Source organism: Thalassovita mediterranea (genome assembly GCA_019448215.1).
Classification (GTDB): domain Bacteria; phylum Pseudomonadota; class Alphaproteobacteria; order Caulobacterales; family Hyphomonadaceae; genus Henriciella.
This window is the reverse complement of record CP080408.1, coordinates 1,912,873-1,967,887: the sequence shown is the minus strand read 5'-3', so window position 1 is coordinate 1,967,887 and position 55,015 is coordinate 1,912,873. Positions and strand designations below refer to the sequence as shown.

At 61.0% G+C, this 55,015-nt stretch carries 62 protein-coding genes (2 of these 62 running past the window's edge); 27 read left to right on the top strand and 35 right to left on the bottom strand.

Annotation, left to right across the window (positions count from 1 at the left end; all coding sequences use genetic code 11):
- Both KUV46_09880 and dnaK read right to left on the bottom strand, forming a co-directional pair.
- Window positions 1-1,023: the 5' portion of a mechanosensitive ion channel family protein gene (locus KUV46_09880; protein QYI99660.1), read on the bottom strand. Its footprint begins 315 nt before the window's first position; the window shows 1,023 of its 1,338 coding nt (coding positions 1-1,023); it begins with the start codon at window positions 1,021-1,023; its stop codon lies off the left edge, out of view.
- Between the two features lie 112 nt (window positions 1,024-1,135).
- Window positions 1,136-3,046: a molecular chaperone DnaK gene (gene dnaK / locus KUV46_09875; GenBank protein QYI99659.1), complete on the bottom strand. Its 1,911-nt coding sequence runs from the start codon at window positions 3,044-3,046 to the stop codon at window positions 1,136-1,138.
- Window positions 3,047-3,222: 176 nt separating this feature from the next.
- On the opposite strand from dnaK, the gene KUV46_09870 reads away from it, so the two are divergent.
- Window positions 3,223-3,561, top strand: a complete 339-nt coding sequence (locus tag KUV46_09870) for a DUF2061 domain-containing protein (protein QYI99658.1) — start codon at window positions 3,223-3,225, stop codon at window positions 3,559-3,561.
- Window positions 3,562-3,572: 11 nt separating this feature from the next.
- Here the strand turns inward: KUV46_09870 and KUV46_09865 are convergent, their stop codons facing one another.
- Window positions 3,573-4,172 (bottom strand): nucleotide exchange factor GrpE, encoded by a 600-nt coding sequence (locus KUV46_09865; GenBank protein QYI99657.1) that lies wholly within the window; start codon window positions 4,170-4,172, stop codon window positions 3,573-3,575.
- 19 nt (window positions 4,173-4,191) lie between these two features.
- A complete protein-coding gene (gene hrcA / locus KUV46_09860) occupies window positions 4,192-5,268 on the bottom strand; it encodes a heat-inducible transcriptional repressor HrcA (protein ID QYI99656.1) in 1,077 nt (358 codons plus the stop codon).
- Window positions 5,269-5,356: 88 nt separating this feature from the next.
- On the opposite strand from hrcA, the gene KUV46_09855 reads away from it, so the two are divergent.
- Both KUV46_09855 and rph read left to right on the top strand, forming a co-directional pair.
- Complete coding sequence (locus KUV46_09855) at window positions 5,357-6,751, top strand: MFS transporter (GenBank protein QYI99655.1); 1,395 nt, start codon at window positions 5,357-5,359, stop codon at window positions 6,749-6,751.
- Window positions 6,752-6,762: 11 nt separating this feature from the next.
- Entirely contained in the window at window positions 6,763-7,476 is a 714-nt protein-coding gene (gene rph, locus KUV46_09850; GenBank protein QYJ02388.1) for a ribonuclease PH, read from the top strand.
- A gap of 134 nt (window positions 7,477-7,610) precedes the next feature.
- On the opposite strand, the gene KUV46_09845 is transcribed toward rph, so the two are convergent.
- The 4 genes from KUV46_09845 to KUV46_09830 are packed head-to-tail and all read right to left on the bottom strand — an operon-like array spanning window position 7,611 to window position 9,445.
- Window positions 7,611-8,048, bottom strand: a complete 438-nt coding sequence (locus KUV46_09845; protein QYI99654.1) for a group III truncated hemoglobin — start codon at window positions 8,046-8,048, stop codon at window positions 7,611-7,613.
- 59 nt (window positions 8,049-8,107) lie between these two features.
- Complete coding sequence (locus KUV46_09840; GenBank protein ID QYI99653.1) at window positions 8,108-8,611, bottom strand: CreA family protein; 504 nt, start codon at window positions 8,609-8,611, stop codon at window positions 8,108-8,110.
- 41 nt (window positions 8,612-8,652) lie between these two features.
- Window positions 8,653-8,898: a helix-turn-helix transcriptional regulator gene (locus KUV46_09835; GenBank protein QYI99652.1), complete on the bottom strand. Its 246-nt coding sequence runs from the start codon at window positions 8,896-8,898 to the stop codon at window positions 8,653-8,655.
- 16 nt (window positions 8,899-8,914) lie between these two features.
- Window positions 8,915-9,445, bottom strand: coding sequence for a DUF2975 domain-containing protein (locus tag KUV46_09830; GenBank protein QYI99651.1), 531 nt, complete (start codon window positions 9,443-9,445; stop codon window positions 8,915-8,917).
- Window positions 9,446-9,562: 117 nt separating this feature from the next.
- On the opposite strand from KUV46_09830, the gene rdgB reads away from it, so the two are divergent.
- Window positions 9,563-10,162 carry an RdgB/HAM1 family non-canonical purine NTP pyrophosphatase gene (gene rdgB, locus KUV46_09825; GenBank protein ID QYI99650.1) on the top strand — a complete coding sequence of 200 codons (600 nt, stop codon included), beginning with the start codon at window positions 9,563-9,565 and terminating at the stop codon, window positions 10,160-10,162.
- The gene (gene hemW, locus KUV46_09820; protein QYI99649.1) at window positions 10,162-11,328 is read left to right on the top strand and encodes a radical SAM family heme chaperone HemW; all 1,167 of its coding nucleotides are present in this window, start codon (window positions 10,162-10,164) and stop codon (window positions 11,326-11,328) included. Before rdgB ends, hemW begins: the two co-directional genes overlap by 1 nt.
- Here hemW and KUV46_09815 read toward each other — a convergent pair.
- Both KUV46_09815 and KUV46_09810 read right to left on the bottom strand, forming a co-directional pair.
- Entirely contained in the window at window positions 11,325-12,134 is an 810-nt protein-coding gene (locus KUV46_09815; protein ID QYI99648.1) for an SDR family oxidoreductase, read from the bottom strand. The genes hemW and KUV46_09815 overlap by 4 nt on opposite strands.
- Before the next feature lie 5 nt (window positions 12,135-12,139).
- A complete protein-coding gene (locus KUV46_09810; GenBank protein QYI99647.1) occupies window positions 12,140-13,201 on the bottom strand; it encodes a class I SAM-dependent methyltransferase in 1,062 nt (353 codons plus the stop codon).
- Window positions 13,202-13,374: 173 nt separating this feature from the next.
- On the opposite strand from KUV46_09810, the gene KUV46_09805 reads away from it, so the two are divergent.
- Window positions 13,375-14,166 (top strand): hypothetical protein, encoded by a 792-nt coding sequence (locus KUV46_09805; protein QYI99646.1) that lies wholly within the window; start codon window positions 13,375-13,377, stop codon window positions 14,164-14,166.
- 146 nt (window positions 14,167-14,312) lie between these two features.
- Here KUV46_09805 and KUV46_09800 read toward each other — a convergent pair whose 3' ends face one another.
- From KUV46_09800 to KUV46_09785, 4 genes are all read right to left on the bottom strand, one after another.
- Window positions 14,313-14,864 carry an AAA family ATPase gene (locus KUV46_09800; protein QYI99645.1) on the bottom strand — a complete coding sequence of 184 codons (552 nt, stop codon included), beginning with the start codon at window positions 14,862-14,864 and terminating at the stop codon, window positions 14,313-14,315.
- A gap of 12 nt (window positions 14,865-14,876) precedes the next feature.
- Entirely contained in the window at window positions 14,877-16,436 is a 1,560-nt protein-coding gene (locus KUV46_09795) for an acetolactate synthase large subunit (GenBank protein ID QYI99644.1), read from the bottom strand.
- A 66-nt stretch (window positions 16,437-16,502) separates the two neighbouring features.
- The gene (locus KUV46_09790; protein QYI99643.1) at window positions 16,503-18,368 is read right to left on the bottom strand and encodes a feruloyl-CoA synthase; all 1,866 of its coding nucleotides are present in this window, start codon (window positions 18,366-18,368) and stop codon (window positions 16,503-16,505) included.
- Complete coding sequence (locus KUV46_09785) at window positions 18,365-19,147, bottom strand: potassium channel family protein (protein ID QYI99642.1); 783 nt, start codon at window positions 19,145-19,147, stop codon at window positions 18,365-18,367. The genes KUV46_09790 and KUV46_09785 overlap by 4 nt, the downstream gene beginning before the upstream one ends.
- A 202-nt stretch (window positions 19,148-19,349) precedes the next feature.
- Between KUV46_09785 and KUV46_09780 the strand changes: the two genes are divergently transcribed.
- Window positions 19,350-20,024: a Crp/Fnr family transcriptional regulator gene (locus KUV46_09780; protein ID QYI99641.1), complete on the top strand. Its 675-nt coding sequence runs from the start codon at window positions 19,350-19,352 to the stop codon at window positions 20,022-20,024.
- 132 nt (window positions 20,025-20,156) lie between these two features.
- Window positions 20,157-21,860 (top strand): hypothetical protein, encoded by a 1,704-nt coding sequence (locus KUV46_09775; GenBank protein QYI99640.1) that lies wholly within the window; start codon window positions 20,157-20,159, stop codon window positions 21,858-21,860.
- Between the two features lie 31 nt (window positions 21,861-21,891).
- On the opposite strand, the gene KUV46_09770 is transcribed toward KUV46_09775, so the two are convergent.
- The 8 genes from KUV46_09770 to KUV46_09735 form a co-directional block, all read right to left on the bottom strand.
- Window positions 21,892-22,614, bottom strand: a complete 723-nt coding sequence (locus KUV46_09770; protein ID QYI99639.1) for a hypothetical protein — start codon at window positions 22,612-22,614, stop codon at window positions 21,892-21,894.
- Complete coding sequence (locus KUV46_09765; protein QYI99638.1) at window positions 22,611-23,438, bottom strand: hypothetical protein; 828 nt, start codon at window positions 23,436-23,438, stop codon at window positions 22,611-22,613. The genes KUV46_09770 and KUV46_09765 overlap by 4 nt, the downstream gene beginning before the upstream one ends.
- Window positions 23,435-24,232, bottom strand: coding sequence for a hypothetical protein (locus KUV46_09760; GenBank protein QYI99637.1), 798 nt, complete (start codon window positions 24,230-24,232; stop codon window positions 23,435-23,437). The genes KUV46_09765 and KUV46_09760 overlap by 4 nt, the downstream gene beginning before the upstream one ends.
- Window positions 24,233-24,305: 73 nt before the next feature.
- Window positions 24,306-25,724 carry a M20/M25/M40 family metallo-hydrolase gene (locus KUV46_09755; protein ID QYI99636.1) on the bottom strand — a complete coding sequence of 473 codons (1,419 nt, stop codon included), beginning with the start codon at window positions 25,722-25,724 and terminating at the stop codon, window positions 24,306-24,308.
- A 67-nt stretch (window positions 25,725-25,791) separates the two neighbouring features.
- Complete coding sequence (locus tag KUV46_09750) at window positions 25,792-26,595, bottom strand: hypothetical protein (protein QYI99635.1); 804 nt, start codon at window positions 26,593-26,595, stop codon at window positions 25,792-25,794.
- Window positions 26,592-27,353 (bottom strand): hypothetical protein, encoded by a 762-nt coding sequence (locus tag KUV46_09745; GenBank protein ID QYI99634.1) that lies wholly within the window; start codon window positions 27,351-27,353, stop codon window positions 26,592-26,594. Before KUV46_09745 ends, KUV46_09750 begins: the two co-directional genes overlap by 4 nt.
- A 7-nt stretch (window positions 27,354-27,360) precedes the next feature.
- The gene (locus tag KUV46_09740; GenBank protein ID QYI99633.1) at window positions 27,361-27,849 is read right to left on the bottom strand and encodes a hypothetical protein; all 489 of its coding nucleotides are present in this window, start codon (window positions 27,847-27,849) and stop codon (window positions 27,361-27,363) included.
- A gap of 72 nt (window positions 27,850-27,921) precedes the next feature.
- A complete protein-coding gene (locus KUV46_09735; protein QYI99632.1) occupies window positions 27,922-28,509 on the bottom strand; it encodes a hypothetical protein in 588 nt (195 codons plus the stop codon).
- 133 nt (window positions 28,510-28,642) lie between these two features.
- On the opposite strand from KUV46_09735, the gene KUV46_09730 reads away from it, so the two are divergent.
- A complete protein-coding gene (locus KUV46_09730; protein QYI99631.1) occupies window positions 28,643-29,203 on the top strand; it encodes a hypothetical protein in 561 nt (186 codons plus the stop codon).
- Here KUV46_09730 and KUV46_09725 read toward each other — a convergent pair.
- Together KUV46_09725 and KUV46_09720 are read right to left on the bottom strand one after the other, a co-directional pair.
- Window positions 29,200-30,543, bottom strand: a complete 1,344-nt coding sequence (locus tag KUV46_09725; protein ID QYI99630.1) for a dihydroorotase — start codon at window positions 30,541-30,543, stop codon at window positions 29,200-29,202. The two genes, KUV46_09730 and KUV46_09725, sit on opposite strands and share 4 nt — an antisense overlap.
- A 319-nt stretch (window positions 30,544-30,862) precedes the next feature.
- Window positions 30,863-31,315 carry a hypothetical protein gene (locus tag KUV46_09720; protein ID QYI99629.1) on the bottom strand — a complete coding sequence of 151 codons (453 nt, stop codon included), beginning with the start codon at window positions 31,313-31,315 and terminating at the stop codon, window positions 30,863-30,865.
- A 168-nt stretch (window positions 31,316-31,483) separates the two neighbouring features.
- Here KUV46_09720 and KUV46_09715 point away from each other — a divergent pair, with 168 nt between their 5' ends.
- The 6 genes from KUV46_09715 to KUV46_09690 all read left to right on the top strand — a co-directional run bounded on the left by KUV46_09715 (window position 31,484) and on the right by KUV46_09690 (window position 35,862).
- Window positions 31,484-32,032 carry a biotin transporter BioY gene (locus KUV46_09715; GenBank protein ID QYI99628.1) on the top strand — a complete coding sequence of 183 codons (549 nt, stop codon included), beginning with the start codon at window positions 31,484-31,486 and terminating at the stop codon, window positions 32,030-32,032.
- A 97-nt stretch (window positions 32,033-32,129) separates the two neighbouring features.
- Window positions 32,130-32,939 (top strand): hypothetical protein, encoded by an 810-nt coding sequence (locus KUV46_09710; protein ID QYI99627.1) that lies wholly within the window; start codon window positions 32,130-32,132, stop codon window positions 32,937-32,939.
- An 18-nt stretch (window positions 32,940-32,957) separates the two neighbouring features.
- On the top strand, window positions 32,958-33,554 hold the full coding sequence (locus tag KUV46_09705) for a DNA-3-methyladenine glycosylase I (protein ID QYJ02387.1): 597 nt from the start codon (window positions 32,958-32,960) through the stop codon (window positions 33,552-33,554).
- A complete protein-coding gene (locus KUV46_09700; protein QYI99626.1) occupies window positions 33,551-33,775 on the top strand; it encodes a hypothetical protein in 225 nt (74 codons plus the stop codon). Before KUV46_09705 ends, KUV46_09700 begins: the two co-directional genes overlap by 4 nt.
- 86 nt (window positions 33,776-33,861) lie before the next feature.
- Window positions 33,862-34,980 (top strand): beta-ketoacyl-ACP synthase III, encoded by a 1,119-nt coding sequence (locus tag KUV46_09695; protein QYI99625.1) that lies wholly within the window; start codon window positions 33,862-33,864, stop codon window positions 34,978-34,980.
- An 18-nt stretch (window positions 34,981-34,998) separates the two neighbouring features.
- The gene (locus tag KUV46_09690) at window positions 34,999-35,862 is read left to right on the top strand and encodes a pirin family protein (protein QYI99624.1); all 864 of its coding nucleotides are present in this window, start codon (window positions 34,999-35,001) and stop codon (window positions 35,860-35,862) included.
- Here KUV46_09690 and KUV46_09685 read toward each other — a convergent pair.
- Window positions 35,859-36,008 (bottom strand): hypothetical protein, encoded by a 150-nt coding sequence (locus KUV46_09685; GenBank protein QYI99623.1) that lies wholly within the window; start codon window positions 36,006-36,008, stop codon window positions 35,859-35,861. The two genes, KUV46_09690 and KUV46_09685, sit on opposite strands and share 4 nt — an antisense overlap.
- A 148-nt stretch (window positions 36,009-36,156) precedes the next feature.
- Here KUV46_09685 and KUV46_09680 point away from each other — a divergent pair, with 148 nt between their 5' ends.
- Entirely contained in the window at window positions 36,157-36,783 is a 627-nt protein-coding gene (locus KUV46_09680; protein ID QYI99622.1) for an HD family hydrolase, read from the top strand.
- Window positions 36,783-37,730, top strand: coding sequence for an NAD regulator (locus KUV46_09675; protein ID QYI99621.1), 948 nt, complete (start codon window positions 36,783-36,785; stop codon window positions 37,728-37,730). The genes KUV46_09680 and KUV46_09675 overlap by 1 nt, the downstream gene beginning before the upstream one ends.
- A 3-nt stretch (window positions 37,731-37,733) precedes the next feature.
- Here the strand turns inward: KUV46_09675 and KUV46_09670 are convergent, their stop codons facing one another.
- On the bottom strand, window positions 37,734-38,447 hold the full coding sequence (locus KUV46_09670) for a rhomboid family intramembrane serine protease (GenBank protein QYI99620.1): 714 nt from the start codon (window positions 38,445-38,447) through the stop codon (window positions 37,734-37,736).
- A gap of 182 nt (window positions 38,448-38,629) precedes the next feature.
- Here KUV46_09670 and KUV46_09665 point away from each other — a divergent pair, with 182 nt between their 5' ends.
- The 3 genes from KUV46_09665 (at window position 38,630) to KUV46_09655 (ending at window position 41,063) form a co-directional block, all read left to right on the top strand.
- The gene (locus KUV46_09665) at window positions 38,630-39,757 is read left to right on the top strand and encodes an acyl-CoA dehydrogenase family protein (protein QYJ02386.1); all 1,128 of its coding nucleotides are present in this window, start codon (window positions 38,630-38,632) and stop codon (window positions 39,755-39,757) included.
- A 60-nt stretch (window positions 39,758-39,817) separates the two neighbouring features.
- Window positions 39,818-40,510 (top strand): zinc transporter, encoded by a 693-nt coding sequence (locus tag KUV46_09660; GenBank protein QYI99619.1) that lies wholly within the window; start codon window positions 39,818-39,820, stop codon window positions 40,508-40,510.
- 112 nt (window positions 40,511-40,622) lie between these two features.
- Window positions 40,623-41,063: a hypothetical protein gene (locus KUV46_09655; GenBank protein QYI99618.1), complete on the top strand. Its 441-nt coding sequence runs from the start codon at window positions 40,623-40,625 to the stop codon at window positions 41,061-41,063.
- An 80-nt stretch (window positions 41,064-41,143) separates the two neighbouring features.
- Here KUV46_09655 and KUV46_09650 read toward each other — a convergent pair whose 3' ends face one another.
- Window positions 41,144-41,842, bottom strand: coding sequence for an outer membrane beta-barrel protein (locus KUV46_09650; GenBank protein QYI99617.1), 699 nt, complete (start codon window positions 41,840-41,842; stop codon window positions 41,144-41,146).
- A gap of 185 nt (window positions 41,843-42,027) precedes the next feature.
- On the opposite strand from KUV46_09650, the gene KUV46_09645 reads away from it, so the two are divergent.
- Both KUV46_09645 and KUV46_09640 read left to right on the top strand, forming a co-directional pair.
- Complete coding sequence (locus tag KUV46_09645) at window positions 42,028-42,513, top strand: transcriptional repressor (GenBank protein ID QYI99616.1); 486 nt, start codon at window positions 42,028-42,030, stop codon at window positions 42,511-42,513.
- A 75-nt stretch (window positions 42,514-42,588) separates the two neighbouring features.
- Complete coding sequence (locus KUV46_09640) at window positions 42,589-43,512, top strand: thioesterase family protein (protein ID QYI99615.1); 924 nt, start codon at window positions 42,589-42,591, stop codon at window positions 43,510-43,512.
- A 9-nt stretch (window positions 43,513-43,521) separates the two neighbouring features.
- On the opposite strand, the gene KUV46_09635 is transcribed toward KUV46_09640, so the two are convergent.
- From KUV46_09635 to KUV46_09615, 5 genes are all read right to left on the bottom strand, one after another.
- Window positions 43,522-44,493: an alpha/beta hydrolase gene (locus KUV46_09635; protein QYI99614.1), complete on the bottom strand. Its 972-nt coding sequence runs from the start codon at window positions 44,491-44,493 to the stop codon at window positions 43,522-43,524.
- 137 nt (window positions 44,494-44,630) lie between these two features.
- On the bottom strand, window positions 44,631-44,969 hold the full coding sequence (locus KUV46_09630; GenBank protein ID QYI99613.1) for a hypothetical protein: 339 nt from the start codon (window positions 44,967-44,969) through the stop codon (window positions 44,631-44,633).
- Window positions 44,970-45,060: 91 nt separating this feature from the next.
- A complete protein-coding gene (locus KUV46_09625; GenBank protein QYI99612.1) occupies window positions 45,061-45,498 on the bottom strand; it encodes a hypothetical protein in 438 nt (145 codons plus the stop codon).
- Between the two features lie 157 nt (window positions 45,499-45,655).
- Window positions 45,656-47,419, bottom strand: coding sequence for an arginine--tRNA ligase (argS, locus tag KUV46_09620; GenBank protein ID QYI99611.1), 1,764 nt, complete (start codon window positions 47,417-47,419; stop codon window positions 45,656-45,658).
- Window positions 47,420-47,443: 24 nt separating this feature from the next.
- A complete protein-coding gene (locus KUV46_09615) occupies window positions 47,444-48,007 on the bottom strand; it encodes a hypothetical protein (GenBank protein ID QYI99610.1) in 564 nt (187 codons plus the stop codon).
- 111 nt (window positions 48,008-48,118) lie between these two features.
- Between KUV46_09615 and ispH the strand changes: the two genes are divergently transcribed.
- Window positions 48,119-49,069 (top strand): 4-hydroxy-3-methylbut-2-enyl diphosphate reductase, encoded by a 951-nt coding sequence (gene ispH, locus KUV46_09610; GenBank protein QYI99609.1) that lies wholly within the window; start codon window positions 48,119-48,121, stop codon window positions 49,067-49,069.
- Window positions 49,070-49,079: 10 nt separating this feature from the next.
- On the opposite strand, the gene KUV46_09605 is transcribed toward ispH, so the two are convergent.
- Window positions 49,080-49,865, bottom strand: coding sequence for an SDR family oxidoreductase (locus KUV46_09605; GenBank protein ID QYI99608.1), 786 nt, complete (start codon window positions 49,863-49,865; stop codon window positions 49,080-49,082).
- Window positions 49,862-50,182, bottom strand: a complete 321-nt coding sequence (locus KUV46_09600; protein QYI99607.1) for a nuclear transport factor 2 family protein — start codon at window positions 50,180-50,182, stop codon at window positions 49,862-49,864. Before KUV46_09600 ends, KUV46_09605 begins: the two co-directional genes overlap by 4 nt.
- Window positions 50,183-50,248: 66 nt before the next feature.
- On the opposite strand from KUV46_09600, the gene KUV46_09595 reads away from it, so the two are divergent.
- Both KUV46_09595 and purB read left to right on the top strand, forming a co-directional pair.
- Window positions 50,249-50,647 (top strand): helix-turn-helix transcriptional regulator, encoded by a 399-nt coding sequence (locus KUV46_09595; GenBank protein QYI99606.1) that lies wholly within the window; start codon window positions 50,249-50,251, stop codon window positions 50,645-50,647.
- A 60-nt stretch (window positions 50,648-50,707) separates the two neighbouring features.
- Entirely contained in the window at window positions 50,708-52,000 is a 1,293-nt protein-coding gene (gene purB / locus KUV46_09590) for an adenylosuccinate lyase (protein QYI99605.1), read from the top strand.
- 388 nt (window positions 52,001-52,388) lie between these two features.
- Here purB and KUV46_09585 read toward each other — a convergent pair whose 3' ends face one another.
- The gene (locus KUV46_09585) at window positions 52,389-53,837 is read right to left on the bottom strand and encodes an alanine:cation symporter family protein (GenBank protein ID QYI99604.1); all 1,449 of its coding nucleotides are present in this window, start codon (window positions 53,835-53,837) and stop codon (window positions 52,389-52,391) included.
- 136 nt (window positions 53,838-53,973) lie between these two features.
- Here KUV46_09585 and KUV46_09580 point away from each other — a divergent pair, with 136 nt between their 5' ends.
- Together KUV46_09580 and KUV46_09575 are read left to right on the top strand one after the other, a co-directional pair.
- Entirely contained in the window at window positions 53,974-54,372 is a 399-nt protein-coding gene (locus KUV46_09580; protein QYI99603.1) for a hypothetical protein, read from the top strand.
- A 116-nt stretch (window positions 54,373-54,488) separates the two neighbouring features.
- Window positions 54,489-55,015 carry the 5' end (the start) of a PBP1A family penicillin-binding protein gene (locus KUV46_09575; GenBank protein QYI99602.1) on the top strand. 1,447 nt of this gene lie beyond the right edge of the window, so the window shows 527 of its 1,974 coding nt (coding positions 1-527); the start codon lies at window positions 54,489-54,491; the stop codon falls past the right edge of the window.

Below are 55,015 nucleotides of genomic sequence, written 5' to 3'. Positions count from 1 at the left end.
GATGGCGAGCCATTCGCCCCAGGTCGTCGTCTTGGTGAAGCAGTAGACCATCAGGTTCACGGCGGAATCACCGAACTCATCGACATGGACAAAGGTCGACACATCGGAGGCTGGCGCAAAATCGTCAGTCTTCTCGATATAGTCGGCGATGGCGCCGCGGATCTTGTTCAGCGTCTCGCTGTCGGTGCGGTATTCCAGCCCGATTTTCCAGTAGATCCGGCGATGCGTCATGCGCGAGAAGTTGACCAGTGGATTATCTGCCAGCTTGGCGTTCGGCACATAGACAGGTGCCTTGTCGAAACGGCGCACCGTCGTAGAGCGAAAGCCGACATCCTCCACAGTGCCCTCGACGACGCCATCGACGAAGACCCAGTCGCCCTTGGCAAGGCGCTGCTCCGCGATGATGGTCATGCCAGCGATGAGATTCTTGAAGAGGTCCTGCGCCCCGAGTGCGACGGCGACAGATAGAAGCGACAGCGAGGCAAGGAATGGAATGACCGGAATGCCCCAGACATTCAGGATCGCCGCGCCGCCGACAAAGACGATGATGCCCTGAAGGATGCGCGTCACCCAGCCGATGAACGTATCACCAAGCACCTGCTGCACGCGCCCAGCAAGCTTCAGGAGCGGTTTCACGATGCGGTAAAGCGCCCAGAAGATCGCAAAGATGATGACCGACTGGGTCAGCGAGATGAAGAAGGTGTCGACGTCGCCCTCTGCGCCCATGGCCTGCGCGGCAAAGAAGATACCGGCAGCCACCGGCAGGAGCGAAATCGGCGCCTTCAGCGCCTCGACCAGCTTGTCGTCGAACTCCGTTTCGGTCTCGCCTGCCATCTTGCCGATGGTGGCGACAATGATCTTGGCGATGAGCCCGCGCGCAAAGAAGGCGATCAGCAGGATGACCAGAGCCAGGACGCCCCGGCCGATCGGCTGGCCCAGAAAGCCGGTGCTCAAAACACTCTCAACCTGTGTCCAGAAATCCTGAAGTGACTGGACGAAACCGAGTTCGGTAAGCTGTTCCATCTGTGCTTCCCATTCCTGGGCCAGCTCGCCTCGGACGCGCTGCCCCGTCTTGTCATAGCAAAACGCCCCGCAAGTGTATTGCGGGGCGCTTCAGTGTCAGATGAGGGTGGGTTTAGGCCGACTTGCGGTCGTCGTCCACCTCTTCGAAGTCAGCGTCGACAACGTCATCGTCGCTCGAGGCTGCATCGGCTTTCGCATCGGTTTCTGCCGCTTCTTCCTGCTGGCTGGCATAGATTGCCTCGCCCAGCTTCATGGCAGCGGTCATCAGCGCCTGATGCTTGGCCTGGATGTCTTCGAGGTTTTCGCCTTCGGCAGCTTTCTTCAGCTCCTCAGAGGCCTTCTCGATTTCAGCCTTCACCTCGGTGCCGACCTTGTCGCCATGCTCAGAGAGCTGCTTCTCGGTCTGGTGAACCAGAGCTTCGGCGCCGTTCTTGGCTTCGACCAGTTCGCGGCGCTTCTTGTCTGCTTCGGCGTTGGACTCTGCGTCCTTCATCATCGAGTTGATCTCGTCCTCGGAGAGGCCGCCATTCGCCTGAATGGTGATCTTCTGCTCTTTGTTGGTCGCCTTGTCCTTGGCCGACACGTTCACGATGCCGTTGGCGTCGATGTCGAACGTCACCTCGATCTGCGGCACGCCGCGTGGGGCGGCCGGAATGCCCTCGAGATTGAACTGGCCGAGGATCTTGTTGTCGGCAGCCATCTCACGCTCACCCTGGAAGACGCGGATCGTCACGGCCGGCTGATTGTCTTCAGCGGTCGAGAAGGTTTGCGACTTCTTGGTCGGGATCGTCGTGTTGCGGTCGATCAGGCGGGTGAAGACACCGCCCAGCGTTTCGATACCGAGCGACAGTGGGGTCACGTCGAGAAGGACAACATCCTTCACGTCGCCCTGCAGGACGCCGCCCTGGATCGCCGCACCGATGGCAACGACCTCATCCGGGTTCACACCCTTGTGTGGCTCCTTGCCGAAGAAATCCTTCACGGCAGCCTGGACGGCTGGCATCCGGGTCATACCGCCGACAAGCACGACTTCGTCGATCTCGGAGGTCGACTTGCCAGCATCGGCCAGCGCCTTCTTACAAGGCTCGATCGTGCGCTTCACGAGGTCCTCGACGAGGCTCTCATACTTGGCACGGCTTAGCTTGATGTTGAGGTGCTTTGGACCGGACTGGTCGGCCGTGATGAATGGCAGGTTCACTTCGTACTGCGTTGCGGACGACAGTTCCTTCTTCGCCTTCTCGGCTTCTTCCTTCAGACGCTGAAGGGCGAGCTTGTCCTTGGAGAGGTCAATGCCCTGATCCTTCTTGAACTCGCTGACGAGGAAATCGACGATACGAAGGTCGAAGTCTTCACCGCCGAGGAAGGTGTCACCATTGGTGGAAAGCACTTCGAAGACACCGTCGCCAATCTCAAGCAGCGACACGTCGAACGTACCACCGCCAAGGTCGTAGACGGCGATCGTCTTGTTCTCTTCCTTGTCGAGACCGTAAGCCAGCGCGGCAGCCGTCGGCTCGTTGATGATGCGCAGGACTTCGAGGCCTGCGATCTTGCCGGCGTCCTTGGTGGCCTGACGCTGGGCGTCGTTGAAGTAGGCCGGAACCGTGATGACCGCTTGGGTCACCGTCTCGCCGAGATAGTTCTCAGCGGTTTCCTTCATCTTGGTCAGGATGAAAGCGGAGATTTCCTGCGGCGCGTATTCCTTGTCGCGGCCTTTCACCCAGGCGTCGCCGCCCTTGCCCTTGACGATCTCGAACGGCGAAATTGCCTTGTCCTTCTGCGCGGTCGGGTCGTCGAACTGACGGCCGATCAGGCGCTTGATCGCATAGAAGGTGAAATCAGGGTTGGTGACGGCCTGACGGCGCGCCGGCATACCGATGAGGCGTTCGCCGCCTTCGGTGAAAGCAACCACGGACGGTGTCGTACGTGCGCCTTCTGCATTCTCAATGACCTTGGCTTCCTTGCCATCCATGACGGCAACACAGCTGTTCGTGGTGCCGAGGTCGATACCGATAATCTTTCCCATTTCTACTCTCTCTTCTTTCAGCCGCCGCCATTTCGTCTTTCAGGGCCTGTCGAGGCAGCACCCCGAAACAGCGGCTCTACGGGTTGAGATGTGTGCCTGCCATCATTGGCAAACACGTCCTACCGCTGCGATATGGGAAGGCCTTTTTCAGGCTCAAGAGGCTGGATCACATTTGAGTGAGACAGCCACTGTCGTCTATTGATAATTTCTATGGTTACAATTCAAACAATAGGCTGGAACTTTGGCGAACGCCGCCTATTTCCATTTCCATGTCCAGCCTGTTGCCTCGCCTGCCTCGCGCCGTCGTCAAAACGGCCACCTACAGCGTCATGCATCTGACTGTTGCTGTCTCAGTTGCGTATGCGCTGACAGGCAATCTCGCGATCGCACTCGGCATTGGTCTCATCGAACCTGCAGTCCAGACAGTGGCCTACATGCTCCATGAAGATGCCTGGCGACGGATCGGAAGCCGGGCCAAGCCCCATGAGGGCGAGCCCGGCCCCTATAATGCCTAGTTCGCCATTCCTTAGTTAGCAGGGCCTGCGCTAACCGCCACAATAGCTGCGCGGAGCGTCCGCTCACCGATCTTCCAGCCTGACTGGAAGGTTTCAGCGATCGTGCCGGACGGATGCTGTGACGGGATCTGGCTGACAGCCTCGTGCTTGTTCGGGTCGAAGGTCGCGCCGGGCTCTGCGTCAATCGCAGTCACGCCATGTTTGGCGAGCTTTGCGTGCAGTTCTTTCTGCGTCATCTCCACGCCGCCGAGCAGGTTCTGGCCCGCCTCGGTCAGCGCTTCGCGCTCGTCGTCCGGCAGGGCTGCCAGCGCGCGCGCAAGGTTGTCAGACACGCTGAGCAGGTCGCCTGCGAACTTTTCGACCGCATAGGTACGCGCATCGACGATTTCTTTCTGGGAGCGCTTGCGGACGTTTTCCATTTCCGCATGGGCGCGCAGCACCTGATCTTTCAGCGCGGTGACCTCGCCCTCCAGCTCAGCAATTCGTGTTTCAGCGTCCGGTTCACGGTTCTGGGCTTCTGCAGCCTCTTCCAGCACCTCTGACTCTGGAGAGCCTGCATCGAGGTTTTCAGTTTCTACCGCTTCTGGTGGACGCTTCTGATCTTCAGTCATGTTCGCTTCCGTTTGTTCTTCACTTCTGGCGCTCGCCGAGTATCTGGCTGACGATACGCGCGGTATAGTCAACCATCGGGATAACCCTCGCATAATTGAGCCGGGTCGGACCGATCACGCCGAGTGCGCCGATAACCTGTCTTGAGGCGTTCATATAGGGGGCAACAATCAGGCTTGAACCCGATAACGGAAAAAGCCTGTTTTCAGCACCGATGAAAAGACGAACGCCTTCAGCCTCTCGCGTGGAGTCGAGGACATCCAGCAGGCCCTGCTGACGGTCCAGAATGTCAAAGAGCTGGCGGACCTGCTCCATATCTTCCGCCGCGCGCGAATCAGACAGGAGGTTTGCGCGCCCGTGCACGATCAGCGCACGTTCTTCGCCGGGCACTTCGCCCGCCCATTCTGCAAGACCTTTCTCAACCAGCGACGTCGCCGCCGCATCGAGCTCTGCGCGGCGTTCTGTGATTTCTGCGCGAATGGCAGCAGCCGCTTCGCGCAGCGTGCGCCCCTTCATACGGGCCGCGAGATAGTTGCCGGCCTCAATTAGGGTCGTGACGGGAAGGCCCTTCGGGATCGGAACCAGCCGGTTCTCAACCTCACCCAGCTCATCAACCAGAATGCAGAGCGCCTCTCCGGTGGCAAGCGGCACGAACTCGACATGGCGGACAGGGCGCTCGCGTGTTGGAGACGTCACAAGCCCTGCCCCGCCTGCAAGACCGGAAAGGAGCGAGGACGCCTCTTTCAGCACGCCCTGAAGGTCCCGGCCACTGGCGCGTAGGCGATCCTCGATGGCGCCGCGATCATTCTCGACGGGCTCACCGATTTCGAGGAAACCATCGACGAAAAGTCTTAGCCCGATATGGGTCGGCATACGGCCAGCAGAGATGTGGGGGCTGTCCAGAAGCCCCAGTTCCGTCAGGTCCGACATGACATTGCGGATGGAAGCGGGCGACAGGCCAATCCCGCTTTTCGAGAGGGTCCGAGAGCCAACAGGCTCACCGGTTTCCAGATAGGTTTCGACAATCTCCCGAAAGATGGAGCGGGAGCGCTCATCGAGGCTCTGAAGAAGGCCGACAGGTTTGAAATTCTCGGTCATGGGCGCGAATTTCCGGAGTTTGCAATCGCGAGTTTAATCAGTCGTTTTTCTCTTGGACGCGGCCTGCAAATGGGTTTCAGTCTGATCCATGTCCAGTGTGCCAGCGAAACTGTCTACTTCACAAGTCATTGCTTACGGCTCAGTCGGTATCCCCTTTGGGGCGGTCGGACTGCCCATGGCCGTATTCATTGCTCCCTTCTACGCAGACCAGATGGGCCTCGGTACGGCCACGGTCGGCATCATCTTCATGATCCTGCGGTTCTGGGACCTGTTTTCGGACCCGGTTATGGGCTGGCTGGTCGACACCAAGCCGACCCGACACGGAAAGATTCGTCACTGGTTGCTGATCGCCGTGCCGATCCTGCTTCCGGCGGTTTACCTGCTCTACAACCCGATCGGTCCGCCCGTATCGCCGCTCTTCCTCGGCATCATCCTGTTCATCTTCTATATCGGCACGACGATGATCACGACGCCCCACCAGGCGTGGGCACCGTCCGTCGCGCGATCCTATGATGACCGCTCGCGCCTGTTCATGTGGCGAGAGCTTTTCACCATCTCGACCATGCTGATCATGCTGGGCTTGCCAACGCTGCTGGCGCAGACGGGCGACGTGGACCGCAGCCACCAGATCGCGATCATGGGCTGGATCCTCGTCATCGCGCTGCCGCTGACCGTCGGCGCCGCCTGCCTCATGGTGCCGGACCCGAAGCCAGACCCGTCACAGCCAAAGGCGAGCTTCGCCCCAAGCGCCATTCTGGAAGCCCTCCGCCAGCAGACCCTCTGGCGCCTGCTGGCGACCGAGATCTTCATCGGCATCGCTATTGCGGGCACGGCTGGCACCTTCCTGTTCGCCGCCCAATGGGGCTTTGGCGTCGTCAATCTCGCGCCGCTCATCCTGATGGCGCACTTTATCGCAGGCTTTGTCGCCATGCCTTTCTGGGTGTGGCTGTCCAAGCGGACCGAGAAGTACATCGCCATGCGCTATGTCTGCCTCTGGTCGGCGCTGACCTACATCTCCTATTTCCCGCTTTCGGTGATGGGTGGCGGCCCGGTCCTCCTCTTCATCGCTGCAATGATCTCAGGCTTTGGCTATGGCTCACCCTTCATCCTGGTGCGCTCCATGATGGCAGACCTGGTCGAAGCCGAAGAAGTGCGCGGCGGCGCAAACCGGTCGGGGCTGTTCTATTCGCTGATGTCCGGCGCCTATAAGACCGGGGCGAGCTTCGCGATCGGCATCCCGTACATCCTGCTGGGCGTCCTCGTCGGATTTAACCCGTCTGGCGACAACTCCGCCGGCACCGTCACCGGCCTTATGGTCGTCTTCGTCGCGGTGCCGGTCATCTCCTACTTCCTCGCCGCCCTTCTCATCTGGAAGTACCCGATCACGCGCGCATCGCAGCAGGAAACCGCCGAAGCCATCAACAGGGGTGGACAAGCCAATCTTGAGTCGCTTCACCCCCCGGTGAAAGAAGGAGATCTCTGATGGCTGACCTTATCCGCCCATCCGGCCGCGCCGCTGACCAGCTTCGCGACATCGTGCTCGAAACCAATGTGACCCGTTATGCCGAAGGCTCATGCCTTGCAAAGTTCGGCCATACTCATGTGCTCTGCACCGCAAGCTGGCAGGACAATGTCCCGCCATGGCTGCGCGGACAGGGCAAGGGTTGGGTCACCGGCGAGTACGGCATGCTGCCACGCGCGACGCATACGCGCGGCCGCCGTGAAGCCGCTGCGGGCAAACAGTCTGGCCGCACGCAGGAAATCCAGCGCCTCATCGGCCGCTCGCTGCGCTCTGTCGTCGATCTGACCGCGCTTGGCGAAAACCAGCTCACCATCGACTGCGACGTTATCCAGGCCGATGGCGGCACGCGCACCGCGTCCATTACGGGCGGCTTCGTCGCCATGGCCCTCGCCATGAAGTATCTGCGCGAAGAAGGCGTCATCAAGACCGACCCGATCCAGAAGCAGGCGGCGGCCATTTCTGTCGGCCTGTTCAAGGATCACCCTGTCCTCGACCTCGACTACCCTGAAGACTCCGGCGGCGAAGGCGACATGAACGTCGTGATGAGCTCCGATGGCGGCTTCATCGAAATCCAGGGCACCGGCGAAGAGCGCCCAATGACCCGCCCCGAAGTCGAGCGCCTTCTGGAGCTCGCCGAAAAGGGCTGCACAGAACTCTTCGAGCACCAGCGCAAAGCGATCGGGTAGGCTCAAGACCCCACCCCGACCCTCCCCACTTTGCGGGGAGGGGGCACAAGTCCAATCGTTTCGAAACTTCACCCCCACTGGCCTTTGGCCAAACGTGGTCCCTCTCCGCTTGCGGGGAGGGATAGGGTGGGGCCCTAACGCCGCTCCAGACTTTCCAGCCCGAACATCGCAAACTGCAAACTTTGCGCGATCCGTTCGGCGCGGACCATGAAGTAATCCACGGTCTCTGCGCCCGGCGCGATATCCTCAAGCGTGCGCCTGAACAGGCCCAGCCATTCGCCGAAGTCTTCGCGCCTGACGCCCTCAAGCTTCATATGAGCTGGCACGGGCTTGCCGGAATAGCGCCCCGCACTCATAGCCACCGAAGCCCAGAAGTCTTTCAGCTTTGCGAGATGATCCGGCCAGTCATCGATCTCACCGTTGAAGATCGGCCCGAGACGGTCGTGCTCTCTCACGCGCCCATAGAAGGTTTCCACAAGCGTCTCGATAAAGGCGTCATCGATGCCAAGGCTTGCGGCATGCGCCTGAATATCGCGGCGTCGCTCCTCAGCAGAGCGTGTCTGATAGGTCATGCTGGGTGGCTAACTATAATTCTGAGCGGGGTACATACGCACCTGCCCTTAACTGCAGCCTACTCCACCACGGGCTTCTCCCGGCCCTCCCACGTAACGTCGGCGTCCCAGAGCGGCACGGTGGAGAGGCTCATCTTGGCGGAACCATCAACCGGCTTGCGCGAGAATGAGACGTACATCATCGCATCGCTTTCGGGGTCATAGATCCGGCGCACAGCGAGCTGCTTGAAGATCAGCGAGCGCCCCCGGTCCCAGACTTCCTCGCCCGAACGATCGAGATCGATCCGGCCGATTGTGACCGGGCCAGTCTTCAGGCAGGAGATGGATGAGTTTGACGGGTCTTCGAACCAGTTGCCCTTGCCGATCCGGTCCCAGACGCCGCGGTCGAAATAGGCGATATGGCAGGTAATGCCTTGCACTTTCGGGTCCTGCAGACGGTCAATCTTGATCTCGTTGCCGAGCCAGTCATTCTTGAACTCACCAACCTCGCGGTCCCCACCGCCACATGCAGCGAGGGTGAGAGCGGCAAAACCAAGCGCAATTTGTTTTGATATTCGGACCATGTTTCTAGAACCGCCGTGCAAGGCGACAGGTTCCGCGTGACCTACGCCGCCTCTTCATCCTCGTCTTCGGCGGCGCCATCGCCTTCCTCGTCGAAGATGAGGATATCGCCGGGCTGGCACCCAAGCTCTCTACAAAGCGCTTCGAGCGTCGAGAACCGCACCGCCTTTGCCTTGCCGGTCTTCAGGATCGACAGATTGGCGAGGGTCACGCCGACGCGGTCAGACAGCTCTGTCAGGGACATGCGGCGCTCAAGGAGAACGCGGTCAAGAGTTACGCGAATGGCCATATAGGGTCAGGCCCTCCTAAATCGTCATCTTCTCTTCCTCTCGCAGGCGGCTTCCTTCACGGAACACCTGCGCGAGGACGAAAAGCGCTATGACTGCCGCCCAGGCGGCAAGGTTGATGCTGAGCCTCAAAGGCTGGTCGCTGCCAAGATCGACAAAGGCGTTGAGGAGAATAACGGTCAGATAGCGGGCAAGTTCGATTGCGCCGATTGCCACAGCAATACGGGTGAGGCGCGGGCCATTTTCCGGCACGAAAGGGTCGCCGCTGGCGAGAGTCGAGAGGATGCTACGCAACTGAATGCAGACATAGATAATGCCCGGCGCGAAGACGGCGAGTCCGGCGAGCCCTGCGATAAACTGGCCCGGCGCGACGCCTTCGACATAGGCCTCCATGCCGGGCACGCGCATGACGCCGCCATTCAGGCTGCCAATCAGGCCGACGCCGATCAGGATGAAAGCGATGATACCGCTCAGGATCGCGATCCAGATCACGACCTGCATCAGTCCCGAAAGAAACGCAGCCATGGAGTTGTGCTGGCGGATTGTCATATCTCTTTCAAATCCTCAGATAGCTCTGAACCATAAACTTCTGGCAGTCAGACACGAATTTACCGTTAAACGATAATCGTGTTCACACAGAAAGCAAGATCGGAGCCACATCCACGCATGACTCGCAAACTTGAGAAAGGCCGTCTCGTCGCGGCGACGCATAACAAGGGTAAGGTCCGCGAACTTAAGGACCTTTTCGAACCTGTCGGAATGGAAGTTGTCTCTGCCATCGAGCTCGATCTGGACGAACCGGAAGAGACCGAGCAGACCTTTTCGGGCAATGCCCTCATCAAGGCGCGTGCGGCCTGCAAGGCGACAGGCGCGCCAGCCCTTTCAGACGATAGCGGCCTCGAAGTTGATGCCCTTGGCGGCATGCCGGGCGTGCATACCGCGCTCTGGGCAGGAGAGCCGCGCGATTTCTATGTCGCCATGGAAAAGGTCGAGACGCTGCTGAAGGAAAGCGGCGCGACGGACCGCACGGCGCGCTTTGTCTCAACGCTCGCCGTCGTCTGGCCCGACGGGCATGAGGAAGTCTTTGAAGGCACGGTCGAAGGCGAGATTGTCTGGCCGCCGCGCGGCGAGAAAGGCTTCGGCTTTGACCCGGTCTTCGTCGCAAAGGGTGAGACCGAGACATTCGGCGAGATGGACCCGGCAAAGAAACACGCCATGAGCCACCGCGCCGAGGCCTTCGCAAAGCTGAAAGCCGCCCTTCTTTAATGGCTGATGCCCCACCCTTCGGCCCGGCGCATGGCTTCGGGCTCTATATCCACTGGCCCTACTGCACGCGCATCTGCCCCTATTGCGACTTTAACGTCTATGCCGCCAAAGACCGGGACAATGGCTTACTGAATGCGGCGCTGCTGGCCGACCTTGATCGTCATGGCGACCTGCTCGTGGGACACCCGGCATTGGGGTCAGTCTATCTGGGTGGGGGTACGCCGTCGCTGATGGCACCTGCTGATATCGCGGCCCTGATCGAGACCGCAGACCAGCGCTTCGGGTTTGAGGCTGGCGCTGAAATCACGCTGGAGGCGAACCCGGTCGATATCAGCCGTGCAGCACTGGAAAGCTGGAAGGCGGCAGGAGTCACGCGCCTTTCGCTCGGCATTCAGTCACTGGAGGATGAAGCTCTTAGTTTTCTCGGGCGCGACCATGATGCGGCGATGGCGAAGCAATCCGTCGCTGAAGCTCTCTCCGTTTTCGACAATCTGTCGATTGATCTCATCTATGCGCGGCCCCGCCAACCCCAAGCGAGTTGGAAAACGGAACTGACTGAGGCCCTGTCGCTCGATGCGCCACATCTTTCGCTCTATGAGTTGACCATCGAAGAACGAACCGCCTTTGGCCAGCGCGCCAAGCGAGGGGAACTAGTCCCCATGGATGATGATGATCAGGCCGACCTTTATGAGCTGACCCAAGATATCTGCGAAGCGCATGGCCTGCCGGCCTATGAGGTGTCCAATCATGCGGCATCGAACCAGTACCAGTCACGCCATAACCTCACTTACTGGCGCGGCGGCGACTGGATAGGTATCGGCCCTGGCGCGCATGGTCGCCTGACAGTGGATGGCGCGCGCATCGCGACCCACGCCGCTGCGCGGCCAGCTGATTACCAACTCAGCGCGCACACACCCCTTGATCGCTCGTCCCTCAGCAAACTTTCACCGCTGGACAATGCGAGAGAACTGCTCGCCCTGGGCTTAAGATCTGAGGTCGGTTTTGATTTGGAACGGATTACAAAGGTAACTGATAGCGAAGTCGACTCAACTACGCTCAAAACCTTGGCCGACAGTGGTCTGATCCGTCAGAACGGATCCACAGTATCGCTTACCCGAGAAGGCCGCCTGCTTGCAGACCGGATTGCGGCAGAGCTTTCGCCCTAATCCACTTTCCGGAAGCGTTTACCCTGCTTCTTCATGATCGCACGGCCAACCGGCTCTGGCAGGATCCGCGTCAGCGTGGCCACGCCCTTATTGACCATGCCCGGCACGACAACCGGCTGACCACGCGCAACGCCTTCGAGCCCTGCCTTTACAACGGGCGCCGCTTCCATCCACATCCATTCGGGCGACTCATTCGTCATCTCGCGCGTGCCGTTCACATCGTGGAACTCGGTCCAGGTGAAGCCGGGGCAAAGCGCGGTGCAGTGAATGTCATGGCCTGCGGCTTCAGCCTCAGCATGCACGCTTTCGGAGAATTTTATCAGGCCCGCCTTCACGCTGGCATAGAGGGTATGGCCACTCGATCCCGGCGCATAGCCCGCTAGCGACGCCACATTGATAATGCGGCCAAAATTGCGCTCTGCCATGCCGGGCAAAAGCTTGTGCGTGAGCTCGATCGGCACGGTGTAAAGGACGCGAATAAAGTCTGCCTGCTCTTTCCAGTTCGTATTGAAGAAGGTGCCCGGCAGACCGTAACCCGCATTGTTCACCAGCGCATCGACATGCCGACCAGCTTCTTTCAGCTCATGCAGGATCGTATCGGCGGCGCCATCGCGAGCGAGGTCCTGCGAGATGGTCATCGCGGAGACCTTGTATTTCTCCTCGATCTCGCGGGCGAGGCCGTCCAGCCTGTCCAGGCGGCGCGCCGTCAGCGCGACATCCCACCCTTTGGCCGCATACTGGCGCGCAAATTCAGCGCCGATACCAGCCGACGCGCCCGTGATGAGTGCGAGCCTGTTGCCTGCCATACTGCCTATCCTTCCGTCTTGCGCCAGACATTCACCTTGGTGAGGAATGCAAGCTCTGTCCGTTCCAGTTTGAAACCCGCTGCCTCCATCGCAGGCGTAAAGTCCCATGCGAGATAGGCATTGTAATAGGGTTCGTGGAAACCTTCAGGGAAATATTCAAGGATCCCGTCGAGGCCCTCATTGTCCCCGAATTGCAGGCTGTCGGCCACGATGAAGGCGCTGCCGGGTTTGAGGACACGCGCCGCCTCGGCGATGGCCTTCGCACGGACCTCCTCTGGCAACTCGTGGAAAAGGTAGATCGACACGGTCATGTCGAGGCTCTCATCTTCCAGCGGCAGGACTTCAGCCTGCCCCTCGATGATCTCGACCTGCGGCCATGGCGCGACGAGCTGGCGGGCGCGGTCTGCATAGTTTGGCGAGAGGTCCAGACCGCTCGCCTGCAGCCTTGGAAAGGCGCGCATTGTCTCACGAAGGAAACGCCCCGTACCGCAGGCGAGATCAAGCAGTTTCACCTCTCTCTGGTCGCGGCCTTTCATTTCTCGCGCGATCTCTGCCAGCGCCCCGCGCCGCATGGCATCAGCGGCGCCGGTGAAAAGTGCCTCGACCTGGTGATCATAGAGATTGGCGCTGTCGTCAGAGAGCCAGCCATCGGTCTGGTAGTGGAAGTTCTGCTGGTAATAGTCCGGATAGCGATTGCTGCCCTCGAACTGCTCTTTCACCTCATTGCCTTCGCGCGCAACGCGCCTCCGGTCCACATCGGCCACGTCCCGCATGAAATAGCGCGCCCGGCTGACCGCCTTGGGCAGGTCCGCGAGGCGGACATCTTCAGGGGATGGATATAGCCCCGCCTCGATATTGGCGCGGTCCTTTGCGAACAGGCCGAGATAGGCCCGACGCAGCTCTTTCGTGTCGACCGGATTGATCGGCTTGAACTCTGGCTCACCCGGTCGGTTAAAGCCTGCAGAGCGGCGTTTCGCGATCGTGTACTGCGCGCCGTACCAGGCCGCGCGCATCGCCTGCGCCGCGCCATATCGCGCCCGGGCAAGCGTCTTTCCCGTTTCTTGCATGATAGCCATATAGGAAAAATGGGGCAGCAAGCCCGCTTCGTCCAGCCAATAGGTTAGAAGGTTGAATTAATTGTAATTTACCCTTCAGCCTGCGTTCAGGCGCAGATGTTAATGTGGCAGGTGAAGAAACAGGGGGCGATGTTTGCCCCGGCAAAGGAGACCAGATGTTCAAGATGCGTACAGCAATTCTGGGCAGCGCCGCAGCGCTCGCAATCGCGCTGCCGGCTGGCGCCCAGAACTACGGCTATTCCGATTATGACAGCTACAGCTATGGCCAATCCGGCTATAACCAGTCGGCCAACAGCAACGCGGCCTACCTCAACTGTGAGCGTGAGCGCCGCCAGCGCCAGCAGACGGCAGGTGTCGTCGGCGCGATTGCAGGCGGCCTGCTCGGCGCAACCATTGCCGATGACGACGATGACAACCGCTATCGTAACCGCCACCGCGGCTATAACCGGTATGACCGCCGCGACCGCTATGGACGTTATGATCGCTACGACCGCCGCGGCTACGGCCGTCATCACCGCGACAATGATGGCGGTGACCAGATCGCTGGTGCCGTGATCGGCGCCATTGTCGGCGGCGTTGCAGGCTCTGCCCTTGGCGGAAGTGGCAGCGATGACTGTGCCCGCCGGGTGCAAGCCCAACCGACCTATCAATATGGCAACCGGGCGAATCCGCCGTCGCGTGTCACCTATGACAATCGCTATGATCCGAACGCCCCTAATCGCGGCAGCTATAGCAACGACACGTATAACCGGACCTATAGTCAGGATGAACTTTACGGCGGTGAGCGGACCTACCGCACCAGCACCACCTACAGCAATGGCGCGACTACGACTGGCTATAATACCGGTTACCAGACCCAGGGCTATGACAGCGGCGAGTGCCGCATCGTCTACCAGGGCAACCGCGAACGCACCGCCTGTAATGTCGGCGGCGACCGCTGGGAGTTCGTCGACTAGGCGACCAATACAGTAAGAACCAATCGGCCTCGCCCTTCGACAAGCTCAGGGTGAGGCCGTTTGATATTCAGCCGCGAAGAACTCACCTTATCCCGGAAACAGCGAACCTCATCCTGAGCGAAGTCGAAGGATGAAGCCGCCAAGCGCTACATCCCGACGGCGCCCAGAATCACCCGCGCGCCCTCATCCGGCGAAGCATCATCGGTCGAAACTTCAAGATCATAGTCCCGGCCTGCATGGACGCGGGTAAACTGCCAGCGGGCCATACCGATATCACGGTCGCCTCTCTCCCGCTCACGCTGCTCTGCCGTCTCGAGTGCGCAACGCACCGCAATGAAAGTGACTTCGTGCCGCGCCAGCACTTCGCGGTAATGTTGCTGATCGTGTGCCCCTAGCATGACATCGTCGACCACCAGACCGAGGCCCTGATCGGCAAGTGCCGCAACAGAAGCCCGCATGCCCCGCATGAGCGCTTCCCCGTATGAGCCAGTCCCGATCTCGACCTCGGCAGGCGTGGCATCCGGCACCAGTCGGAAGCTGAACGCCTCATCGTCATTGGCAAAGCGCGGCGGCATCATCTCTAGGAAGTCGTCCATGCTGACGCGCAGCACCGGCCCTTTCGCGAGGCGCTGGATCGCGCGCGCTAGAGACGTTTTTCCCGAACTGCTCGTTCCGTTGAGAATGACGACGCGGGCCATTTCCGCCCCTGATCAGCCCGGCACGATGGCCGCGATCAGCTTCGGTCCGCTGGACTTCATCGCCTTCTCGAAAGCCTCGTCGAAATCCTCTGCCGTGGTGACGGCTGTCGCCTCAACGCCCATGGATTCAGCAAGGCTGACCCAGTCGATATCCGGCTCGCCTATGGCCAGCATGTCCTTCGCCGTCGGCCCGGGGTTGCCCGCGCCCGTACGGTGCAGCTCGATATTCAGGATGCGGTAGGTGTGGTTGACGAAGACGATCGTGGTCACGTCAGCGCCTTCGCGCACCATGCTCCACAGCGCCTGATTTGTGTACATGCCAGCGCCGTCGCCTGTCAGCGCGATGACCTTGCGGTTCGGCGCAGCGACCGCAGCGCCGAGTGCTAGTGGCAGGCCCTGCCCGATCGCGCCGCCCGTCAGCATCATCCAGTCATGCGGCTCTGCCGTCATGGTCGACAGGAAAACCGGAAGTGAGTTGGACACACCGTCATCAGACACGATTGCATTTTCCGGCATATGGCGCGCCACGCTGGCACCGACTGCCGCTGCATTGAGATCACCCTTCGGCGCGTCTGGTTTGCGAAGCGGCATTGGGTCGGCAATGTCGGCCGCGCCCATCGCATCGGCGAGCGCGAGCAGCGTCTTTGCGCTGTCAGTATCCGCCCCACCAAGGTCCAGCGTCTCGCAGCCCTCCGGCACGAGCAGGCTCGGCTTGCCCGGATAGGCAAAGAAAGCCGCCGGCAGGCTGGTGCCCGCGACCAGCATGAGGTCTGCACCCTCAAGGTCTGACATGGCGCCCTCAGCAAAATACTGCATGCGGTCCGGCGCGAAGACGCCGGCGCCCCGGCGCATCTTCCAGTAGAAGGTGTCGGTGATGACGCGCACACCTGCTGCCTTGAGGCGCGCCGCCGCGGCGAGGCCCTGCTCGGTGAGCGCGGTGCCGTTGATCAGGATGACCGGAGCCTTGGCCTTGCTGATGGCCTCTTTGGCCTCAGCGATCAGCTCTGCCGATGTCTGGCGCATTTGAGGTAGCTGCGCCTTGCCGCCCTTCTCGCCGCCTTCCTCCCAGGCCGAATCCGCCGGCAGGATCAGAGACACGGGGCCAGAGACTGGCCCAAAGCTCGCGGCGAAGGCTTCTGCGGCCAGCTTGCCGGTCGCCTTCACATTGTCGGCCGACTTGATCCAGACCGAGTTCGGTCCCGCAAGGCCCATAATGTCAGAGTTCAGCGGCGCATCATATTTGCGGTGACCCACGGCGTGATCGCCGATCACATTGATCATCGGCGTGTGCGCCCGCTTGGCGTTGTGGATGTTCGCCCCGCCATTGAGGTAGCCCGCGCCGAGGTGCAGCAGCGTCATGGCCGGCTTGCCAGCGATGCGCGCATAGCCGTCGGCTGCGCCCGTCGCGACGCCTTCGAACAGGCAGAGCACAGACTTGATCCGCGTCTCACGGTCGAGTGCGGTGACAAGGTGCATTTCCGACGTGCCGGGGTTTGCGAAACAGGCATCCAGCCCATTATCCGCCAGCGTTGAGACCAATGCGTCTGCGCCTGTCAGTTTCTGTTCCGCCATGGCGTCCTCCTGATAATTTCTTTACCGGGCCGCGCTCAGCGCCGCCGTTTGATGTTGTCTGGTCTTCTAGTCGACGATGATCACTTCGTCGTCGTAAGGCGATGTATAGAGCCGCTCGACTTCGCTCGTCCGCAGCGCCTGAACCCTGCCCTGATTGATATAGCCCTTTTCGGTGATCTCACCTGCATCGGCCTTGGGCTGGTCCCATTGCAACAGGATGCGCGCAATGCGCTTGGCCGCATTCGGGTTCGCCTTGTTGTAACGCTCGATGCCTTCACGCACCGCGGCGCGCACCTGATCGTCCTGCGCCAGCTCATCGAGACCAACATTCCGGCCCGTCTTGCGGCAGCACCAGGCCTCATTGAGGAAGCCGATCAGCGCGATGTCGTCCTGATTGAGGCCGCAGACCACCACATCCGAGAGCACGCCATCGACCGCCTCGACGACTTTGACGCGCACCGTGCCCGCAGACACCCAGGTGCCATTGGCGAGTTTGAATTCCTCTGCCAGCCGCCCGTCAAAGGCGAGGCCTTCCTCAGGGTTTTCCAGGTCCTTGAACTTCACCGCATCGCCGAGCTTGTAGAAGCCTTCTTCGTCGAACGCTTCTGCCGTCTTTTCAGGGTTCTTCAGATAGCCCTGCGTGATGCCCTGCCCCCGCACGCGTAGCTCCATCTTCTCGCCTGCAGGCACCATCTTCATCTCGACGCCCGGCAGCGGCAGGCCGAGCAAGCCCATCGTGTCGCTCGGCCAGTGGACGTTTGAAATGGTCGGAGACGTTTCAGTCGCGCCATAGCCTGCCGACAGGCTGATCCGCTCACCCGTGATTTCTACGGCGACTTTCTGGATACGCTCATAGATGTCCTGCCCCATGCTCGCGCCGCCATAGGCCATGACCATGATGCGCGAGAAGAAGGTCTCTGCCAGTGCGCGGTCCTGCTCAAGCTCGGTCGCAATCGCGGCCCATGCGGCTGGCACGGTCGTGTGCTGCGTCGGTGCGATTTCCTTGAGGTTGCGGAGCATCTCTGGCAGGCGCGCGGGCGTCGGCGCGCCCCAGTCGATATAGAGCGTGCCGCCCCAGTCGAGCATCGAGTGAAGGATGGAATTGGCCCCATAGGTGTGGCTCCATGGCAGGAAGCTCACCATGACCTGCGGCCCGTCGGCCATCTCTTCCAGCTTCTCCACATCCCAGACAGAGCGGATCATCTTCACCATGGACGCGATATTGCCATGCGTATTGATGACAGCCTTGGGCTCTCCAGTAGACCCGGAGGTCAGCATGTATTTCGCGACCGCGTCTTCCGACAGGCGGTCATAGGCGAGATCCACTTTGCTCGTCGGCTTTTTCGCAAAGTCCCGCAGTGAGATCGCATTGTGCACGTCCGGCGCGCTCTTGCGGTAGATGACCAGCCGCTCACCAACGCCCATGCCCTTCAGGCCGCGCTGGAACTGGATGCCATCCTCGACATAGACAAAGGCTGGCTCTGTCAGCTGGTCGACATGTTTCAACCGCGCGAAGTCCTCGCTCAGCGTCGCATAGGCCGGGGTGACCGGCACGACAGGGCTGCCGGCCCACATGGCGGCGTACATGACCAGCGCGTGCTCAATTGCGTTGCGTGACAGGATCATCACCGGCTTGTCCTGCCCTGCCCCTGCATCGATGAAGCCCTGCGCCAGCGCCCGTACCTGATAGAGCGCTTCGGCATAGGTGACTGTCTTCCAGCCGGGCTTGGACGGGTCATCCGGGTCGCGCTGGGCAAGGAAGACCTGGTCTGGCCGTGCGCTCGCCCAATAGACCAGAGGTGCCAGCATGTGCGGCGGGTGGGGCCGCTTGGGCTGGCCGTTGCGCAGGATGATAGAGCCATCGCTTCGGCGTTCCACTTGCAGCTTTTGCGGCAGGTAAGGGATCTCGCGAAAAGGAACATCAGAGGTCATGAAATACCTTCAGTCTTGATCTTGATAGGCGCGCCGCAATGCTTGCAATGGACGGCGTCACGGTCATGGCGCAGCAGCCCGCACGTCTCACATTCGCAGTCCACCCTGTTTTCAGGTTCCACGATGGCGCGCAACAGCTGAAAGAAAAGCGACAGGCCAAGGACCATGGTGAAGATGGCCAGCCAGCGGCCAAATTCGTCCTCCATTATGATGTCGCCAAAGCCGGTCGTCGTCAGCACGGTCACCGTGAAATAGACCGCATCCGTATAGGCATTGATATCCTCATTCCGGCCCACCTGCGTGGCGTAGGTGATGGCCGACATGACAAAGACGAACACGACCAGATTGGTGACCTTGTCGATAATCCGCTCATGGCGCTGGAAGAAAGGCGTCAGCACCTTCACGCGGCGAATGAAAGTGAAGGCCCGCACCGCCCTTACCGCGCGCAGGATACGCAGGAAGGCAAAATTCGACACGAGCAGCGGTGCGAACATCGTAACCACGACGACCATGTCCGCCCAGTTTATCCATTTCAGGAAGAAGCGGTGCCGGGGACGGGCGATGTACAATCGCGCGAGCAGGTCCACCAGAATCACACCGCCAATCACATAGTCGATCATGTGATGGCCGCGCTGGCGTTGATCAAAAGGCGCCCAGAGGAAGTAAGCAATCGTGACAAAGTCGAAGGTCAGCAGCGCCCAGCGGAACCAGAAGGAAGCCCTGCCCGTGCCCTCGTAAAGCCAGAAAAGCTGGCGATTCAAACCCGTCCGTTTGCTCATCGCTTTGGGGTGTCACACGCGCCCGGCGCCAGATCAATAGAAAGAGAAAAAGCGCGGCCTCGAGACACACTGGCGTACGCGGGACGAAACCTGTACGCCAGCGTGACAACGTTTCACTCTTTAAACATTCAAAGATTTCTATATATCTGAGGCTAGCGAAGGGCACACTTCGCAAAATCACAACGGGAGAGAGAGTAGACTTTTGTTTGATTTTGGATTGCCCGCCTTCTTCGACGTACTGGCTGAACCACAGCGCGCTGAGCTCAAATCCATGGCGCGCCAGAAAACCTATCGCGACGGCGAAACACTGCACCAGCCAGGCGAGCCTACCAATACAATGGGATGGATCGAAAGCGGCACGCTCCTGTTTGGCAAATACCTGGAAAACGACGGCTTCCACGCCCTCGTGAAGCTTGGCCCCGGTCACCACTTTGGCGAGTTCGGCGCCCTGCCCAGTCTCAATCAGGAGATCGCACCGAGACGGCTCGCGGCTGTCGCAGAAGGGCGCACGGTCGTAAATGAGATACCGAACTCAGAGCTGCGGGAAATGTTCTCGAGCGATCCTGAATACCTGCGCGCGTTTCACTTGGTAACGACGACGCGCCTGGCCCTCGTTCTCGAGCTTTATGATGACGCCCGCAGGCTGCCCGCGCGCCAGCGCATCATCAATTTCCTTTCGATTGTCGAACGGATGATCAAGGAAGAGCGGCTGATCAGCTGCACGCAATCAGATATCTCCAAGATGCTCGGCCTGTCCAAGGTGACAGTCAACCAGACCTTGAGATCGCTGACCGAGCGCGGCGTTCTCGCCATCGGCTATGGCACAATCAAATTCGAAGACCCCGAGCGCCTTCACGCAATGACCGACAGGGCCTGAAGACAGGTCACGCTTTAAATCCTGCGTTTCATAAAAGTCGCAGTCAGCGCACCAAGAGGCCTGTTCCTTCCCGGCAAGCCGTGCCAGCATACGCACAGCTTATAGTTCAACAGCCGCGACAGGACCCGTCCCATGCGCCCAGCTTCTTCCAGCCGTCTTCTTAAAATCCTGCTCGCTTCGGCCGCACTTGGCCTGGTGTCTGCCTGCGGTGGTGGAGGCGGCGGCGGTGGCGGCGGAAACGTAGCTGCGCCAAGCCCGCCACCACCTCCTCCACCACCGCCTCCGCCGCCCCCACCTTCCGGGCCGGCCTATCAGCCCGGCGTCTATCCAGCCGCCAGCCAGTTCAAGGACCAGTGCGCCAATCCGCGGTCAGGCGTTGATATTGAGGGTGATCCATTTCCTGATGAGCAGGGCCTGCTGGTCGAGGAGCTGTTCTGGCTGCGCTCCTGGACGGACGAGACCTATCTCTGGCGCAATGAAGTGCCGGATCTCAACCCGTATGATTACAATGACCGGCTGACCTATTTCGGCCTGCTGAAGACCGATGAGCGCCTGCCCTCAGGCACGCCAAAGGATGATTTCCACTTCAGTGAGCCGACCGAGGACTATCTCGCTGCCCGAAATTCTGCGCCGCAGCCCGGCTATGGCGTCAATTTCCGCGCCATTTCCACCTCGCCGCCGCGCGACTTCCGCGTGACCTATACAGAGCCCGGCTCGCCAGCTGCCCAGACGGTCAACGGCCAGCCGAATTTCGAACGCGGCTCTCGCATCCTGGCCATTGATGGCGTGGATTTCATCAACGCCAACTCACAGGCGGCGGTCAATACGCTGAACGAAGGCCTCTTCCCGACGAATGCTGGCGAATCGCATGAATTCCGCCTGCGCGATCCCGACGGCACCGAGCGCACCGTGACGGTGTCTGCAGGCAGTGTCACCCGGCAGCCGGTGAACACGACCAGCGTCTTCAACACGTCCAGCGGTACGGTCGGCTATATCCACTTCACGACATTCAGCCCCTTCTCGTCTGAACAGCAGATCGTCAATGCGATCCAGGACATGAGCGATGCAGGCGTCGACGACCTCATCCTCGACCTTCGCTATAATGGCGGCGGCCTGCTCGCTGTGGCGAGCCAGCTCTCCTACATGATTGCCGGTCAGTCACGCACGGCGAACCGTACTTTCGAACAGCTGCGCTTCAATGACCGGGCCGGAAACGTCAATCCGGTGACCGGACGTGTGAACGACCCCATCCCATTCCTTTCGACCGGTCAGGGTTTCTCTGTGCAGGGTGGGCAGAGCCTGCCGTCACTGAATCTCAACCGGGTCTACATCCTCTCGACCGAGCGGACCTGCAGCGCCAGCGAGGCCGTGATCAACGGCCTGCGCGGTATTGATGTGGAAGTGGTGATTGTCGGTGACATCACCTGCGGCAAGCCTTTCGGTTTCTATCCGACCGACAATTGCGGGCGCACCTATTACACGATCCAGTTCCAGGGCGTGAATGAAAAGGGATTTGGGGAATATGCAGACGGCTTCGTGCCGCAGAATGCCAACTTCCAGTTCGGCGTTCGCACACCAGGCTGCCAGGTGGCCGACCAGCTGGTCGCTCCGCTCGGCACAACGGGTGACCCGCTCATCGCTGCCGCGCTCCAGTACCGGGCGAGCGGCTCCTGCCCCGCTCCGACAAGTTCTGGCGTTGCCTCTGAACCTCAGGCCTTCCGGTCGTCGGAAACATCCCAGCAGGACGGCCTGGCCATTACCCTGCCAAAACCAGACGTCATGGACGTCAATCGTGACCTCTCCATGCCGGGTGAGTATCGCGGCCGCAGCAACTAGCTAGCGCGGGCCTTGTTGAGGCGGGCCGCCCTCAAGGCGCCGCCTCAACCTCTTCGCCCAGATAGACGGCGAGCTCCTCGTGCATGCGGCGGAGCTCGTCATCGAACAGGCCGTGATAGCGCTGGATCTGCGCCAGCATAAACGCCGCCGATTCCAGATTGCGCATGAACACGACATTGCCGGCCAACTCGTCAAAAGGTGTCGTCAGTTCACGGCTGCCCGTATTCCAGGAAAAGTCGACCTCGACAAAGATGACCTGCAGGGCAGCCATATAGGAGGCACCGAGATTCTCGATGCTGGTCTCATAGCCGTCCATAACATCAACGAACTGCAGGATGCGCTGCTTAAGAGCCTCATCCTCCACCAGCGCGATCTGCCCTGCCTGCAACTCGTCCAGCGCTGACCGGATCACGCAAAGGTCGCTCCACGGACCGATCAAAAGAAACTCTTCACGGAACCCCGCCTCGCCGCCGTCTCCGGGCTGCCCCAGACGTAACCTCTCATACGTGTCGCGGGTGCGCTCGAAATAGTCCTCAGCCCGGTTGATACAGACCTGCCCGGTCTCCAGCGATGTCGTCAGCTCCTCATAAAGTTGCCGCACCAGCCGCTCGCCTTCGGCCTGCTCGCTGCGGGCGGCATTCCAGTTGCCAAGCTGGATACCGAGATAGACACCGAACACCACAATCAGCGTCTCGATCACCACCGTGAACCAGTCCTGCTTCCGAATGGAGATGGCGAGGCGCTGGAGGATCATTCCGCCGTCTCCGCATTGCCCTCGTGTGTAACACCGACCGCTTCATCAATTGCGGCATGCAGCTCCGCCAGCCTATCGCTTGCAGGCTGAACGGCGCGCCCGACATAACCATGATATTGGGCCCGGTTCCGGTTGAGGGCGTTCAGGAAAGCGTTATTCTGCGCCATTGCCTTATAGTCGCAGGCGTAAACCGGGTGGCTTTCGGCGCCCTGAGAATAGTCGACGCCCATGACATAGCGAATGCGAAAGAGGTCCGGGAAAGCAGTGGAAAGCTCGATAACGCCTAATTGGCTTACCGCAATGAATTCCTGTGATCTCTCGATCTGCTGCAGATAGGAAAGAAGCGCGAGCTTCACCTTGTCTGACGTGATCATGTCGATGCGACCGGCCGAGACAAGTTCAGTCGCCGTGGGCAGCTCCGACGGGGGAGGCGTGAGATAGGATGATCCGTCCATAAGGCCGCAAAAGCGTGATTCGAGCTCTGCATCCGAAGTGTCCCTTTGGGCGGGCACAGCGCCGCGGACATACTCTTTTGCAGCACTGAGGTCTTCGCGCTCTCCATTGACGAACTCCGTCAGAAGCTCCAGCGCCCGCAGAATGACCGGCCGGCCTTCAGCATAACTCGCGCGCCGCTCTGTAAGCTCCACGACATCGCGGTGCAGCCTCTCCAGATAGTCGCGCTCACTGGCCTGGCGCTGGCGTTCGGCGTTCCAGTTATTGACCTGCAGACCGATGAACACGCCCAGCACGACGATCATGGTTTCAACAAAAACCGTGAACCAGTCCTGCTTGCGAATGGATTGGGAGAGGCGCTGCAGGATCATTGCGCGGCCACTTCGTCTTCTGCGCCAGTCCTCTCATCTCGAAGCGTTGCCAGCCCGTCGCGGATCGTCTCTGCAAGGCTGTGGGCCGCTGCTGCGTGCCAGTAGGCGGACACTTCCCAGGCGTAGAATTCCATCAGGAAGGCTTCGTCCTGGCAGGCTTCCTCCAATGGCACGATCAGCTCTGTCTCGCGCCAGATCGATGAGCCAGCGACGTCGCCGCTTTCCAGCGCAGCGATAAGCTCATCAGGGCTTGCATAGCTAAGCTCACCGGGCGCTGCGATGTGCAGCGTGCTGAGCGGGTCGCTCTGCAGCTTGTCATTCATCTCGATTGAATAACGCTGCAACTGATCGATGTAGCTGATCAGCGACATGAGGGTCTCACGCGTGTCGGCATCCTGGTAAGGCAGGAACGCCTCATTCGCGATCAGCTGATCTAGCGCATGCGTATCGAGGATGAACTCGATATCCCACTCAATTGGTGCGAGGGCAGCCTGCACATTCGCTTCCGCCGCCAGGCCCGTGCGGCAGGCCCGCAAGTCGCCCAGCGCCAGTTGCACAACAGGCAGATGTTCGCGGATCGTCTCCTGTTCGGCCTCGATCCCCGCCAGATTGTTTTCCAGCTCAACAATCACGCGGCCGAAGGCTTCGCCGTAAAGCTCACGGTCCTGCTGGTCTTCATTCAGATTGCCGAGCCACAAGCCAAGATAGATACCGAGCACGACGAGAACGAACTCGATCGCGACTGCAATCCAGTTCTGCTCGGCAACATAGCGCGAAAGCCGCCGCAAAATCATGGCACCTGTCCCCCCAAGGATGAACCTTAGCGGGACAGGCCAAAAAAGCTACTGGCGCGGCGGCCGGCCGGGATCAGCCTTCCTGCGGCCCGGCAAGCTCTTTCAGGATCACGTAGAAGTGGTCGAGACCGTCATAGAAGCTGGAGACGAGAAGACGCTCATTGAGGCCGTGCGCGAACGTGTCGTTCTGCTTGGCAGCCGCCCCGCCGACGCCATAGGTGTCATAGCCAAGATTGCGGTAGTGCATGCCGTCCGTGCCGCCTGCCGACATGTGCGGAATGATCTCCACATCGGTGACGCCGCGCGCCTCCAGCGCCGTCTGGACCGCTGCCAGCACGTCCTCGCGCATGCCGGACTCAGGGCTCTCGACGAGGTCAGAGATCAGCTTGAACTGCACGTCCTCATTGCCGACCACGTCTTTCAGCGTGGCTTCGGTCGCCTCAATGCCGACACCCGGGAAGATGCGGCAATTGACGGTCGCGGTCGCTGATTGCGGCAGTGCATTCTCGGCATGACCGGCGCGCAGCATGGTGGCGATACAGGTCGTGCCGATCTGGCCGACGGTCGCTGGGTTGGCGCGAAGGATTTCGATTGCGTCCTCGTCGGTCGGGTCGGCGGCAAAGGCGCGCTGCGCATTGCCAAGCCGGTCCAGCCGCTTGCGGCCCGCTGCCTCAATCGAGGCCAGCGTCAGATCATTATAGCGGACCGGGAATTTGTGCGCCTCGATCTTCTTGAGCGCATCGGCGAGTTCATAAATCGCATTGTCGGCGCGCGGCGCTGAAGAGTGTCCGCCCGGATTGGTGACGGTCAGCTCGAAGGTTGCATAGGTCTTCTCTGCGCCCTGGATGCCATAGTCGAGCGGCTCGCCATTCGGGCCAAGCGACAGCCCGCCCGCATCGGCGTTCAGCACGTAGGCCGGGTCGACCTCTTCAGCCACCCAATTGGCCTGCGCCCGCGTCGAAACCATGCCGGTTTCCTCATCGCCGGACAGCACCATGACGAGGTCACGCGTCGGTTCAAAGCCCTCTTCCTTGAGGCGGATAAAGGTCGCGACGAGGCTGGTGACGCCATACTTGTTGTCGGCCGTCCCGCGCCCGAAGAAATAGCCCTCTTCCTCGGTCAGCGTGTAAGGGTCGCGCACCCAGTCTTCTGCCAGCGCATCGACGACATCCATGTGCGCCAGAAGCGCGATCGGCTTGTCCTGCGGATCGGGTGAGCGGTACCAGACAACAAGGCCCTGCGTCGCCTCGCCATCATTGTCGTAGTCGCTGATTTCGATGTCATCATCTGTGAAGCCAGCAGCCTTCAGCTCCCCCACCAGATAGTCGACAATCTCCGGCACATTCTCATGCCCGCGCGCCGAGCGCACCTCGACCACATTGCGATAGATCTCACGCGCCTGCTGCTCGAAGGCGGTCCGCTCCTGCGCGGCGGCAAATGGGGCGGCGGCCAGTACGGCGGATGCGGCAAGAAGGGAAATCCTGAATGACATGATGCTGGCTCCTTGTTTGGCAGCGGCTGCGGGTGCCAGACCATAACCCTCTCGATCGAGCTGTCAGCTACTGATTTGGCTCACCACGAAAAGACACCCCGCCAGCAATGTCGCGCAGGTTCTCCACCATCACGGCATTCACCTGTTCGAGGTCCGTAATCGCCGTCTCGACATCGGCAAAGCGGACCTGCAAGGCTTCAATGAGCGTGTCATCCGCTTTCAGAAGCTGCGCTGCACTCGCGATTGCCTCGCCCGTCAGGCCAAGCTCACACGGATAGGCGAGCGACGACCGGATGGCTTCATAATCCCCAACCGGGACAAACCGGTCGCCGCATTCGCGCAGAAGGGCTGCCTGCACATCGGCGGGGACCTTGCGCCGGAAAATGGTCCGCAAGGGCGCTTCGCGTCCCTCCTGCGCGATGACATCCAGTAAATCCGTCGTGAACAGGTTGATCGCCGTCGTCCGCAGCGTCTCGTCTCCGATCAGGCCGATCTCACCGGTCGAAATCAGCTCGTCATAGGTCGCCCGGCCCCGGTCATTATACTTGTACTGCGTGGCTCGATAGGCGTTGATCAGGAACTGCTCATCGGAAAGCGGCGCGGTCCCGTAAAGCGAATCGAGCGCGGCCTTGGCGCTCGCCCGGACATCCTTGTTGTATTCCAGCAGATATTCATACGCCCAGGCCTCGTAGCGAAGGTCATCGGCCAGGCGCTCGCTGAAAACCGCAGCCCGCTGCCGGGTATCACGCGCCTCATTCCAGTCGCCGAGCTGGATGCCGAGAAACACGCCGACCACGACGATCACAAAGTCGATCGCGATGGCTGTCCACTCCTGATTGCGCACATGACGAATGACACGGCGCAGGATCATGGCGTCTCCGGCGTCCCTTCATCATGGGCAATGCCGAGTTCTGCATCGATGGCGCCGTGCAGTTCGACGAAAGCATCATCCATGAAGTCGAACACAAAGCTTTTTGTGTCCCGAAGGATGGAATAGTTGCCCATCATATGGGCCTGAAAACCCCGGGACGCGCGCATGGCGGCAAGATCACACACCGCCTTCCGGTCCCAGTCGTCATCATCCTCAGGCGATGGTACCAGCTCATACCAGATCATCTCGGGATAAAGCTCGGCAAGGTCGTCGAGCTCTGGCGACTTCTGGTGCACCCATTCACGCACGGCATCGCGTTTTGAAGCAAACCGCATGATCGCGAGCCGCAACTCGTCATTGTTGATTGAGGCGAGGATACCTGACTGTGTGACCTCTTCCAGCGTCGGAACGCCATCGGCTGGACGGTCAATTATATGGGACCTCGATAGCGCAAAGCATTGCTCCGGCGTCAGGCTTGACACGCTGCTCACGCCCATGATGGCCGGGCGTGCCATCGCAACACCGTCTGCTCTCTGCTCAGTGAAGGTTTCCGTGTACGCGCGCACGCGCTCAATCTCGCTGAGTTCACGCTCCAGCCGGACCATCGTGTCGCGCGCATAGGCGCGCTCGGACTGCCTTGAGGCCGCCTCGTTGATCTGGAACGCAAACAGCACGCCCGCCACAACGATCGCGAACTCGATGATGACAGCGAGCCAGTCCTGCTTGCGGATCGCGGTGGAGAGACGGCGGAGGATCAAAGGACTATCACCCCACAGCCTCAAGCCGGTCCCAGAGGTCGATCTCGGGCGCGTCCTTCACCATCGCGTCGACCACGCCCACGAAGCCTGGATTGAAATAGCCCCGGCACACATCCCAGAGCGCCCGGCCGCGCGCCGTGCCCAGCACGAAGTAGATCACACCGCGATAGGTCTCCCAGGATTCCTTGGTGATCGCCCCGTTCTGGTATTGCAGCCACTCATATTCCCGCGCCCGCATCTGCCCGATCATCCAGAAGAAGAGCCGCGTTTTCTGCTCGAAGTTCGGTGTCTCGGCCTGCGAGAAGATGCGGCCAAGCTCGGGGAAATCGACGAATTTGTAGACCCCGGTCTGATCGTAGGTGAGCTGCGCCTGCCGCGCTTCGGACCGCATCTGCCGCGCGCCCTGATGCACCTGTATCGCCAGATAGATCAACGTTCCGGCGACGACCGCCACGCCAATGATCTGCGCAATCAGTGCGACCTGTTCCAGTGTCATGAAAGCCCCCCGACTTCAGGAAGCTTAGCACCTAAAGGCGTGTTGCCTAGGAAAAAGGGTGTTTCCCGGCGCTCAGCCCTCCAGCTGCGCGAGAGACCGCGCAAGGTTCCGGCGGGCCTGCGCGTCCCAGCGGCTCTGGCCCTCGCCAGTAAAATAGATGGCCGGGCGGTCTGCAAAGCTCTTCAACACCTTTGTGCGCCCTGCCCGGAACGCCTCTTCCGGCACAAAGGCGTATTCCTTCCGGACATTCACTTCATACTGATCAAAAACCGGTTCCGGCGCGCCCAGTATTGAGAGGTCGATATCAAGGAAGAGCGCGAGGTCTGCGCCATCGTCATCGCTGAGACCTTCGGGCTCTTCATGCTTTGCCGTCGCGCGGATGATCTCGGCCGCAAAGGCGAGATCAGCAGCGCGAAGATGGCCTGGCCCCTCTTCCTCGAGCAGCCGCGCACTCAGCTCCTCATTGTCGGGCCGCGTCGGATCATAGATCGCATCATGCCAGTAAAGCGCCCAGAGCACGGGCTCAGGCCGGTGCCAATGCGCCTTCAAACTATCGAAATGACGCTTCAACGCCTCGATATGGTCCCATGTGTGATAGTGGCGCTGTGGTTCGCCATAGCGGGCCTTGAGACCCTCGATCAGATCTGAAGGAATACTCAATTCGGTCGCCTCCCTCGTGACTTTCTGCGACGCCCTCCAGTTAGCCTACCAGACTGTTACGGCCAGCCTAAACGAGGCTCGCCCGGCCATTGCAAGCGGTACGCTCAAGACTAGAGGGGCCGTGCATTCGACAATGAGACGACAGAACGAAGCCAAGATCAGGCATGCCCTGCCAGCGGCCCTGCTCTTCGCACCGGCCACTTTCTATGCCTGCCTGCACGGCATCCATCTCGAGCAGGATGGGGAGCTGACCGGCTGGATGCGCGCTGCTTATCGCCCTGCGGTTCTCATCTTCGGACTTTTGATGCTCATTGCCTACGGCACCGTCTGGTCGAACTGGCGTGACGGCAGGCGTGCCCGATCCCAAGAAGCGCGCAATGAAGCTGACATCCACGAGGGCAGAACTGCCACACGGCGCAAGTCTCGGAAGCTTCGCTTTCTCGTCACGCTCCGGACGGCGAATGGCATAAGCCCCGCCGATGCCCGCAAGGATTTGCTGACCCGCCTCAATGGGGAAGACGCCTATCTCGTCGACGCCGAAGCTCTGCAGATCCAGAAGGTGAAACGGAAGCGACGTGTGCTTCGCTACGTCCTGCTCGCCGCTATGATCATCTTCCTCGTACTCTGGCTGATAACCAGCACGCTTCCGGCGTCCACGTCAGATACGTTCAATACCGTCGCAGACGCGCTCTAGACTGCTTCCGGCTCCAGAGTCTCGTTGAACTTGACCGGTTTGCCGCCGCCCTTCTGGGTGATTTCGCCATCGCGCATGACGAACTGGCCGCGGATGATCGTCGCGACGGGCCAGCCGGTGGCTTCGAAGCCATCATAAGGCGTCCAGCCGCACTTGGCCTTGGTCCACTCTTCCGTGATCGTTTGCTTGCGCTTCAGGTCGACGACGGTGAAGTCTGCGTCATAACCTTCGGCGATCCGGCCCTTGTTTGCGATGCCGAAAACGCGCTGTGGGCCAGCCGAGGTCAGCTCCACGAAACGGCGCAGCGTCAGCTTTCCATTATTCACATGAGTCAGCATGATCGGCACGAAGGTCTGCACACCCGGCGTGCCCGATGGCGAGGCGGGATAAGGCCGCAACTTCTCTTCGCGCGCATGCGGGGCGTGATCGGTCGCGACCACATCGACGATCCCGGCATTCAGCGCGCGCCACAGCGCATCCTGATGGCGCTGCTCACGGATTGGTGGGTTCTGCTGGGCAAAGCCCTTGAGGCGATCATAGCAATCAGGCGCGGCCAGCGTCAGGTGGTTCGGAAGCACTTCGACAGACGCCACATCCTTGGCATCGCGTAGCAGCTCCATCTCTTCTGCCGTGGAGATATGCAGCACATGGATGCGCTTGCCGGTCTTGCGCGCAAGGCGTAGCAGCCGCCGCGTGGAGCTCACAGCCGCCTCAACATCGCGCACCACGATGTGGCTCTGCCAGTCGCCCTGCACGGCAAGGTTACGGCGCTCTTCGAGGCGGTATTCATCCTCTGAGTGGAAGGCCGCCCGACGCTTGATCGCCCGCAGGACGGCCTCGACGCCTTCATCATCCTTGACCAGCAGGTCGCCGGTCGAAGCGCCCATGAACACCTTCACGCCGCAGCAGCCCTGCATCTGCTCCATCTCAGCCAGAAGGTGCGGATTGTCATTCGTCGCGCCGGCATAGAAGGCATGGTCGACATCCATGCGGCCTGCCGCGCGGTTCAGCTTGTCGGTCAGAAGCTCTGGCGTCGTGGTCGACGGGTTTGTGTTCGGCATTTCGAACACCGCCGTCACACCGCCAAGCGCTGCCGAACGCGCCTCTGTCTCAAGGTCTGCCTTGTATTCCAGCCCCGGCTCCCGGAAATGGACTTGGCTGTCGATCACACCGGGCAGGATGTGCAAGCCGCTCGCATCATAAGTCTCGCCAGCCTGCGCGCTATCAAACTTGCCAATGGCAACAATCTTGCCGCCGCGCACAGCCACATCGACATGTTCTTCGCCGCCAGGCGAAACAACGGTGCCGTTCTTCAGGATCAGATCATAGGTCTCGGTCATGAGGGCGTTATGCGCTTCTTGGCCGCCTGAGTCACGAGGCCGGGTTCAGGCCAGCGGCCCGCCCGTCGAATGCGCTCAGGGTGAGCTATCCTTCAAACGTCAGAAAAGGCTCATCCTGAGCGAAGTCGAAGGACGAGCCGACACGCACCCGATCGCGAAACCTTCCCCTCTCCCGGATGCGGGAGAGGGGTCAGGGGTGAGGGCGCCAATGTCGAAGACTTATTCGATTGTCACCACAGCCACAGAGGTCTCAGCCCTCATCCCCGGCCCTTCTCCCGCATCCGGGAGAAGGGAGCGCGGCCCGAGAGCCCAGCTCTTCCTACCCCACCCGGCGCTCAAACCGGTCGACGAGTTCATCGATCTGGTCGCCCGTCTCGTCGAGGGTGAAGAAATAGCCGCGCCATGTGGCTGGGTCTGGCGGGTTGAGGGTGTAGTTCTGCAGGTGCGGCACGCAGGCATCCGGCGACCAGAGCTCTACGGCGCGGGCAAAGCGGGTGCGCACATCCTGGTGGGCGCGCTGCATGTTCTGGGCCCGCATCAGCCATGTCTCGGCGTCGCAACCCTCACTGATCCGGTCACAATCGAGCAGTTCGGCAAAGCCCGCGCGCAGCTCCGGGCGGAGCGCGTCGAGGTAGATCGTCGTGTCGCGGATCGCGCCCTGCAGGCGGTCGACGTCATCATCGCACGCGCCGCGCGTCTTGTAGCCCTGGCAGCCAGACGCAAGGAGCAGCAGCGCGAGCGGCAGGAGGACAGTTCTCGGCGTCAAAGGCATGGGCTCCCTCAGGCTCACCTGCTCCAAAGCGAATCGCCAGCAGGTCGAGCCCCCAGTCTTTGCTGCCCTGCCACCGCTTGCAAGTCCCGGCGCCGCCTTGACCCGGCCGCCGCACCGGCGCACACCCGGCCCAACGAAAACATAGACAACAATGAGCGTGCCTCCCCCATGCAGACCACATCGATGACAGACCGCCTCGCCCCAACTCGCCAGATCGCCCTTCTCCTTGCCGGGGTCGGTGTCCTGACGGCGTCGTCCTATGTCGCCGTGCCGATGGTGCCGGTGCCGGTCACGATGCAGACGCTGGCCGTGCTTCTGGTTGGCGCGCTGGCCGGTCCGCGCATGGGCCTTGCGATGATCGTCTCCTGGCTGGCGCTCGCCGCGTTTGGCCTGCCCGTTCTCTCTGGCGGCAAGGCCGGAATGCTTGCCTTTACAGGCCCGACAGCCGGTTTCCTCCTCGCCTTCCCGGTTGCGGGTTATCTTGCTGGTCTCGCCGGGCGCACGATCGCACGCGGTCATGTCAGCCGCTTTGCGAGCTTTCTTGGACTGCACGGCGTGATCCTTCTCGCTGGCTGGGCATGGCTTTCGACGCTGGTTGGCGCAGAGGCGGCCTTCCTCGCAGGCGTCGCGCCGTTCCTTGTCGGCGCGGTGATCAAATCGGCGCTCGCGGCCGCCATTATCGCAGCTATTCCGGGCCGCTACCGCCAACGCGGCTAGAAAACACCGTCCATGCACCGCCAGTACACCGTCACTGCACCGCGCAAATGCGGGGACGGGGCTGGCGGATACGGTCGGAAACCCTAAATCTGCGGGCATGGACACAAAGATTCTTTCCGACAGATCCGTGCTCGTTCTGGACGGTCCCGACACGATCGCCCTGCTCGAGCGGCTGGTCACGAACAACACGCATGACTGGGCGACGGGTGAGGCGCGTTACGGCGCCCTGCTGACGCCGCAGGGCAAGGTCATCGCCGATTTCATTGCCCACCGCACAGAGGCTGGCGCGCTTCTCGACGTCGCGACCCACGCGGTTGGTGACCTCTCCAAACGCCTGCAGATGTTTCGCCTCCGCGCCAAGGTCGACATCAATGTCGATGGCAAACAGGCCGTTGCCATTGGCGATGAGGGCACTGCCGACCCCCGCTCGCCAGAGCTTCCGAGGCGGTCATTTGTTGAAGATGGCTCAGCGCCGACGATCAGCGACGAGGACTGGGACGCCATTCGCATTCCAGCAGGCGTTGCCGAATGGGGCCGCGACTTTCAGGGCGGCGAAGTCTTTCCATGGGAAATCAACATGGACCGCATGGGCGGTGTGGACCTCAAAAAGGGCTGCTTCGTCGGCCAGGAAGTCGTCTCGCGCATGCACAGGCGCGGCAAGCTGCGCAAGCGCACTGTCATTATCGAGGGCGAAAATCTCTCAAAAGGTCAAAGCCTTGAGGGTGAGACGCCCGTGGGTGAGATCAGCAGTACGACCTCTGGCAAAGCGCTTGCTACGGTTCGCGTTGACCGTCTCGCAAAGGCTGGCGATACACTGACCGTTGAGGGAAATCCGGTGAGTATCCTCGGGCCAGACTGGCTCAAGGACGAACTCGCCGCCGTCCTCGCCGAGAACGAGACCGACTAGGAGACGCGCAGCATGGGCATGAATCTCTCACCCGACGAGACCCTGCCCTGCCGCTGGGCGCCGGCCGAAGACGCGCTCTACCGCGCATATCATGACGAGGAATGGGGCGTTCCCGAGTATGACCCGCGCGCCCTCTGGGAGAAGCTGCAGCTCGACGGCATGCAGGCGGGGCTATCCTGGGTTACCATCCTTCGAAAGCGTGACGCCATCCGCGAGGAGTTTGACAGCTTCATTCCCGAACAGATTGCCACGTGGGACCAGGAGCGGATCGAAAAAGCCCTGACCAATCCAGGCATTATCCGTAGCCCGACCAAGATCAAGGCGACGATCGGCAATGCCCGCGCTTTCCTCGACATGCAGGAGAAGGGCGAGGACTTTTCTGAATGGCTGTGGAGCTTTACGGGCGGTGCGCCCATCGTGAACCAGCTGCGCGACATCACCGACGTGCCCGCCAAGACGCCGCTTTCAGAGGAAATCGCCAAGGCGCTGAAAGCGCGCGGCTTCAAGTTCTGCGGGCCTGTTATTGTCTATGCCTTCATGCAGGCTGTTGGTATGGTGAACGATCATGAGACGCGCTGCCCGCGTCATGGCGAGATACAGGAGCTTCATTCATGAAAACGAAGATTGGCGCAGCTCTGGCCGGGCTTCTAATCCTCGCTGGCTGTGAGCACTATGGCGGTACCTATCTCGACAATAGCAGCGCCTGCGATGAAATCGTCGATGCGCGCGAGCGTCTCGACTGCATCGACCGGGCCGAACGCGCCGAGGATCAGTGGCGCGAGGAGCGCCGCCGCGAGCGTGAAGAGAAAGAGCGCGAGGACGCCAGCGCACCTTAAAGGTCGACGCGGCCTGCAAGCCTGTCTAATTTCTTTTGAAACAGAAGTCTGACGCACCGAGGGGCGTGCGCAGGGAGGACATTTCAATGACACCCGTCATTTCCGCGACCGGTCTCTGGACGCCGCCGCATACCGTCACCAATGCCGAACTGGTCGAAAGCTACAATGCCTGGGCCGACCGCTGGAACGAGGCAAACAAGGCCGAGATCGAAGCCGGCACGCTGGAAGCCAAGACCCACTCGAATGTCGAGTTCATCGAGAAGGCCTCCGGCATCAAGTCGCGCTATGTCGTCGACAAGTCCGGCGTCGTAGACCCTGCCGTGATGCGTCCGAACATCCCCGAGCGCTCCAATGACGAGATTTCCATCCTCGCCGAGATTGCGGTGAAAGCCGCCAAACAGGCGCTCGAAACCGCTGGCCGTGACCCGAAAGACGTGGACGCCGTTATCTGCGCCGCTTCGAACATGCAGCGCGCCTATCCGGCAATGGCGATCGAGGTTCAGGAAGCGCTCGGCATCGAGGGCTTCTCCTTCGACATGAATGTCGCCTGCTCATCGGCGACGTTCGGCATCCAGACGGCCGCTGACTTTGTCCGTGCGGGCCATGCGAAATCAGTGCTGATGGTCAATCCGGAGATTACCTCCGGCCACCTCAACTGGACCGACCGCGACAGCCACTTCATCTTTGGTGATGTCGCCACAGCGGTGCTGGTCGAAGCCGAAGAGGTCGCACCTGCCCAGCACTGGAAGATCCTTGGCACGCATCTGAAGACCAAATTCTCCAACAATATCCGCAACAATTTCGGCTTCCTGAACCGGGCCGACCCGTCCGGCGAAGGCAAAGCCGACAAGCTTTTCATCCAGGAAGGCCGCAAGGTCTTCAAGGAAGTCGTGCCGATGGTATCCGAGATGATCTTGTCGGAGCTGACGCGACTCGACCTCAAGTCGGACGAGCTGAAGCGGCTCTGGCTCCACCAGGCCAATGCGAACATGAACAGGCTCATCTCGACCAAGGTACTCGGACATGAGGCCAGTGAGGATGAAAGCCCGACTGTCCTCGACGAATACGCCAACACGTCCTCTGCCGGTTCGATCATCGCTTTCCATAAGCATTCGGCCGACTTCAAGGCCGGGGAAAAGGGCCTCATCTGCTCTTTCGGCGCGGGCTATTCGGCAGGCACAGTCTTTGTGGAAAAGGTCGCCTGACCGCCCTACATGCGGGCCATGACAGCACGCACGATCAAGGCGAAACACGCCGCCTATAGAGACGATATTTCCGACCTGATAACCCGCCGCCCGGTGCCGAACCGGGGGCTGGACCAGGTCGACCCATTCCTGTTTCTGAACCATCACGGGCCACAGCTCTACAAGGCTGGCAATAACGGCCTGCCCTTTGGCCCGCACCCGCATCGCGGCTTTGAAACGGTCACCTTCATCCTTGAGGGCAGCCTCGCCCACATGGACACCGGCGGGCATGAAAGCGTGATCCATGCAGGCGGGGTGCAGTGGATGACCGCAGGCTCTGGCCTCATCCACGCAGAGCTGTCGCCGCCGGAATTCAAGCGTGATGGCGGGGATATGGAGATCCTGCAGCTCTGGGTGAACCTGCCGCCAGAGCTGAAGATGACCACGCCCCGCTATACCGGCCTTCAGTCACCGGACATCCCGTCGATTGAAGCAGAAGGCGGCGCGAAACTGCACCTCGTCTCTGGTGACTTTGATGGCAAGAGCGGGCCAGTCGATTCACTGACCGGCGTGATGATGTCGATGGTCGACCTGCCCGCTGGCAGTGCAATCACCCTGCCCGCGCCAAAAGGCCGGAACGTCTTCTTCTATATCGTGAGGGGCTCGGTTTCGCTTGGCGATACGCGCGCTGAAAAGTTCGAACTGGTTGAGTTCAGTAACGATGGCGACACGATTGAAGTGAGCGCACCTGATGGCGGCTATCTTCTTTACGGTCATGCAGACCCGATCGGGGCGCCCGTCGTCGCGCACGGGCCGTTTGTCATGAATACCGAAGCTGAAATCAGGCAGGCGATCGCCGACTATCAGGCTGGCAAGTTTAACCGCGAGCCGGTCAACACCTAGTCCTCGTCGTCGCCGAGGTCACTCCAGAGAATGGACTTACAGCTGCGGGCGGCCTCGACCGTTATGATCAGTGCCGCCCCAGCCAGTACCCACCACGGTGCGAGCGCGTTCTCCGCCGCATGCATCACCATATCCACCATAATCACTCCGCCTCGGCTTTGCCGTTGTCTTTGAGTGTGTTTATGCCGGAGAGGCCTTAACGAGGTCTCACCAGTTCGCGGCAAGAACGGGGCAGTTCGTAAGCGAAATGAGGCGTTTTCTTTACCCTGTCAGGCAGATGTATACATAGACGACATGAGTTCCCGCCCCGCAACAACCTCAAGGAAAGCGCCAGCACGCGTCTGGCAGCGCATGCTGTCCGGCCGGCGGCTGGACCTGCTTGATCCCTCCCCCGTGGACATCGAAGTCGATGACATTGCGCACGGCCTTGCAAGGGTCGCGCGCTGGAACGGCCAGACGCTGGGCGACCATGCCTTTTCCGTCGCCGAACATAGCGTCATCGTCGAACAGATCTGCGGCCAGCTGGAACCTGCCTTGCCAGCAGCTGACCGGCTGATGGCACTTCATCATGACGCCGCGGAATATGTAATCGGGGACATGATCTCCCCATTCAAGACAGTCCTTGGCGATGGCTACAAGGACATCGAAAACCGCCTGACCGAGGCGATCCATGTCCGCTTTGGCCTGCCGGCCCGTCTGCCTGCCAAGCTTAAAAAGCTGATCAAGCGCGCCGATCATATCTGCGCCTGGTATGAGGCAACGCAGCTGGCTGGCTTCTCCACCGATGAGGCAGACCGCTTCTTCGGCAAACCGCCCGAAGGCATCACGCTAAAGCTTGCGCCCTGCGCACCGACCAAGGCGCAGGCCTCTTTTGTCGCCCGGCACGAGACACTGCTGCACGAGATGGAGCGCGCGGCCTGATGGCGATCCCGCTGATCATCGGTCTTTCAGTCGTGATCGTCGCCTGCGACGGCGACACGCCGCGCGTGCTTGTCACGCGCCGCGATGGCGGGCTTGGCGGCCTGCCCTTTGGTACGTTCGACCCAGAAGGCCATCGCACCTTTGAGATCGCCCTGCGCGGCTGGGTGCGGGAGCAGACCGGCTTTGACCTTGGCTATGTCGAGCAGCTCTACACCTTCGGCGACCGCGACCGCGAAACACCCGAAGCGACGCTCGCTGATGCCCCGGCAGATGCGCGCGTGGTGTCAGTCGGCTATCTTGCCCTGACGCCGGATCAGCAGCGCCTGCCTGACCGGCTCGAGGCGCAGTGGCGCGGCTGGTACAGCCATTTCCCATGGGAAGATCACCGTACTGGCCGCCCGGACCTCATCGACCGCGAAATCGCGCCGCGACTTGCGACCTGGGCTGCAGGCTCTGATTCCCGGCGCACGCGGATCGACCTCGCATTCGGCCTCAATGGTCAGGACTGGAGCGAGGACCGCGTGCTAGAGCGCTATGAACTGCTTTATGAAGCCGGCCTTGTGATCGAGTGCGCGCGTGACGCGGACCTGCCGCTGCCTGATGTTCGCCTCGGTGAGCCGATGGCGTCGGACCACCGCCGCATCCTGGCGACCGCGATGGAGCGCCTGCGCGGCAAGATCCGCTACCGGCCAGTTGTCTTTGAGCTGATGCCAGACCGCTTCACCCTGTCAGACCTGCAGATTGCCTGCGAAGGCATACTCGGCCTGTCCCTGCACAAGCAGAACTTCCGCCGCGCGCTGGATCGCACGGGGCTGGTCTGCGGAACGGGTGAGATGAAAGCAGGCACGGGCGGGCGCCCGGCTGAGCTGTACCGCTTCATGCGTGAACGTGTCAGGAAGAGCGCAGCAATCGGCATTGCTGCCCCGGCGCTGCGGCGCGAACCGTAAAAGCTAGAGACGCTTTACCAGCCGCCAGAGGCGCGTGTTGAACACCGCCAGCATCAACGGGAAGAGCACGATACCGCCCGCAACGCCGCCAATATGGGCTGCCCAGGCGAGTCTGATGCCGATGATCGAAGCCATGAACTCGCCAACCACGGCGATCACGATGTTGATCACGATCCACGGAACGGAAATGCGCACAGCGCCCTTGAGGCCGCCGCGAAGCCAGCCAACCGCTGGCAGGAAGCCTGACAGCGCCGATGAGGCCCCGATGGCAAGCTCTGACTGGCCTGTAAACTCACTCCACCCGATCTGGAAGAGGGCGCCGGAGATGGCGCAGCCCGCAAAGAAAAGCAGGAAGGCAAAGGCGCCTTTCCGGTCGATCCCAAGCGCAATCGCCACGGGCGGGCCGAAGGCGACCAGCGCCATCATGTTCATCGCAAGGTGAAAGATGCCGCCATGCAGGAAGACGTGCAGGATGAGCGGCGCAATGTTGCCGAGCGGGCGGTAGACGCCGTCAAACTCTGGCCCGCCCGCGATCGCGCCGGCATCGAACATCCATGCCGCGATCCAGCGATCAAGGAAAAGCTGGGATTGCGACAGGAGCTGGACGCTCGACGCGATCGTGATGATCGCCGTCAGCATCAGCACGACGGGCGGCAGCCTGTTGAAAAGCGGTTCGGGGCGACCGCTCAGCATCTCGGGGGAAGTATGATATCGCACAGTGACATCTAAGACACACAATGCGGCACGGTAAAGGCAGCGAGGTGTTACAGTGTCTTCACTTTCTGCGAAAACCTGCCCCGGCGTCACGAATTGATTTCGCTGCGCGTCTGGACACCATCGCGCGCATGGCAAAAGCACAAGAAATCACCTTCGACAGTCTTCGTCCCCCAGCCCCCTGGATGGACGATACCCATTCCATCTGGCGCAAGTCCGTTCGCGCCTTCGTGGAAAAGGAACTCGTTCCCCACATCGAGGAATGGGAAGCGGCCGGGCAAATCCCGCGCGACGTCTATCCCAAGGCGGCGGAAGCTGGCCTGATCGGCATGGGCTATCCCGAGGAATATGGCGGCGCAGGCACCGACTTTGACCGCTTCCACGGCACGGTGACCTCTGAAGAACTGGCCCGTATGGGCGCGGGCGGTGTGTCCTCTGCCCTGATGATCCACGGCATCGGCCTGCCCCCTGTCATGGTTGGCGGCAGCGAAGACATGAAGCGGGAGATCGCACCGCAAGTCCTCTCCGGCAAGAAGCAGATCAGCCTCGGCATCACAGAGCCGGGCGGCGGGTCTGATGTCGCGCAGCTGAAGACGAGCGCCAAACGCTCTGGCAATGGCTGGGTCGTGAACGGGTCGAAGACCTACATTACGGGCGGGTGTACGTCGAAATGGCTGACGACCGCTGTGCGCACCGGCGGCGAAGGCATGGGCGGCATCTCGCTCATGCTGATCGACCTCGAAGCTGAAGGTGTCTCGCGCACCGCTTTGCCGAAGATGGGCTGGTGGGCTTCGGACACGGCCACCATCCATTTCGACGATGTCTTCGTGCCGCCAGAGAACCTCATCGGCGAGGTCGACCGCGGCTTTGTCAGCATCATGGCGAACTTCAATGGTGAGCGTCTCGGCATGGCCGCGCAGGCCGCTGCCTGCGCCCGCGTCTGTATCGAGGACGCGGCAGCCTGGGCCCAGCAGCGCCAGACATTCGGCAAGCGCCTCGCCGACCATCAGGTCATCCGCCACAAGATCGCGGCCATGTGCCAGAAGGTCTGGGCGACCACTGCCATGCTCGACCAGCTGACCTGGCGGGTCCAGAACGGCGAACAGCCGATCGCAGAGCTTGCCATGCTGAAGGTGCAGGCGACCGAGACGATGGAATTCTGCGCGCGAGAAGCGATGCAGATCCTCGGCGGCGCGGGCTTTATCCGCGGCCACCGGGTGGAGCGCATCTACCGCGAGGTCCGCGTCATGGCGATCGGCGGCGGCTCTGAAGAGATCATGCGCGACCTCGCCTCCCGCCAGCTCGGTCTCTAGGGCGACATCCGGAACTGTCTGCGTCCTTGCCCGTCTAGTCCGGCAAGGAGACACGCGCACATGACCATGGCCATTGTCGTCATCGTGGTGACGTCCGCCCTGCTGGCCGGGGCGGCCTGGGGCCTGTTCGGACCGCTTCCAAAGCGCGTCGAAGGCTTTCTTATTGCGACGTCGGGCGGCGCGCTGATCGTATCTGTTGTCTCTGAACTGGTCGAGCCAGCATCGGAAAACGCGCCGCTCCTGTGGGTTATGGCCGCGCTCATGTTGGGGGCGGTTGTATTTCTGGTGCTCGACTACTTCGTGAAGCAGAAATTTGGCGGCGGCGGCGGGGGTTTGCTCGCCGCGATCACGCTGGACGGCATTCCGGAAAACCTCGCACTTGGGGTCGCGCTGATTGGCGCAAGCCCGCTTCAGGTCGCGTCTCTTGCAGGGTCGATCTTCCTGTCGAACCTTCCCGAAGCGGCAGGCGGCGCAAAGGAAATGCGCGAGGACGGGCTGTCCAAATCAAAAGCGTTCGGCCTCTGGGCCGCAGCTGCCGCCATGCTGGCCGCGTCCGCCATTATCGGCAATCTCCTGCTGCAAGGTGCGCCGCAGGAAGCACTCGCCCTTATTCGCGCTTTCGCGGCAGGCGCGGTGGTTGCCTCTCTCGGGACAGAAGTGTTCCCGCAGGCGTACCGGGAAGATCACTTGCTCGCGGGTTTCGCGACCGCCGTCGGTTTTGTCCTCGCCTACAGCCTGACCGCCCTTGGTTAGAGTTATCGAGGGCGGAACCCTGCTTTCTGTATTTTCGTTAAGTCTGATGAAGCGGCGCGGGCCTCACCTGCGACAAGGCCTGCTGCGCAAGAGCAAACCCAGGAGCACAACAATGAAAAAGACCATCCTCGCCTCATGCCTGATTGGCGCATCGCTTATCCTGCCGGCCTGCGGCACAAGCGGCGGCGACAAGGCCGAGATGTTCAATCAGTGCCGTATTGTGCTCGGCGACCGCTCGCTCAGCCCGAACCTTCGCGAAGCCGACACCACGCCGGACGCCGCCTGTACGTGTCTCGAAGCCACACTCGACGATAATGGCGATGCGCGCGAGATGATCGCGACTTTCTTTGAGCGCGTTTCGACGCGCATGTCGTCTGCTGATGAAAGCGCCAAGGAAGCAACGGACGCGCTTGTCTCCGGCGCGCTGCTGCCAGAGGACGCCAGTTCCGGGGACGGCCAGACCTTTGCCGACAACCTCGCGACCTTCAACCGTGTCGTGAATGGCATGCTGGACGGGATGAGGGAAAATGGCGGCGCTTGCCCGGCGATCTAGTCCCTACAAAAAAAGGCCCCCTGCTTCCTGCAGAGGGCCTTTCAGTTTTCCTAGCTGTATCGGAGGTGCGTAAGGCGCAGCTAGAAACGGTAGCCGAGGCCCAGGCCGACAATGACCGGGTTGATCTCGACATCAGCGTTCACGATAACCGGCGCGGTACCGAGTGCCGGGCCGAGAGCGCTGGTGAGGTTCACCTTCACATCCGGCTCAATCCAGACTTTCTTGATATCGGCGTTGAAGGCCCAGCCGCCCTCGACGCCGTCGAGGTCATAATCAAAGCCTGCCTGCAGGGCGAAACCGACGGTCGGATCATAATCAATGCCGTCTGCGACAGGGCCTTCATCTTCGTTGAAGAAGAAGGTCGCGTTCACACCTGCCCCGACATAGGGCTTGAAGGCGGATCCGGTATCGAAGTGATACTGCAGGGTCAGCGTCGGTGGCAGCAGCCACACATCGCCAAGATCGACCGTCGCATCGGTCATCACGCCCGGAATGGTGACATTCGTTGCCTTCACATCGTGAGGTGTCACGCCGAGGATCAGCTCTGCAGCGATATGGTCGGTGAAGAAGTAAGTGATGTCGAGCTCTGGCACATACTGGTCGCCAATATCGACCGTGCCCGGCAGGCGCGTATTGCCGACGCTGAGCTCCCCGCTCTCATCGGGCAGAACGCCCAGAACGCGGCCGCGGACCATCCAGTCGCCCGGTTCGGCAAAGGCTGGTGCGGTGGAAACAAGAGCTGTCGCCGTAGCCAGCCCGGCAAGAATATGAAGTTTCATGAGACCCTCCTCATTGATGATGAGGCGAGCTAAACACCTGTCGTGAAACGGAATATTGGCCTCTCTGTCGCGCGCCTCCATACCGCGCGTCAAATGGGCCCGACTACGCATCTCACCGTATCGACGAAGGCTGAGACAGCGTTTCTGACTGGAAATTCCGCTCGAAACATCCGACATTGATCGCAATGGCCCACGCTGATGCACATACGCACGTCCATGCGAACACGCCCTGCAGCCCGCAGGATGTGGAGACCTTCCTTGCCGAGGCAGAAGCGCTCGCCGCGCAACGTGGCCAGCGCCTGACGAAAATCCGCCGCAAGGTGCTGCGTCTCCTGCTGGAAAGCGATGAACCGTCAAAGGCCTATGACCTGCTTGCCAATCTCGATGGCGAAGGCGCGGCCAAGCCGCCAACCGTCTATCGCGCGCTGGACTTCCTTCAGGAACAGGGGCTCGCCCACAAGATCGAGAGCCTCAACGCCTATGTCGCGTGTGGCCATACCAGCCACAAGCACTCTGCGGTCTTCCTGATTTGCGAGAAATGCGGCGCGGCAGAGGAGCTCCACGCCGTTGCGACCAATGACGCGCTGAAAGCTGAAACCGCGGCCGCTGGTTTCCAGGTGCGCCAGGCCGTCATTGAAGCGCGCGGTGTCTGCCGCGATTGCGCGGCCTGACGACAGGTTGCCCCCCGCGCCGAGCGCGGCTAACTCTCCCCACAAGATAGTGCCAAGCCAGCCGGAGGAACCAGCTTGATCGACCTTTGGAAGGGGAGCGCGAATACCTGGGACTGCGATGAGATGGGGCATATGAATGTCCGCATCTATCTGGAAAAGGCGTTCGAAGGCCTCGGCACGCTGGCCGCCCATTGCCATATGAGCCATGTCTACCAGACCGGGTCGCCGTCGACGCTGATCCCGCTGGAACAGCACATCCGTTTCATGCGCGAGGTTCACCCCGGCCGCCCGCTACATATGCGCGGCTGCGTCCTCGACGTCGATGAGACGCGGGTCACTGTCTATCAGGAATTGCTGCATGGCGACGGCACGCCTGCCGCTGCATTTCGCACCAGGCTGATCCATGCATCGGCCGACGATATGCGCCCCTTCCCGTGGAGCGACCGCACCCGCAAGGCACTGACCGACCTGATCGAAGAACCACCTGCAGCCACAGCGCCGCGCGGCATCGACCTTAGCGTTGAGCCACTGCCGAATGAGGATGTGACGCTTGGTGTTGCGGAGAGCCGGGGCGTCAAGCTGATCGGTCAGGGCATGGTTGAGCCGGCACATTGCGACGTCTTCGGCCGCATGAAGCCGCACTGGTTCATTGGCCGCGTGTCCGACTCAGTGCCGAACCTGCTCTATGACTGGCGCGAAAAAGTCGCCCAGGCCGTGGAAGGCAGCCGCATGGGCGCCGCTGTTCTCGAGAACCGGATCATCTTCCGCGGCTGGCCCAAGGCTGGTGAGCTGTTTCAGGTTCGCACCGCACTGTCGCGGGCCGAAGAAAAGGTTCACGCCCTGACGCACTGGATGCTGGACCCTGCGACGGGGCGTCCCTGGATGACAAGCGAAGCGGTCGCCGTCACTTTCGATCTGGTCACGCGCAAGACCATGGCGACGCCGCCGGACCTGATGGACGAGCTAGCCGAGATCGCGCCCGGCAACCTCAAACTCTAGGCAAGAAGCCTAGTCGTAATCGTCCCACTGGCTGCCGTGCAGGGTACGGCGCAGCAGGCCGTCTTCTGCGGGCGAGTATCCATCAATCAGATAGGCGATCTGGCGGGCCATCTCATCGCGCACTTCATAAGGCACTTCCATAGGATGGAAGTGGCTTGCGCCGGGACGCTCCCGCAGGACCAGTTCGCGGTAATGCGCCATCATCAGATTGGTGACCTTGTTGGTCATTACTGGCTTGATATTCGGGCGGAAGACGACGATTGGCGTCTGCACCTTCTCGATCTTCTTCAGTGCGCCCCAAGGCTGGTTACGCTGTGAAGAGAAGGTCGCCGACTCCCAAGCCGGATTGCAGGTCAGCCTGACGACTGAATCGCCCTTTTCATTGGTCGTCTCCCTGACGCCATCTTCGAGATAGTCGTTCAGGAAAGGCTCGCGCCAGCTCTTGAAGGCGCCCTTGCCGTGATAGGCCTCATAGGCGGCCTCACGGCTCGTGAATTCGGCGCGACGGCGCTTGGCCTGACGCGACATCTGGTTGGTCTGGCGCACGAAAGGCAGGACATGGAGCCAGAAATAGAAGCGCGGGTTCAGCACGACCGGATCGACCAGCACGAGGCCTGCGACAAGGTCAGGCCGCTTGCCCGCCACCAGAAGCGAGACGCAGCCGCCCATTGAATGGCCACCAAGCACGACAGGTCCGGTCGATTCCTTCTCTAGGAAGTCGATCACATCGTCGCGGTAGACATGCCAGGATTTCAGCGTCTTCGGGTCTGCCGGCAGGCTGGTGAGCCCATGCCCGCGCATGTCGAGTGCGGCGACCCGATGGCGTTCGCCAAGCGGGGCCAGCATCGACTTGTAGGTCATGCCGTTAAAGCCGGTCGCGTGCAGCCACAGCGCGGCCAGATCACGCGATTCGTCCCCGAAATGGACGGAGGCGTGAGCCCCCTCTTCGGGGCCCTCAGTTGTTCGGCGGTGCATCATCATGTGGACGGACGCCAGCCCCTTTTTCCTATCAGCCGGCGCCGAGTCTGCACGCACACGGAAAGAGTTGTAAAGTGAAACAAGATGGCGGCGCTGCACGCAGCGTGCAGGGTGTTGCCAATCTGCTCAGGCGTCCGAAGTCAGGCGGCGTCCAGCCGGAAAATCGCGGTCGAACGGATGTGCAGACCTGCCGCAGAGGAAAGCTCTGACCCCATGAAAATCAGCGTACGCGTCTGACGATCGGTCCGGCTTTCGACTGCCGCGCTTCCGCCTTCGAAGGGTTTTCCCGTCACATCGTGGCTGATGGAGACTAGCTGCGCGTTCGCAGGGCCGGAAAGCGCGGCGGCCGCTGCCTGCATAGCCCGGATCGACAGGGCGCAGAGCGCGCCGGCATCAAGTGCGTCCGAGGTAAAGCTTGCCCGGCTATCTGTTTCGACAGTGAGGGACGGAAGGGTCTGGATCTGGTCGCTTGTCGTCATGCAATGGGTGCTAAGCTGCGCGCCCGCGATTGGGAAGCCCTATCGCAGCGCCAGCGACGCATGCCGTCATTTCGAAGTGGTCGCTAAGCGATCAGGCGACCGCGCTGCTGCGGCCCTGGTCTTCTTCCGGCATTTCGGGCGTGCTGCCTTCAAAGAGCGCCGCGAGAAGCGCCGTTTCTCCGAGGGAGAACCGCGTACCTAGGACGCGGCTGATCGACGTCATCAGGGCGGCGATTTCGGCATGGCCGAGGCCTGCCCGCTGCAGACGAAGAAACATGTCGAAGGAAACGTGGCGACGTCCGCCAGGGGTCTGTTCAATCAGCTGGGCAATCGGGCCGCGCGGCGAACCTTCGCGGGTCGCAGTTGAGGCCGACAGGGTTCGCGCGCCCGGCACTTGCGCGAAGACGCGTTCGATGAGGTCGCTGCCTTGCCTTTGCGCTGCGTTAAAGACGATGCCGACCGCGTGACGGGCCACCGGCTCTTCGAGGCCCGTTTCAATCGCTGCCACCGAGATGATGTCTTTAAGCATGAGGCTCTCCTTCAGGCGCCGCGTTCCATAGGCAGCATAGGAAAGAGGCCTTGCACGAAGGTTACCGGCATGACGGGCTGAACCGCTAATTTGCGGCGCAGGCTCTTGAATCGGGGCTGAAAGGGTTAACGAAGCGGCCGCTTTCGTTAACCGGGCGCTACATGCGCTCTGGCGCCTCGATGCCGAGAATGGCGAGGCCTGCCTCAAGCTGCCTTAGCACAGCCTCACAAAGGCCAAGGCGCGAGGCGCGAAGACCCGCATCCTCTTCATTGGCAATCGGGTGGGCGGCATAGAGCGCGCTGAAGGCCTGGGCGAGCGAATAGACATGCTCACAGAGGATGTGCGGCTGGCGCTTTGCATGGGACTGCTCGAGCGCGCCTGCGAACCCGTCCAGCGCCAGAACCAGCGCGCGTTCTGTGTCGCTCTCGATGCGGATCTCGCCTGCGGCATGACCAGCTTCCTTCGCGCGGCGCAGAAGCGATTTGATACGCACGGCTGCATAGAGAAGGTACGGGCCTGTCTTGCCCTCAAAGCTGGTAAACCGCTCAAGGTCGAAGACGTAGTTCGTCGTGCGCACATTCTGCAGATCAGCAAATCGAAGGGCGGCGCGCGCCACTAGCGCGGCGATCTTTGCGCGTTCGTCCTCGCCGATATCACCGGACAGGCCAGTCTCACCGATCCGCTTTTCAGCTTCTTCGAGCGCCATGCGGTTGAGGTCTGCGAGGCGAAGCACGCCGCCTTCACGCGTCTTGAACGGTTTGCCGTCCGTGCCGTTCACCGTGCCGAAGCCGATATGCTCCAGCCGGTCCTCAGCCATGAGGCCTGCCATGTCCGCGGCGCGGAAAACCTGTTCGAAGTGGAGTGCCTGACGCTGGTCGACCACGTAGAGCATGCGGTCCGGATGCAGCGTCTCGACCCGGTCGACAATGGTCGCAAGGTCGGTCGCGTGATAGCCGGTGCCACCACGCGAATTGATGACCATGAAGGGCGGCATCTCTTTCTTGTCGCTCTCGCGGGCGACGTCGATGATCCAGGCGCCGTCATCCAGTTTGGCGAGGCCCTTGTCTTTCAGGTCCTCCACCATGCCGGAGATCAGCCCATCGACATCGCTCTCACCTTTCCAGAGGTCGAACTCGACGCCCAGGAAGGAGTAGTCGATCTTCAGCGCGTCGACTGACACATTGATGAAGTGGCGCAGCAGTGCGCGGTAGCCGGGATGCCCGGCCTGCATCTCGGCGACGGCGAGCTGGCTTGCCTCATTGCGGGCCGGGTCGGCCTTCGCCTTTGCAGAGGCCTGCGGATATAGACGGCCAAGGTCTTCGATCGTGACCGGCGGCTCTTCAGGATAGGGCCCGGAAAAGTCGGGACGGAAATAGATGAGGTCGGGCTGCTCAGCGAGAAGCTCTGTGATGAGGTGGCCCATCTGCAGGCCCCAGTCGCCAAGGTGCGCGTCACCCGTCACGTCCTCGCCGAGGAAGCGGAAAAGACGGCAGAGCGTGTCGCCAATGACGGCTGAGCGAAGGTGGCCGACATGCATCGGCTTTGCGACGTTCGGGCCGCCAAAGTCGATCACGACCTTTTCAGGCGATGCGACAGCGCCGCCGCCAGCCTTGTCATCTGCGCGAACCGCTTCGGCCTGACGCGAAAGCGCAGCGGACGTTACCTTGATGTTCAGAAAGCCGGGGCCAGCAACATCGACGCGCTCAATCGCCTCGTCGCCCTGCACCTTCTCGGCAATCGTGGTGGCGAGATCTCGCGGCACGATGCCCTTGGATTTGGCAGCGCCCATGCAGCCATTGCACTGGAAATCGGCAAGCTCCGGCCGGTCCGAGCGGCGCACAGCGCCCCAGCGGCTTTCAAAGCCTTCAGCTTCAAATGCCTGTTCGAATACCTTCGACAGGTGCGTAACGAGATCCATCATGGCCGTTTCCGGAAGTTTCTAGTGTCAGCTGCCGGCGTCGAGGCGGAAGCGGCGGCCTTCACGGTTGAAGGCGAGCTGCTCATCGGTGAGGTCGAAGCCGACAATCACTTCGAAGTTAGACCCCGAAATCGTCTCATCGGCGCGCGGCACCAGAATGTCCTGAATGACTTCGCGGCGGCCATCGACCGTGTTGCCAGCGAAATTTGCGTCGACCGTGAAGTATTGCTTGGCCAGAACCTTGGAGCTGCGGCGCGTCACCGCGACCCAGTAATTGTAAGTGTGGCTGTTTGAGGTCGCCTGCGGGCCTTTGCCGAACGCGAAATCAATCTCGACTTCAGCGCGCATCGGCTGGTCATCGACATAACGGCAGACGAGATTCACGCGCGTGATTTCACCCGTATAGGTGATGTTGTTATAGCTGTTGCCTTCGCCCTGAAGCTTCACGACGCGCGAGGCATCATAAAGCGCCGCAGCTGGCGGACATGGGCCAGCGTTCTGGCGCGTATCCAGCGCCCGTGTCAGTGGGTTGCTTCCGCAGGCCGCGAGCATAAGTCCGGCAGCAAGTACAGCTAGAACGCGCATAATCATGCCTTGTGGTCTTGGCCTCGCGGGCGAGGCTGTCCATGTAAGAGGTGCAGTGTTACCGGGCACCAGCAAATGGCGCAACGCCCCATCTGCGTCGTGTGCAGGAGGATTTTTATGGACCGCCAAAAACTGCAAATCAGGCTCGCCGCTCCGCGCGGCTTCTGTGCAGGCGTCGACAGGGCCATCCAGATTGTCGAGGAAGCCCTCAGCAAGTGGGGCGCGCCCGTCTATGTGCGCCACGAGATCGTGCACAATCAGCACGTCGTCTCGCGGCTCGAATCGCTCGGCGCAGTCTTCGTTGAAGAGCTGGATGAGTGCCCGCCTGACCGGCCGGTCGTCTTTTCCGCCCATGGCGTGCCCAAGGCCGTGCCCGCAGAAGCAGAGCGTCGCAACATGGTCTATGTCGATGCGACCTGCCCGCTCGTATCCAAGGTCCATGTCGAGGCAGAGCGTCATCACAGGGCCGGCAAGGAAATCGTCCTGATCGGCCATGCAGGCCACCCGGAAGTCATCGGCACTATGGGACAGCTGCCGGACGGCGCCATCGCACTCATCGAAACTGAAGAGGATGCCCGCGTCTTTGAGCCGCGCGATGCGGCCAACGTCGCCTTCGTCACGCAGACCACGCTGTCGGTCGACGATACCGCGGACATTGTCGGCATCCTACAGGACCGCTTCCCGGGCATCGCGACCCCGCATAAGGAAGACATTTGCTACGCCACGACCAACCGTCAGGAAGCCGTGAAGGCGATGGCGGACGGCTGTGACCTCTTCCTGGTCATCGGGGCGGAGACGTCCTCCAATTCCAAACGCCTCGTCGAGGTGGCTCTGCGCGCCGGGGCGAAGGATTCGCGCCTTGTCGCCAGTGCGGCGGATGTCGACTGGGACTGGTTTGATGGCGTCAGCACGCTGGGCCTTACGGCCGGTGCCTCGGCGCCTGAAGACCTCGTCCAGGGCCTCATAGCCGCCTGCCGCGCCCGCTTCGACATCGAAGTCGAGCACGTCACGACCGCGAAAGAGACAGTGACCTTCAAACTCCCGCGCGTGCTCGCCGCAGAGGTTTAGGGAGCCTCCCCTACACGACCGGCAGGGTCCCGCCATCTATGACATACTCTGCGCCGGTGATCGCGCCGGCCCTCGGTGATGCGAGAAAGGCGACGAGGTCGGCGATTTCGTCAGGCTGGGTCGGACGCCCAATCGGAATTCCGCCGAGGCTGTCCATTACGATTTTCTTACCGCCTTCCAGATCTGTGCCCGCCTCAAGGGCCAGACGTTCCGCGAGTTCGGTTGCTGCTGACGTCTCGATCCAGCCCGGAGCAACCCGCATCACACGCACACCTTTCGGCGCCACCTCTTTTGAAAGTGACTTGCTGTAGGCTGACAGCGCAGCTTTGGCTGCGGCGTAGGCGGTCGTCGCTTCGGGAAGGGGCATGCGCGCCTGAATAGATGTCACGTGTATGATGACGCCTTTCCCGCGTGCGATCATGCCCGGTAGTATGGCCCGGTCGAGACGCACCGCCGACATCAGGTTCAGGTTTATTTCGTCGGACCAGACCTCATCGGTGAGCGCCGCAAATCCGCCGGCTGGCGCAGATGAGCCGCCCACGACGTTGACCAGGACATCTACACCTCCCAGTCGATAGTCAGCCACGGTCGCAAGCGTTGAGGCACCTGTGCCAGACGAAAGATCAGCCCGGACAAATTCTATCCCTTTGCTGCTTTGCTCCGGTTCATGGCGCGCCGTCACCAGAACGTCCGCGCCAGCATCAGCAAAGCGCTGGGCAATCGCCGCGCCTGTGCCCTTGGTGCCGCCAGTAACCAGCACTTTCAGGCCTTTCAGATTTAGCCAGGCTTCGCTCATTTGATTTCAAGCTCCTCGATCTTGCCACCGCGCAGCGTGAAATGGTGGCCGAGAATGACAGGGCTGCCCTGAAAGCTGCCCGACACTTCAGCGCGGACGAGGAGCACAGGGCCATTCTCCTCAAGTGACTTCGGTACTGCGGTAAAAGGCGTGGTCTCATTCGTCTCACGCCACCACGTGGTGATTGCCTCAATCCCATGATAATCGCGCGCTTCGTCGCGCACATGGGCACCAGGCACAAAAATCGCCTCTATCTGGCCGGTGGTCGCTGGCTTTGGCAGGTCAAAGAAGGCCTGCACGGTTTCAGGTAAGGTCATCGCATTGCTCCTTTCTGCCCCGCGGGGCATTCTGTCCTGTGACGGAGATCGAGCGGCGCCAGAAAAATGACAAGTACAGACAAAAAAGTGGGGTACTCACCTCCAGGTAAGAAACGCGAATACACTCAGGAATCGGCTGCAGAAGGCGTTGAAGAAATTATCCGCATGCTCGAGGGCAAGTGGAAACTCGTGATCCTTTTCCATCTATTTGGCGGCAACCTGCTGCGATTTTCGGAACTCGAACGCGCCATCCCTGCAATCTCCCAGAAGATGCTTATCCAGCAGCTGCGGCAGCTTGAAGGTGATGGCATCGTCCGCCGGATCGTCCACCCCGAAGTCCCGCCGCGGGTAGAGTACTGCATGACCGACTGGGGGCAGTCCCTTTGTCCTGCGCTCGATGCCCTGCTGACCTGGGCTGAAAATCGGCCTGCCGTTGGGGATGAACCGGAAAACCCGGCAGCCTAGGGCTTGCGACTCTCGCCTGCGCGCGTAGAACCCGCGCCATAAGCGCGAGAGAGGCCCGACATGATTGAACGCTATGCCCGCCCGGAGATGACCGCGATCTGGTCGCCTGAAAGCAAGTACGGCATCTGGCTGGAGATCGAGACACTCGCCGCCGAAGCCATGGAAGAGCTCGGCCAGATCCCGGAAGGCACCTCGAAAGCTGTTCGCGACAAGGCGAGCTTTGAGGTCGCCCGCATCGACGAGATCGAGGCAGAGGTCAAACATGATGTCATCGCCTTCCTGACCAATGTCGCCGAACATGTCGGAGAGCCTGCCCGCTTCCTGCACAAGGGCATGACCTCGTCTGACGTGCTCGACACCTGCCTCAATGTTCAGCTGGTGCGCGCCTCTGACCTGCTTCTGGTTGGCATGGACCGTGTTCTGGCCGCGCTGAAGAAGCGCGCCGAAGAGCACAGATACACGCCGAAGATCGGCCGCAGCCACGGCATCCACGCAGAGCCGACCACCTTTGGTGTCACGCTGGCGACTTTCTATGCAGAGTTTGCGCGTGGCCGGGAGCGCCTCGTCGCCGCGCGCAAGGAAGTCGCGACCTGCGCCATTTCAGGCGCTGTCGGCACGTTCGCCAATATTGATCCGCGCGTTGAGGAACATGTTGCCGAAAAGCTCGGCCTCGCCGCAGAGCCTGTCTCGACGCAGGTCATTCCGCGCGACCGTCATGCCATGTTCTTTGCAACGCTCGGCGTGATTGCCTCATCGGTAGAGCGTCTCGCGACCGAAATCCGCCACCTGCAGCGCACTGAAGTTCTGGAAGCGGAGGAGTTCTTCTCCAAAGGCCAGAAGGGCAGCTCCGCCATGCCGCACAAGCGTAACCCGGTGCTGACCGAAAACCTGACGGGCCTTGCGCGCCTGATCCGCTCTGCCGTGACCCCTGCGCTGGAGAACGTCGCCCTCTGGCATGAGCGGGACATCTCCCACTCGTCGGTCGAGCGAGGCATTGGTCCTGATGCGACGATCCACATGGATTTTGCGCTGCATCGCCTTGCGGGCGTCGTTGAGAACCTGCTGATCTATCCAGACCGCATGATGTCCAACATGATGCGTCTTGGCGGCCTGCATAACTCGCAGCGCGTGCTGCTCGCCCTGGTCGAAGCCGGTGTCAGCCGTGAGGACTCCTACCGCCTCGTCCAGCGCAATGCGATGCGCACCTGGGCGGGTGAAGGGGCGTTCCTCGAGTTTCTGAAGGGCGATGATGAGGTCTCCTCGAAGCTCAGCGATGCAGAGCTCGAAGCGCTGTTCGACCTCGACTACCACTTCAAGCGCGTCGACCTGATTTTCGACCGGGTGTTCAAGTAAAGAGCTATGGTCGAACGGCGCACGCAATGAAGAAGGTTGTCACCCTCGTCTTTGTGCTTGCCGTTAACGCGGTTGTGTCTTTTGTCTACATCCCGATGAGTGAAGACGTCCCTCCTCACCCAAGAGGCACCATTGTTTTCTTTACGATTTCAATGGTTCCTCTTCTATACGTTATACTGTCGAAAATCGGCGATGTGCTGAACTTCAGGCTTCGTAAATAGTTTCTGAGTGCGACCAGGTTTTCAACTAGCCCGCCTCCGCCCTCCTTCCTTCGACAAGCCCAGGATAAACTGGGGTGGGGCGATGGTCTCAGGTGTCGTGCAATACGCCCGCGTGGTTCGATGCGAAACAAAAAGCCCTCATCGAATAATGAGGGCTTCTTTCTTGACTACGTCTTTTCTGTATCCGCAGGCCCGCCAAGACGTTCGGTCAGCTGCCAGGCCGACTTGTCGATATTGAGATCGCTGAACTTGTCTGGGTCGAAGATCGGAACTTTCACGCCGGCTTTCCGCTGGGCGTCGAAATCCTTCATGATCCGCAGGCCAATCGGGAAGAGCAGCGCCACGGCGAACAGGTTCACCATCGCCAGGAGCCCCATGGTTACGTCGCTGAAACTGAGCACGTCGCCAAGCTGGATCGTCGACCCGAGCAGGACGAAGCCGATCACCATGAAGCGGTAGACATAGACCGCGACCATATTGTCCGGGATGTAATAGTCGACCGCATTCTCACCGAGATAATAGGAATACATGATCGACGAGAAAGCGAAGAGGAAGAGCGCGAAAGCGATGAAATACTCTGCCCAGCCGCCAACGTGATCAGCCAGCGCAAGCTGGGTCAGCACGCCCTGAACCTCATCATCGACACCGATATAGGACTGCGCCGACAGGATGATGATCAGCGCGGTCACCGTGCACATGATGATCGTGTCGATGAAGACGGACAGCGACTGCACCATGCCCTGCTGGGCCGGATGCTCGACATAGGCGGCGGCCGCCACGTTTGGCGCAGAGCCGAGGCCAGCTTCGTTGGAGAAGAGCCCGCGATTGACGCCCATCATGATCGCCCCGCCAATACCGCCGGCAACCGCTTCATTGAAGCCAAAGGCGCTCATCACGATGGTTGAGAGCGCACCCGGGATCTGCGGGATATGGGTCAGCAGCACATAGAGGCCGAGCAGCGCATAGAAGACGGCCATGACCGGCACGATGATCTCAGCGACACTCGCGATGCGGCGCACACCGCCAAAGATCACAAGGCTGACCACGATACCGAGACCAATCCCCGACCAGAGGCGCGGCGCGCCAAAGGCTGAATCGATCGAGCTGGTCGTTGCAAAGCTCTGGAAGCAGATGAACGCGAAACCAAAGGTGACGAGCAGAAGCAGGGAATAGACAAAGCCGAGGACGGGGCCTGCCTTGCCGAGTTTCTTCCCAAGACCGTGCTTGATGTAATAGGCCGGGCCACCGCGAAAATCGCCATTCGGCTCTTTCTGTTTGTAGACCTGCGCAAGCGTACATTCGAAATAGCTGGTCGCCATGCCGACAAGGCCGACAACCCACATCCAGAAGATTGCGCCCGGCCCGCCAAGTGCGAGCGCGGCGGCTACACCGGCGATGTTACCACCACCGACACGGCCCGCGACTGACAGCGCCAGCGCCTGAAAGGATGACGGTTGGTCCGTTTCGTGCTGGAACCCCTGTCCAAGGACGGAAAACATGGACCCGAACAGCCTGAACTGTACCCCTCTGGACCAGATGGTAAAAATGAGACCCAGTGGAATGAGAACGGCGATGAGAATTTTGCCGTTGATGAGGTCGTTCAGAAAATCGAGCATGCGAACCCTGTTCTTGTTATTACGGTCTCGTCATAGACAGCTGCGCCGCTGGTTACAAATTGCCAGCCCAGCAAGGCTATTCGCAGTACTTTTCTTTATGCCGGTTTGCGCAAGTGCCGCGCAAGCGCCTGTCAAAGTGGTCAATCTGACGGCTGACTGGTGCGTGTCCTGCCGCGTCTTCGAACCAAAGCTCAGCCGCGCACTCGAAAGCGTCACAGACGAGGACGTCGAGCTGGTCACGATTGATCTTACACATCTGCGTTCAGGCTCTGAGAGTCGCCAGGCGACGATAGATGCGTCGAAGGCCCTGCTGCGCTTTCACAAGGCCGACTATATCTGGGACTGGTATGGCGGCTATACAGGTATGGCGATCCTGATCGCGGCTGACACGGGTGAGCCGATCAGCTGTGTGGACAAGCGCCATAGCGTCGAAATGATTGAGAACCGGCTGGACCTCGCAGACGTGCTTGCACGCCGTGCGGCGCCGGGCCGACGCCGCCCCGATGGCGCAGACTGTCCCCCGCCGCTGCGCTGATTTTGCAACGTATTGCGGCCGTCCGCATTCGTGACATTCATACCGCCTTCACCCTGCCCCATTTAAAACCATGATGCGCGGGCAATACCGCCTGCAAATCCCTTGGAAGGACCCACTTGGCCGGCAAATCGAACTTCGGATCGCCAGGAGATCGCCCGCCGACTTATGACGGTCGAGAGCGGCGTTCCGGGCGCGGCATACTCGCGGGCCGCCCCATCCTGACATGGAGCCTGGTGGTCGCCTTTGCCCTTATGCTGATCGGGCTGCTGGCCGGCTGGATATACGTGCAGAGCCTCTATCGCGGCATGCCGAGCCTGCCGACCACAGAGCAACTCTGGGCGAAAGGCCGTGAGCAGGCCATCGAATTTGTCGACCGCGACGGGGATACGATTGCGATCCGCGGCCCTCGCTATGGCCGCGCCGTGCGCGTCGAGGAACTACCGCCGCACGTCGCACAGGCTTTCATCGCCGCCGAGGACAAACGCTTCTACGAGCATAATGGCGCCGACACGCAGGCCATCATCCGCGCGGCCTGGGCGAACTTCACGTCCGGCGAGACGGTCTCCGGCGCGTCCACGATCACCCAGCAGCTGATCAAGAACCTCGTCCTGACGCCAGAGCAGACCCTTCGCCGCAAGGCGCA

Bases quoted from the DNA above. Each gene is read 5' to 3' on its own strand.
- dnaK (QYI99659.1), bottom strand. From the start codon at position 3,046: ATGGGAAAGATTATCGGTATCGACCTCGGCACCACGAACAGCTGTGTT.
- KUV46_09865 (QYI99657.1), bottom strand. From the start codon at position 4,172: ATGACTGAAGATCAGAAGCGTCCACCAGAAGCGGTAGAAACTGAAAAC.
- hrcA (QYI99656.1), bottom strand. From the start codon at position 5,268: ATGACCGAGAATTTCAAACCTGTCGGCCTTCTTCAGAGCCTCGATGAG.
- KUV46_09855 (QYI99655.1), top strand. From the start codon at position 5,357: ATGTCCAGTGTGCCAGCGAAACTGTCTACTTCACAAGTCATTGCTTAC.
- KUV46_09845 (QYI99654.1), bottom strand. From the start codon at position 8,048: ATGACCTATCAGACACGCTCTGCTGAGGAGCGACGCCGCGATATTCAG.
- KUV46_09840 (QYI99653.1), bottom strand. From the start codon at position 8,611: ATGGTCCGAATATCAAAACAAATTGCGCTTGGTTTTGCCGCTCTCACC.
- KUV46_09835 (QYI99652.1), bottom strand. From the start codon at position 8,898: ATGGCCATTCGCGTAACTCTTGACCGCGTTCTCCTTGAGCGCCGCATG.
- KUV46_09830 (QYI99651.1), bottom strand. From the start codon at position 9,445: ATGACAATCCGCCAGCACAACTCCATGGCTGCGTTTCTTTCGGGACTG.
- rdgB (QYI99650.1), top strand. From the start codon at position 9,563: ATGACTCGCAAACTTGAGAAAGGCCGTCTCGTCGCGGCGACGCATAAC.
- hemW (QYI99649.1), top strand. From the start codon at position 10,162: ATGGCTGATGCCCCACCCTTCGGCCCGGCGCATGGCTTCGGGCTCTAT.
- KUV46_09815 (QYI99648.1), bottom strand. From the start codon at position 12,134: ATGGCAGGCAACAGGCTCGCACTCATCACGGGCGCGTCGGCTGGTATC.
- KUV46_09810 (QYI99647.1), bottom strand. From the start codon at position 13,201: ATGCAAGAAACGGGAAAGACGCTTGCCCGGGCGCGATATGGCGCGGCG.
- KUV46_09805 (QYI99646.1), top strand. From the start codon at position 13,375: ATGCGTACAGCAATTCTGGGCAGCGCCGCAGCGCTCGCAATCGCGCTG.
- KUV46_09800 (QYI99645.1), bottom strand. From the start codon at position 14,864: ATGGCCCGCGTCGTCATTCTCAACGGAACGAGCAGTTCGGGAAAAACG.
- KUV46_09795 (QYI99644.1), bottom strand. From the start codon at position 16,436: ATGGCGGAACAGAAACTGACAGGCGCAGACGCATTGGTCTCAACGCTG.
- KUV46_09790 (QYI99643.1), bottom strand. From the start codon at position 18,368: ATGACCTCTGATGTTCCTTTTCGCGAGATCCCTTACCTGCCGCAAAAG.
- KUV46_09785 (QYI99642.1), bottom strand. From the start codon at position 19,147: ATGAGCAAACGGACGGGTTTGAATCGCCAGCTTTTCTGGCTTTACGAG.
- KUV46_09775 (QYI99640.1), top strand. From the start codon at position 20,157: ATGCGCCCAGCTTCTTCCAGCCGTCTTCTTAAAATCCTGCTCGCTTCG.
- KUV46_09770 (QYI99639.1), bottom strand. From the start codon at position 22,614: ATGATCCTCCAGCGCCTCGCCATCTCCATTCGGAAGCAGGACTGGTTC.
- KUV46_09765 (QYI99638.1), bottom strand. From the start codon at position 23,438: ATGATCCTGCAGCGCCTCTCCCAATCCATTCGCAAGCAGGACTGGTTC.
- KUV46_09760 (QYI99637.1), bottom strand. From the start codon at position 24,232: ATGATTTTGCGGCGGCTTTCGCGCTATGTTGCCGAGCAGAACTGGATT.
- KUV46_09755 (QYI99636.1), bottom strand. From the start codon at position 25,724: ATGTCATTCAGGATTTCCCTTCTTGCCGCATCCGCCGTACTGGCCGCC.
- KUV46_09750 (QYI99635.1), bottom strand. From the start codon at position 26,595: ATGATCCTGCGCCGTGTCATTCGTCATGTGCGCAATCAGGAGTGGACA.
- KUV46_09740 (QYI99633.1), bottom strand. From the start codon at position 27,849: ATGACACTGGAACAGGTCGCACTGATTGCGCAGATCATTGGCGTGGCG.
- KUV46_09730 (QYI99631.1), top strand. From the start codon at position 28,643: ATGAGACGACAGAACGAAGCCAAGATCAGGCATGCCCTGCCAGCGGCC.
- KUV46_09725 (QYI99630.1), bottom strand. From the start codon at position 30,543: ATGACCGAGACCTATGATCTGATCCTGAAGAACGGCACCGTTGTTTCG.
- KUV46_09720 (QYI99629.1), bottom strand. From the start codon at position 31,315: ATGCCTTTGACGCCGAGAACTGTCCTCCTGCCGCTCGCGCTGCTGCTC.
- KUV46_09715 (QYI99628.1), top strand. From the start codon at position 31,484: ATGCAGACCACATCGATGACAGACCGCCTCGCCCCAACTCGCCAGATC.
- KUV46_09710 (QYI99627.1), top strand. From the start codon at position 32,130: ATGGACACAAAGATTCTTTCCGACAGATCCGTGCTCGTTCTGGACGGT.
- KUV46_09705 (QYJ02387.1), top strand. From the start codon at position 32,958: ATGAATCTCTCACCCGACGAGACCCTGCCCTGCCGCTGGGCGCCGGCC.
- KUV46_09700 (QYI99626.1), top strand. From the start codon at position 33,551: ATGAAAACGAAGATTGGCGCAGCTCTGGCCGGGCTTCTAATCCTCGCT.
- KUV46_09695 (QYI99625.1), top strand. From the start codon at position 33,862: ATGACACCCGTCATTTCCGCGACCGGTCTCTGGACGCCGCCGCATACC.
- KUV46_09690 (QYI99624.1), top strand. From the start codon at position 34,999: ATGACAGCACGCACGATCAAGGCGAAACACGCCGCCTATAGAGACGAT.
- KUV46_09680 (QYI99622.1), top strand. From the start codon at position 36,157: ATGAGTTCCCGCCCCGCAACAACCTCAAGGAAAGCGCCAGCACGCGTC.
- KUV46_09675 (QYI99621.1), top strand. From the start codon at position 36,783: ATGGCGATCCCGCTGATCATCGGTCTTTCAGTCGTGATCGTCGCCTGC.
- KUV46_09665 (QYJ02386.1), top strand. From the start codon at position 38,630: ATGGACGATACCCATTCCATCTGGCGCAAGTCCGTTCGCGCCTTCGTG.
- KUV46_09660 (QYI99619.1), top strand. From the start codon at position 39,818: ATGACCATGGCCATTGTCGTCATCGTGGTGACGTCCGCCCTGCTGGCC.
- KUV46_09655 (QYI99618.1), top strand. From the start codon at position 40,623: ATGAAAAAGACCATCCTCGCCTCATGCCTGATTGGCGCATCGCTTATC.
- KUV46_09650 (QYI99617.1), bottom strand. From the start codon at position 41,842: ATGAAACTTCATATTCTTGCCGGGCTGGCTACGGCGACAGCTCTTGTT.
- KUV46_09645 (QYI99616.1), top strand. From the start codon at position 42,028: ATGGCCCACGCTGATGCACATACGCACGTCCATGCGAACACGCCCTGC.
- KUV46_09635 (QYI99614.1), bottom strand. From the start codon at position 44,493: ATGATGATGCACCGCCGAACAACTGAGGGCCCCGAAGAGGGGGCTCAC.
- KUV46_09630 (QYI99613.1), bottom strand. From the start codon at position 44,969: ATGACGACAAGCGACCAGATCCAGACCCTTCCGTCCCTCACTGTCGAA.
- KUV46_09625 (QYI99612.1), bottom strand. From the start codon at position 45,498: ATGCTTAAAGACATCATCTCGGTGGCAGCGATTGAAACGGGCCTCGAA.
- argS (QYI99611.1), bottom strand. From the start codon at position 47,419: ATGATGGATCTCGTTACGCACCTGTCGAAGGTATTCGAACAGGCATTT.
- KUV46_09615 (QYI99610.1), bottom strand. From the start codon at position 48,007: ATGATTATGCGCGTTCTAGCTGTACTTGCTGCCGGACTTATGCTCGCG.
- ispH (QYI99609.1), top strand. From the start codon at position 48,119: ATGGACCGCCAAAAACTGCAAATCAGGCTCGCCGCTCCGCGCGGCTTC.
- KUV46_09605 (QYI99608.1), bottom strand. From the start codon at position 49,865: ATGAGCGAAGCCTGGCTAAATCTGAAAGGCCTGAAAGTGCTGGTTACT.
- KUV46_09600 (QYI99607.1), bottom strand. From the start codon at position 50,182: ATGACCTTACCTGAAACCGTGCAGGCCTTCTTTGACCTGCCAAAGCCA.
- KUV46_09595 (QYI99606.1), top strand. From the start codon at position 50,249: ATGACAAGTACAGACAAAAAAGTGGGGTACTCACCTCCAGGTAAGAAA.
- purB (QYI99605.1), top strand. From the start codon at position 50,708: ATGATTGAACGCTATGCCCGCCCGGAGATGACCGCGATCTGGTCGCCT.
- KUV46_09585 (QYI99604.1), bottom strand. From the start codon at position 53,837: ATGCTCGATTTTCTGAACGACCTCATCAACGGCAAAATTCTCATCGCC.